Raw genomic sequence first — 44,384 nt, 5'->3', positions numbered from 1 at the left:
AAATAAAAAAACAGAAGTTAAGTTTTAAAGCTTAACTTCTGTTTTCTTTTGATTTCATAAATACGTGTTGGATGATAAAGATAGCTGCAGTTACGAGCACTCCTACGATTACAGCGCTCTGCACGTTGTAAGGTGTTTGAGAAAGTGCACTTCCTAAATAATAAGTCACTTGGCTAAGTATCAATCCCCATATGATGGTAACAATATATTTCACAGACAACCCTTCTTTCATTTCCCATTATAGTACAATCAAGATTCTTTTGACAATAGATGGGCCAAAAATCTTTCCAAATGGGAGCGTGAAAGGGGAAGATATGCTATAATAAGACGACTAATACGAGAGGAGGAGCCCTATGCCATTTACAACTTTACAAGTATTCAGTAGCTATTCATTACTAAAGAGTACGATTCGTTTGAATGAGTATGTAGAAACTGGGAAATTATTAGGTTATAAGCAACTTGCCTTAACGGATGATGGTGTGTTGCACGGAGCAGTGGAGTTTTATGAGCGATGTATTCAAAATGGAATCCAACCAATTCTAGGGTGTACATTCGAGATTTCCTGGAAGAGTGATGCTTCTAGAAAAGAAATGCTTGTCGTCTATGCCAAAGGTGCTAAGGGGTATGAATCCCTCCTGAAACTTTCAACCCTTTATCAACAAGGATTAACTTGGACAACAGAAATGACTGAGTGGATAGCAACTCATAGCGAGGATGTGAAAATCGTTCTTCCTCCAATGGACAGCGAGTGGGTTGCTGCGCATTCTAAGGGTAAACTCGAATCAGTTCTTCGTGCTGTGAAGGAAGAATTTCCAGGTGTCGAAATTGCTGTAGGGATTACTCGTGAAATGGTTGAACGCGGTGAGTTCGACAAGATGCGTGCAGGAATTGAAGATGCTGGAGTAGTGCCAGTTGCTTTTAGTGCCTCTCGTTATTTAAATACTACTAATTATTTCTCATGGAAAGTGTTACAAGCGATTCGACTAGGGGAAACGCTCTCGTTTACACAAGAAGATGCAACAGGGAGTGAATCTTTGCCAGAAGCGACTTCGATGACGAAGGTGTTTCAAACGGCAGAAGGTGGAGTCCTTCTTTCTAACTTAGAACAATTTACAAAAGATTTAGTGGTGGAAATTCCTCTAAGAGATACGATGCTTCCTAAATTCCCAGTACCAGGCGGAAAGACGAGTGCACAGTTCCTTTATGAATTATGTGAAGCTGCGATGCTTGAAATGGGGGTAACGACGCCTATTTATGTGAACCGTCTCAAAGAAGAGTTAGCTGTTATTCATGAAATGGGATTTGATGATTACTTCCTTATCGTTTGGGATATTATGCGTCATGCGCGTGAGACAGGCATTCAAACTGGTGCTGGTCGTGGGTCTGCAGCGGGGTCTCTCGTTGCGTACCTCTTGCATATTACAGGCGTAGATCCGATTCGTTATAACTTGCTATTTGAGCGTTTCTTAAATCGTGAGCGTTATACGATGCCCGATATTGACTTGGATTTTCCAGATGATAAACGTGAAGATATTTTAGCCTATATCGTTTCAAAATATGGCAACCAAAACGTAGCGCAGATTGTGACATTCGGTACGCTTGGGGCGAAACAAGTGATTCGCGATGTGTGTAAAGTCTTTGGCGAAAACATCATTACGGTTCAGAAGTTTTCAAACAATATCGCTCAAGGGAAAGTAACGTTAGAGCAAACCTATAAAGAAAATAAGGCGTTTAGAGAACATGTAGAAAGTAGTGAACGTAATCGTAAGCTCTATCAAGTGGCCAGAGCGCTCGAAGGACTTCCACGCCATTCGTCTGTCCATGCGGCCGGAGTCGTGTTATCACAAGACGTGTTAACAAAGACCGTTCCTTTAATGAAACGAGACAAAGGGTATTCTGCGTCACTTCAGGAAGCCGATTGGATGCTTACTCAGTATGCGATGCAGGCTGTTGAAAAAGTTGGCCTTCTTAAAATGGACTTGCTAGGGTTAAGTAACCTGACATTACTTCATAAGGCTATTCAACAAACCCAGAAGATTACGAAAAAAGCAATAGAGATTACGAAGATTCCTTTAGACGATACGCGTACTTTTGAACTTTTCCAAAAGGCACAAACGAATGGCATCTTCCAATTCGAGTCAGACGGGATTCGTCGTGTGTTGAAAGACATGAAACCAACGGAGTTCGAAGACTTAGTCGCAGTTCTAGCACTTTATCGTCCAGGCCCAATGGAGCAAATTCCACACTTTATTAATCGTAAAAAAGGAACGGAAATTGTTCAGTATCCTCATGCATCTCTTCAAAAGATTCTTGAACCAACATATGGTATCTTGGTCTACCAAGAACAAGTTATGCAAGCTGCTAGTGAAATGGCTGGATTCTCACTTGGGGAAGCGGACATTTTACGTCGTGCCATCGGGAAGAAGAATAGTGATGCGATCGCAGACCAAAAAGAAAAATTTGTACAAGGCGCACTTTCAAAAGGGTATAAACAAGAAGATGCCGAGACGGTATATGACTATATTGAAAAGTTTGCCAACTATGGATTTAACAAATCTCACGCGGTAGCTTATGCGATGTTGTCTTATCAATTAGCGTACTTAAAGGCAAATTATCCAACGGCATTCTTTACGGCATTGTTTCAAAATGCGAGTGCGAAGTCAGCGAAGTTACAAGATTATCTTGTTGAAGCGCGTCAGTTAGGAATCAAGATTCTACCGCCAAGTATCAACCGTAGTTTTGCAGACTTTGTGGCAGACGATAGTGGCGTCATTGTTGGGCTCAATAACATCAAAGGAATTCGACGAGACTTTGTGGAAAGTATCGTGAAGAATCGTTATGAGTATGGTTCGTTCAAAGGTTTCCAAGATTTTGCTTACCGTATGGGCGCTCAATATACGAAAGAACCGCTATTACTTGCGTTGATTAATGCAGGAGCCTTTGATGAATTTGGTGAAACAAGGGCAACGCTGAAAGCAAATGTGGATGCTGTAGCTAAGAGTGTGAAGTTCCACGGCTTGAATTTATCGCTAGAAGATGACTTAGAAGTGGCGTTCACACATGTGGAGGAAGAACCACTCCTAAAACGAATTGAAGAAGAAATCGAAGTGCTTGGATTTTCAGTTTCTCCGCATCCTTCTTCAAAATATGACCCACTTGTAAAGAGTGGATGGATTACTCCGATACAAACCGTTTTTGAAGAAGGATATATGCGATTTGTAGGGATGATTGTGGATATTCGTAAAATTTCGACTCGTAAAGGCGAGCAGATGGCATATGTCACGCTACAAGATGCGTCTGGTATGATGGATGTTGTCGTCTTTTCGTCTACGCTTGCTGAAGTCTATCAACATCTTCAACAAAACACGATGGTTCTAGCGGAAGGTCGTGTGAAGAAAGGACAAAAAGGTCAATGGCAACTGCAGTTAAACCGCATGTATCCGATGAGTTTTGCAGATAAGCTTCTTGAAGATTCAGCCAAAAGATTGCAAATCGCGATTCGTCCGGAAAAACATACTCCTGAAGTGTATGCTGAGATTAAGCAGTTGGTGACTAAATATAAAGGGGTGACACCTGTTGAATTATTCCTCGTGAATAGTAAAACTCTCGTAAAGAATTCTTTTGCAAACGGTGTGAACCTTGAGTCGAAACTGATTCCTAGTCTTGTCGACATTTTAGATAAAGAATGTATAAAAATTGTAAAATGAAAAAGTTTATGAAAATGAAAGACATTTGTAAAAAAAAGTGATAAAATGAGAACAAATGGGCTTGTTCCAGTAAAAATAAATCTAAGAGGTGAATCTTTGTGAAACGCATTGCTGTTTTAACAAGTGGAGGAGATGCTCCAGGGATGAATGCCGCTGTACGTGCGATTGTACGTAAGGGTATTTATGAAGGTTTTGAAGTATACGGAATTAACTATGGTTTTGCCGGGTTAGTAGCTGGTGATATCCGTAAATTAAATCCGTCAGACGTGAGTGACTTGATTGGTCGCGGGGGTACATTCTTGTATTCTGCACGTTATCCAGAATTCGCAAACCGCGAAGGACAAGAAAAAGGAATCGAACAATTAAAGAAATTCGGTATTGAAGGTCTTGTTGTTATCGGTGGTGACGGAAGCTATCAAGGGGCCGTTGCCTTAACAAAACTTGGTTTCCCAACTGTTGGGGTTCCAGGAACAATCGACAATGATATTCCAGGTACGGAATATACAATCGGTTTTGATACTGCCATCAATACTGTATTAGAAGCGCTAGACCGTCTTCGTGATACTGCGACATCACACGTTCGTACGTTTATCGTTGAAGTTATGGGTCGTCGTGCTGGAGATATCGCACTTTGGACAGGGGTTGCCAGTGGTGCAGAACAAATTTTGATTCCAGAACAAGATTTTGATTTAGAAACTGTCGCTAAAGAAATCAAACAAGGTCGCTTGAACGGTAAGAAACATACATTAATCATTCTTGCAGAAGGTGTGATGTCTGGTGACGAACTTGCTAAGAAACTCCGTGAATACGATAGTGACTTCCATACACGTGTTACAGTATTAGGACACGTTCAACGTGGTGGAGCTCCAAGTGCTCGTGACCGTGTACTTGCAAGTCGTATGGGTGCCAAAGCAATCGATTTATTAAAAGAAGATATCGGTGGCGTGTGTGTCGGCGTGAAAGCAGAACAAATTATCTATAGCGATATCGTTGAAACATTAGCAAACGGCAAACATTTACCTAACTTAGAGTTGTATCAACTAAATAAAGAAATTTCATTCTAAAACAAACTAAAGGAGTCAAGAAAAAATGAAAAGAACTAAAATCGTATGTACTATTGGACCTGCTAGTGAAGCGCCAGAAAAATTAGCAGCTTTAGCAGAAGCAGGAATGAACGTTGCGCGTTTAAACTTCTCTCATGGTGACCATGAAGAACATTTAGCACGTATCAACACAATCAAAAAAATTCGTAAAGAAACAGGACGCGTTATCGCGATTCTTTTAGATACAAAAGGACCAGAAATCCGTACACATGATATGGAAAATGGTGCGATTGAATTCCACACTGGAGACGTTGTTCGTATTTCAATGACTGAAGTGTTAGGAACTAAAGAAAAATTCTCTATCACTTACCCAGAATTAATCAACGATGTTAAACCTGGATCAATTATCTTAGTAGATGATGGTTTAGTAGGATTAGCTGTTACTGAAGTAGACCACGCTAACGGCGAAATCGTCTGCGTAGTAAACAACAGCGGTGTTGTTAAAAATAAAAAAGGTATTAACGTTCCTGGCGTTAAAACTAAATTACCTGGTATCACTGAAAAAGACCGTGCTGATATTATCTTCGGTATTGAAAATGATATCGACTTCATCGCAGCAAGTTTCGTTCGTCGTGCTTCAGACGTTCAAGAAATTCGCGATTTATTAAAAGAACATAACGCAACACACATCCAAATCATTCCAAAAATCGAAAACCAAGAAGGTATCGACAACATTGACGAAATCTTAGCGGTATCAGATGGTTTAATGGTTGCTCGTGGAGACATGGGTGTTGAAATCGCAGCAGAAGAAGTTCCAATCGTTCAAAAAACTTTAATTAAGAAATGTAACACTTTAGGTAAACCAGTTATTACTGCTACTCAAATGTTAGATTCAATGCAACGTAACCCACGTCCAACACGTGCGGAAGTTGGTGACGTAGCGAACGCTATCTTCGATGGTACAGATGCAGTTATGTTATCTGGTGAATCTGCAGCAGGGGATTACCCAGTTGAAGCCGTTCGTACAATGGCTAATATCTGTGTTCGTACAGAACAAGAAATCCGTGTACGTGACAAATTCAAATTAAAAGCATTCGATGAAACTGATGTAGCTGAAGCAATCGGTCGTTCAGTAGCTCACACAGCTAAAAACTTAAAAGTGAAAACAATCGTTGCTGCAACTGAATCAGGACATACTCCAAAAATGATTTCTAAATTCCGTCCTGACGCAACAATCTTAGGTGTGACTTCTTCTGAACGTCAACAACGTGCAATGTCATTAATCTGGGGTGTTAAACCAGTAATCGTTGAACGTGCACAGTCTACAGATGAAATGTTCGAAATCTGTATGCAAGCAGTACGTGACAACCTTACTACACAAGAAGGCGATTTAGTGATCATCACTGCTGGTGTACCTTTAGGAATTAAAGGAACAACAAACATGATGAAAGTTGCTCGCGTATAATTTATTTAAATCATAATAAAAAGCTTGAACAAACCGAAAAAAGTTGTTCAAGCTTTTTTGTGTTTTGAAGTCATTTCATAAAATAATGAGAAATCGTTAGAAATACAAGGAGTTAAATGACTGTAAGCCCTATTTTGTGGTAAAATAAAAGGACAAATGTAGAAGAAGGAGGTTTGTTATGACAAGTGAATTATCGACCGTTGTTCAAGCCATTATCACGGATGAAAATGAAAAGTACTTTTTCGTTCAAAAGAGTGGAGAAACATTCCGTCTAAAAAAAGACGACGCTACCGAATCACTAAAGATTGGTGATGTAGTAACGGGATTTTTATATGAGAATTCTTCCCGTAAAAAAGTCTTTACGCTCCACATTCCTGAAGTAACAAATGAAAGTTATGGATGGGCAAGCGTGACACAAGTCAGAAAAGACTTGGGCGTATTCGTGGATATTGGTTTAGAAGATAAAGATATGGTAGTTTCATTGGATGAACTTCCAAGTATGAAAGAGTTATGGCCAAAGAAAAATAATCGTTTATACGTAACGTTGATTAAAGATAAAAAAGATCGCACATGGGCAACGATGGGAGACGGTCAAGCATTAAATGAAAAAGTGATTCGTGGTCATAAAGGTCAACTCAATAAAGACCTAACTGGAACGGTAACACAAGTAAGGCTTGTAGGAACAACCATTATCACACCAGAAGGATATAAGTTGTTCTTGCATCCATCAGAGCGAATGTACGAACCAACGCTTGGGGAAGAAATTACCGTCCGTGTGATTGGCCTACGTCCAGATGGTGTACTGAATGTTTCGATGCGTCCACGCGCTCACGAAGCGATTGGAGACGATGCAGAGATGATTGTGGCGATGCTGAAAAATCGTCCAACACATACACTTCCTTATTGGGATAAAACAGATCCAAAGACGATTAAAGAGATTTTTGGAATTAGTAAAGGGCAATTTAAACGTGCCATTGGTAATTTATTAAAAGCAAAAAGAATTACACAAGAAGAAGGATTTATCCATCTGATTGAAGAATAATGAGTGGAGGCGAGTCGCTTGTCATCTATTTCTATTGAAGGGATTCAAAAGAAATTACAAGAAGAAGGTTTTAAACTGACCCTGCAAAGACAGGCAACGGTTGAAATCCTTCTAGAACATCTGAATGAGCTCTTAACGGCTGAAGAAATTTACATGTACGTGAAGCAGAAGTATCCAGACATTGGACTAGCTACGGTATATCGAACATTGGAGATTTTAACGGACTTAGGAATCATTTCAAGAAATCTATTTGATGATGGCATTGGCCGTTATCATCTGAAACAAACCGTTAATCGTCATTTTGCGCATCATCTCTTATGTGTGAAATGCGGACAGATTCAGGAAGTCGAGGAAGATTTGCTCGTTGATGTTGAACAAAAAGTATTAGAGCAATTCCAGTTTCAAGTGCTGGATCATCGTCTAACTTTTCACGGGATTTGCAAAAATTGCCAGCAAAAGGAAGGGTAGAAGATGAAAGAAATACACTACTTCCTAGATAGTATTGCCGTTCAAGGACTATCTGATAACACCGTTGCAAGTTATAAACGTGATTTGGAGAAGTTTTCTCAGTTTTTAGAAGAACAAAAGGTGGCACGTCTGCAAGATGTGGACCATACAACGATGGTACTGTTTCTTCAGAAGCTGAAAAAAGATGAATACGCCGTTAGTTCAACAAGTCGAATGATTAGTTGCCTGAAGAAGTTTTTCCAGTTTCTCGTGCAAGAGCGAATGATAGAAAAAGATCCGACGCAACAAATTCATCCACCAAAACCGAAGAAGCAGTTGCCAAAAGCGCTGAGTATCGATGAAGTGAACAGGTTGCTGGAGGTACCAGATACCTCAACGGTTCTAGGCTTAAGAGATAAGGCGATGCTCGAACTCTTATATGCAACAGGGATGCGGGTGAGTGAATTAATCAGTATTGAACTCAGTGATTTGCACTTGGAACTTGGATTCCTACAAACGATTGGGAAAGGGAATAAACAACGCATTATCCCGATTGGACAGGAAGCCACTAACTGGATTCAAAATTACTTAGAGTATGCACGTCCAGCTTTAGAAGACGAGAAGAAGTTATCGAATGTCTTGTTCTTGAATCACAGAGGTGGCCCGTTTACGCGTCAAGGTTTCTGGAAGAATTTAAAGAAAATCGTTCAGACGGCCATGATTACAAAGGAAGTGAGCCCTCATACATTGCGCCATTCCTTTGCAACCCATATTTTAGAAGCGGGTGCCGACCTTCGAATTGTTCAGGAATTGCTTGGACATTCAGATATTAGTACAACACAAATTTATACACATATTACAAACGAACGAATGAAGGAAATTTACAAACAAGCACATCCTCGTTCGTAATAAAGAAATTGGAGATGGAATCTATGAAATTTAAAAGAATACATGTCATTGTAATGGACTCTGTAGGGATTGGAGAAGCACCAGATGCTGCAAAATTTGATGATGCAGGTTCACATACTTTAGGTCATATTTCAGAAACTGTGGGCTTAAACGTACCAAATATGCAACGTTATGGTTTAGGAAATATCGCTCCTTTAAAAACAGTTCCACCAGTAGAACATCCAGAAGGAAGCTATACTAAACTGGAAGAAGTTTCTGTTGGTAAAGATACAATGACAGGTCACTGGGAATTAATGGGATTAAATATAAAAACTCCTTTCCGAGTTTTCCCTGATGGTTTCCCACAAGAATTATTAGACCGTATTTCTGAGTTCTCAGGAAGAGGAATCGTATGTAACTTACCATACAGTGGTACAGCGGTTATCGATGACTACGGTAAACACCAAATGGAAACTGGCGATTTAATCGTTTATACTTCTGCTGACCCTGTAATGCAAATTGCTGCTCACGAAGACGTTATCCCGCTAGAAGAGTTATACCGTATTTGCGAATACGCTCGTGAAATTACAAAAGACGATCCATATATGATTGGACGTATCATTGCTCGTCCATATGTGGGTGAACCTGGTAACTTCCAAAGAACATCAAACCGTCATGACTATGCGTTAAGTCCATTTGGCGAAACAACATTAGACTTCTTGAAGAAAGATGGATTTGATGTGATTGCGATTGGTAAGATTAACGATATCTTCAACGGACAAGGAATTACAGAATTCGTTCGTACAAAAGACAATATGGATGGCGTGGATAAACTAGTAGAAGTATTGAAGAAAGACTTCACTGGTATGAGTTTCTTAAACTTAGTTGACTTCGATGCGGTTTACGGACACCGTCGTAATACAAAAGGATACGGCGAAGCGCTTGAAGCATTCGATGCTCGTATTCCAGAAATCGTTGAAAACATGCAAGAAGATGATTTATTAATTATTACAGCTGACCACGGAAACGACCCAACGTTCAAGGGAACAGACCACACTCGTGAGTACATTCCAGTGTTAGCTATCAGCAAATCATTGAAACACCCAACACACTTACCAGAAGGTCACTTCAGTGATATCGCAGAAACAATCAGCGAAAACTTTGGTGTACCATCAACTGGTAACGGAACAAGCTTCTTAAAAGAATTAAACTAATATAGAAAGAGGGAACAACATGAGCAAATACGAACAATTAGTTGAAACAAAAACGTTTTTACAAGAAAAAGGTATTGGTCACATTGACTTCGGAATGATTTTAGGATCAGGTCTTGGTGAACTTGCTGGAGAAGTAAAGAACCCATTAATCTTTGACTATAAAGATATTCCAAACTTCCCAGTGTCAACAGTAGTCGGTCATGCTGGTCGTCTTGTATACGGTGAATTAGAAGGAAAACAAGTTCTAATCATGGATGGACGTTTCCATTACTATGAAGGTTACGATATGGAAACAGTAACGTTCCCAATTCGTTTAATGAAACTATTAGATGTTGAAACAATTATCGTTACAAACTCAGCTGGTGGTGCAAACCCAACATTTGAACCAGGGGACTTAATGATTATTACAGACCAAATTAACTACACTGGTACAAACCCACTCATCGGGCCAAACGAAGACCGCTTTGGACCTCGTTTCCCTGATATGAGCCATGCGTACCACGAATACGGACAAGAAGTGGTTCGTAAAGCTGCGAAAGAATTAAACATCAACATTAAAGAAGGAGTATACATGGGATACTCTGGACCAACTTATGAAACACCAGCAGAAATCCGTTTCACACAAGCGGTTGGTGGGGACGCAGTAGGAATGTCAACTGTTCCTGAAGTTATCGTAGCAAACCACGCTGGTATCAAAGTAATTGGGATTTCATGTATCACAAACTTAGCTGCAGGAATGCAAGCAAACTTAAACCACGAAGAAGTGGTAGAAACAACACAACGCGTTAAAGAAGTGTTCAAATCATTGGTTCGTAAAGTACTTGTTTTATATTAAGAGACGAACCTCGAGGAGGAATGAATTTGTTAGTACCTTATTCAGCAACGAATAAAAAAATTGTGATGGGATTACTTTCTTACATCCCTGAATTCAAGGACTTTAAACGATTGCAAGAGGAAATTGAAGAAATCGCGACAAATCCATCGATTAAATGCTGGCTTTTTAAAGAAAGTGACAGTGAGAATTTTATTGGATTGATTGGTGGAGAAAGCACAACAGACACGATTGTCATTAAATACTTATCGGTGTCACCTTCGTTTCGTGGGGAAAATATTACATTCCAAATGTTAGAAGATTTAGCAAAGATGGAAGATAAAGTATTGAGTGGAACAATTGAGACGAGTGTGATTCTCGCAAAATGGAATAAACATCGTGTAAGTGAGGAACCATGGAAGATTTAACAATTAAAGTAGCTGAATACGAAGGACCGATGGACGTCCTCTTGCATCTGATTCGCGAGATGAAAATCGATATTTACGATATTCCGATGAATGAATTAACGAAGCAATATTTGAACTTCATTCATTCCATGAAAACTTTGGAGTTGGAAGTGGCAGCCGAGTATTTAGTAATGGCGTCAACATTATTAGAGATTAAGGCAAGAATGCTTCTTCCAAAACCAAAACTGGAAGAGTTGGATGAAGACGGGGAGCCAATCGTGGAAGACCCTCGTGATCAGTTAGTGCAACAACTATTGGAATATCAACAAATTAAAGAAAATGCCAAAAAGCTTGAGGAGCTCTCTTTCCTAAGGGGATTACACTTCGGGAAAGAGGCGAGTGACTTATCTACGATGCAGGAGATTATTCCATTAAAAGAAGGAGAAGTGACGACTCAAGATTTATGGAATGCTTTAAAGAAATTAGCGCGTAAGAATATTGCAAAGATGCCACTGAAGGCTAATATTCAACATGAAACGCATACGGTTGAAGAATTAATGGATTCGATTATTTCAAAAGTTGAGCACACAGATAAGAAACAAGTTCCGTTTGAGGAATGTTTCCCAGCGTTCAACAGGCATGCGATTACAACAACATTTTTAGCGATGTTACAGCTCGTTCGGGAACATCGTGTCCGTTTTATTCAAAGTTCTCCATATGAGGATATTTTAATTGAGAAAAGACAAGAAAAGGAGAAAGAGAGTGACTAATTACATTTCAGTATTAGAAGGCTTACTATTTGTTGCTGGAGATGATGGGATTACATTAGAAGAAGCAAGCTATATTTTAGAACTCGAAAGAAGTGCAGTTCGTCAGTTACTAGATGAATTAAAGAAACGCTTAGAGGACGAAAATAGTGGCTTAGAACTTCTTCTCACAGCTTCTCATTATAAGCTTGTGACAAAGGCTAGTTTAAAATCATATATCGAAAAATATGCGGTTTCTCCATATTCTTCTCAATTATCTCAAGCTTCTCTAGAAACGTTGGCAATTATTGCCTATAAACAACCAGTAACGCGTGTGGATATTGAATCCATTCGTGGCGTTCAAAGCAGTGGTTCGATTCAAAAACTATTGCTAAGAGATTTAATTGAAGAGGCTGGAAGATTAGAGACTCCAGGTCGTCCAAAACTCTATAAGACAACCGCTTATTTTATGGATTACTTTGGATTAGAATCGCTGGATGCATTGCCAGATGCTTCAGATTTATTCGATTTAGATTCTGAAGAGGCCAATCAATTATTTAGAGATAATCATGATTTATTTGAAGAGTTGGAAATCCGCTCTAAAGAACATCATGAAGTAGAAGAAGAGAAAGAGTAGGTTTTTTTGTGGAAAGATTACAAAAAGTAATGGCGCACGCTGGTGTGGCATCCCGCAGAAAATGTGAGGCATTTATTCAAGAAGGCCGTGTGAAGGTCAATGGTGAAGTCGTGAGAGAACTCGGCTTTAAAGTAGGTGCCAATGATAAAATTGAGGTAGACGGTATTCCGATTTACAAAGAAGAACCTGTATACTTCATGTTTTATAAACCAAAAGGCGTGCTTTCAAGTGCGAGTGATGATAAAGGAAGAACCGTTGTGACGGATTATTTTAAAGATGTGGAACAACGCGTGTATCCAGTGGGACGTTTGGACTACGATACTACAGGACTTCTTTTATTAACGAATGACGGTGAATTTTCAAACTTAATGACGCATCCAAAGCATCACGTAGAGAAGAAATATATCGCCAAAGTTAAAGGAATTCCAACGCCTAGACAAATGCGTCAATTGGAACGTGGAATTGTCTTAGATGGCAAGAAAACGTCAAATGCTAGAGCTCAAATTTTATCAGTGGATACAGATAAAGGAACAGGAATTGTGGCTTTAACGATTCATGAAGGATGGAACCATCAAGTGAAGCGTATGTTTGAAGCAGTGGAGTTACCTGTTATGAAATTAAAACGTGAAGAGTTTGGATTTTTAACGTTAGAGAACTTACGCCCTGGAGACTACCGTGAATTACGCTCATTTGAAGTACAGAAATTGAGAAAACTCGCTTTAGACGAAAAATAGATTTCTATTAGGGAGTCATACAAAGAGAAAAACGGACTCATACTGTATGAGTCCGTTTTGTTTATTTATTCTTCAGTAAATGGACTATTTTTTCGTTTAATCGCACCAGTAGGACAGGCGGTATAAGCATCTTTGAACTTTTCTAGCGTATCTTCTGGTAGTGGAACTGTTCCGGTATTATTGTCTTGTTTTACAAAGGCAATCCCTTCAGCATCGTACTCGAAAATCTCAGGAGCACGTAGTTGACAGATGCCACATGCGATGCAAGACTCGCAATCAACTTTTGTATAAATTTTTGAAAGAGAGGATTTTTTATCCATGAGTCAGTACTCCTTTTATCAATTTTGGATATTACATGCGATCAAGTCGTATGGTGTGGTTCCGATAAATCGATTATATCGTATTTTAACAGGAAATCGTACCATGTCGACTTTAATTGGCGTCACAGAAGATAAAACTGAAGTATTTTTTGCTAGTTTACCTCATTTAAAAGAAGAGTACTTTCATCAATTAGTAGATGGATTTTTCCGTGAAGGAATAGTTAGCGAAAATGAATCAGGCATAGTGCTACTGAAAGATATTCCGGAGTTTTCGCTTGTGACAAACGGAAGCCATCCCGTCAATTACTTGATGCATCCATATTCGTTTGTGCAATTACGAGATGTGATAAGACTTTGGGTCGAATGGATTAGTTACCACCGCTATGAAGAAACAAGCTATCGTCCTTTAATTCAAAATGTATGGTTACAGCAATTATTTAAGCGATGGTATAAAGAAGAAAAAGAGAACATTACACCAGTTTGGTTTAGTAGTGTTGTGGAAGAGTTCAAGTTCTGGACCGATAAGCAAGATAACTGCGTTAAAGGGCATTGGGTCGGCCTTTTTAATGGAGCTAAGTCCACAGCCACTTTAGAAGACGAGCTCATTTCCTTGTGGGAATTTACCATGGTTGAAGACTGTGAGCCACTATCAAGATTAGTCTTAATGAAATGGGTGAGTGATGTCTTTGAGGAACCTGAAAATTCTCCAATCACTTATGGATGGTTTTCTAAAATGTTTGAATGGATTTCTCATGAAACGAGTTCTGTACAAGAAACGGTTCGTCTATTTGAGAAAGGATTAAAACGAACGGAGATTGCACGTCTACGTAAACTCAAAGAAAGCACGATTAACGATCATCTTTTAAAGCATTTGTTACTTACTAAAGATGCATTTTATAAACGTGTAGAAGAAACGAAGGCAGCCGTAGCGTACAAAGAACTTTTCGAAAACGAGCAGTATCCAAAGTATAAAGAGGCTAAAGACCAGTTTGAAGCAGAAGGAAAAAAACTGGATTTCTTCTTATTCAGATACTATCAAATCAAGGCCTTAAAGGAGCGTGAATGACATGGATCCAATATTGAATCGATTCGGATATGATGAGTTCCGAGAAGGACAACAGGAAGTCATCACGGCTCTTGAGGAAGGGCATGATGCGATTGCGATTTTACCAACAGGAAATGGAAAATCGTTTATTTATCAATATATCGGCGTTAAAGAAAAGTGTAGAGTGGTTATTGTATCTCCGTTGATTGCTTTAATGGTCGACCAAGTCGCTAGTTTAAAGCAGCTCGGTATGCATAGAGCAGTGGCCATCACGTCTCTTATGTCAGAGTCTGAGAAGAATTATATTTTAAGTACGTTAAATGAGTATCAATTTATTTTTGTTTCTCCGGAGATGCTACAAGCGCCAAGATTCTTTAAGCAATTATCAAAACTGGAAATAGGCTTGCTCGTTGTCGATGAGGCGCATTGTATTTCACAGTGGGGATATGACTTTAGAAGCGATTACCTATTTATTGGTAAGATGAGAAAGAGTTTAGGAAGTCCAAGAACGTTAGCGTTAACGGCAACAGCTACGAGTCAAGTGATTCATGATATTTATACTTTCTTAGGGCTAGATAAGAACAAAACGACTTATTTCCAAGGACATGCCTTCTTGAAGAACCGTGAAATTGATGTCATTGTGGTTGAAGGACTTCGTAGCAAGATGCTTAGTGAATTATTGAAGCGTGTGGAATATCCTTGTATCGTGTATGCCTCAACAATTAAAGAGATTGAAGGGTTAAAAGAATCCCTTCAGGAGGAAGGATTTACAAAAATCGATACCTTCCATTCCAAGAGACATAGTAGCGACCGTCAAACGATTCAGCAGAAATTCTTTAGAGGAGAACTGAATATCTTATTAGCGACAAGTGCATTTGGAATGGGCATTAATCAGTCCAATATTCGAACGATTATTCATTACCAACTTCCTCAAACGCTTGAAGATTATGTACAACAAATTGGCCGAGCTGGAAGAGACTTGCAGTTTAGTCGTTGCGTTGCCTTTGTTCATCCGGACGATTTTCCGCAGATGAGCCGTAAAATTGAACGGTCCTATGAAGTGGAGGACGTGGAAGAAACAGAACTGCATCAAAATATAAAAGAAATTGCAGAGGCTTTCCATTGGAATAATGAACAAAAGAATGAATTTATAAAAATGCAACGAGGACGTAAATTAAAGCAATTGCGACAGATTGAAGAATTTGCGACCACGAGTCAGTGTAAAGAACAGTACTTAGCACAGTTCTTTGGAGAAAATCGAACAGAGCCGTGTGGGAAGTGCAGTAGTTGCAGGCATCTTGATTTATTTTTACTGAATGTAACTGAAATTTGGAATGAAGAAGAAAATGGAAAAAACACCTTCGAAGAAAGCTTTAAGAAATTATTTAATCTCTGATTAAATAGAGTGATTTTTTGAGAAATTATGCTACAATAGTACTAAAGTAAAAGTTTGCCCTGAGTGTAAGAATATGCTATATTGTGTAGTGAATTGACTGAGGATAGCATTGGGTCAAATTAGGAGGATTTTTGAATGAGCGATAACTTTAATAATAATGAAGATTTAAATCAAACAGAAGAACAACCATGGGAAAGAAAATTTGGCGAAGAAGAGAATTTAAAGAACCGTCAATTTTCTCGTAGTGCTAGAAACTCAGGTGGGAAAGCAGTAGCACCATTATCAAATGTTTTATTATTTGTATTCTTAATTGTCATTGTAGCACCAGTATTATTTATGATGTGGTTCTCAATTAGCAATAATAGCAATCAAGTGAAACCTAGAACTGCTGATGATGTAATGTTAACGAAGACTGTTGAAACGACAACAGCAACTCCGGAAACAACAGCTACTACAACAAAACAAGAGGCTACAACAACAGCTCGCGAAGCTACAACAACTGCTCCTCGTCAAGCTGAACAAACGCAACAAACACCAACTACTCAAGCGCAACAACAAAACGGTAACTACGGTACTTACACAGTTAAGGCTGGAGATACTTTATACCGTATCGCAGTAAATCATGGTATGGATGTTGCAACATTAAAACAAATTAATGGTCTTACAGGAGATAACATTGCTCCAGGAACTACATTAAAAGTAGCACAATAATAATACGACTAAAATACAAGAAGTCTGAGACGCAAGACGTTTCAGGCTTTCTTTTTGAGAAGGAGAGAGAGTATGCAAGTTGCAATTGATGGACCAGCTTCATCTGGTAAAAGTACAATTTCGAAATTAATTGCTAAAGAAACCAATTTTCTTTATTTAGATACGGGTGCAATGTATCGTGCAACTACTTTAGCATTTTTAAGAGATCATATTTCTGTTGATGATGAAAAGGCGATTGAAGAATTATTAGATCATTTAGAAATCAGTTTTAAAAATACCGAAGATGGTCAACTCGTCTTCTTAAATGGAGAAGATGTTACTCGTGAAATCCGTAATCTGGAAGTGACCAGAAATGTATCTGAAGTTTCAGCGATTAAAGCAGTTCGAGTAAAGCTTGTTCAAATGCAACGTGAGATTGCTGAAAATCATTCGATTATTATGGATGGTAGAGATATCGGAACAGTGGTACTTCCTGATGCTGAATTAAAGATTTTCTTAGTGGCTTCTGTGAAAGAGCGTGCGCTTCGCCGTTATAGAGAAAACCAAGAGAAGGGAATCGAGTTATCCCTTGAAAAATTAGAAGAAGAAATCGCTCATCGGGACTTTTTAGATAGTACTCGTAAAGAGTCACCATTGAAAAAAGCGGATGATGCAATTGAAATCGATACAACAAGCCTATCAATTCAAGAAGTCGTTTCTAAAATTACGAATCTTATCCAAGAAAAGTTAACGAATTAACCAGATTTTACACAAAAACACTAGAATTCGTTTTCATTTAGTGGTATGATTGTAAGTGGATAAAAAGTTTTATTTTACACAAAAATCAAACTTTATGTTCGCATGAATTGTCGCGCTTAGGAGGAAGTCACATGTCAGAATTACAAACAATGCAAGATGCGCTCGATATCGTTAAAGATATTCAAATCGGAGATTTAGTACAAGGTGAAGTATTAACTCTACAAGATAAACAAGCCATCGTCGGAATTATCGGTGGAGGAGTTGAAGGAGTTATTCCTTTCAATGAATTATCTACATCACCAGTTGAACGTGTAGAAGACGTTTTAGCTGTTGGGGATGTTGTTGATTTAGTAGTCATCAAACAAATCAAAGATAAAGAAAATGGAAGTTTCTTACTTTCTAAAAAACGTGTAGATGCACGTAAAGTTTGGGAAGAAATTCAAGTTAAATTTGATAACAAAGAAATCATTGAAGCTCCAGTAGTGGATGCAGTTAAAGGTGGTTTAGTAGTGGATGCAGGAGTTCGTGCTTTCGTGCCAGCTTCAATGGTATCAGACCACTATGTTGATAACTTAGCTCAATTCAAAGGCCAAACATTAGCTTTTGAAATCGTTGAAATCGAACCAAGCGAAAATCGTTTAATCTTATCACGTAAAAACTTAGTTGCAGCTGAAAAAGCAGCTAAGCGTGCAGCTGTATTTGAAGCAATTCAAGAAGGTTCTGTAGTGACTGGTAAAGTAGCTCGATTAACAAACTTCGGTGCGTTTATCGACTTAGGTGGTGTGGATGGATTAGTTCACATCTCACAAATCTCTCACGAGCACGTTGCGAAAGCAAGCGACAAATTAAAAGTTGGCGAAGAAGTTCAAGCTAAAGTAATCTCTGTGGATCCAGAAAACGGACGTGTATCATTATCAATCAAAGATACATTAGCAGGACCATGGGATAACATTGAAGAACGTGCAGCAGTTGGTTCAGTATTAGATGGTTTAGTAAAACGTCTAACTACATTTGGAGCATTTGTTGAATTATTCCCTGGAGTAGAAGGATTAGTTCACATCTCACAAATTGCTCACCAACATATTGCAACACCACACGAAGTTCTTAAAGAAGGTCAAGAAGTTCAAGTGAAAGTTCTTGAAGTTCATCCAGAACAACAACGTATTTCTTTAAGTATTAAAGCTTTACAAGAACCTCCAAAACCTGAAAAAGAAGAAGTTGAAGAAGTGGTTGAAGAAACTTACGAATTACCTGAAGAAGATGTTTCATTCTCTTTAGCTGATCGTTTAGGTGATCAACTTTCTGAACTTAAAGTTGAAGAATAACATTCAAATAAAAGTTAAGTGGAAATAGTCTGGACTGGTTCCAGACTATTTTTATGATAGAATTAGAGAAAAGGAGGAATAGTATGTCAACACCAGTTATTGCCGTTGTAGGAAGACCAAATGTCGGAAAATCTACAATTTTTAACCGTATTGTCGGAGAACGTATCTCTATCGTAGAAGATATTGCCGGAGTCACTCGTGACCGTATCTATTCTGAAGGTGAGTGGTTAGGTCACTCCTTTAATATTATTGATACAGGTGGAATTGATATTACGGATGAACCGTTTATGTCAAACATCCGTATGCAAGCAGAAATTGCGATGGAAGAAGCTGATGTCATTATCTTTCTAACAAGTGTAAAAGAGGGCGTAACAACGACTGATGAACACATTGCAAAATTACTCTATCGTACAAATAAGCCAGTTTTACTTGCTGTTAACAAAGTCGACAATCCTGAATTACGTTCAGAGATTTTTGATTTCTACTCATTAGGATTCGGTGAGCCATTCCCAATTTCTGGAAGTCATGGATTAGGGCTTGGAGATTTATTAGATGCAGCAGTAAAAGCCTTCCCGGAAGAGAATGATGACGAAGATGATAAAGATGTGATTAAGTTTAGTTTTATTGGTCGTCCAAACGTAGGAAAATCAAGCTTAGTAAATGCAATGCTTGGAGAAGAGCGTGTCATTGTATCTAATGTTGCTGGAACGACTCGTGATGCCATCGATACGACATTTGAAGACGAAGAAGGTACTATCTTCAAGATGATTGATACTGCCGGTATTCGTAAGAAAGGCCGTGTCTTTGAATCAACTGAAAAATATAGTGTCTTACGTGCCTTAAGAGCGATTGAGCGAAGCGACATTGTTTGTGTGGTCTTGAATGCCGAAGAGGGAATTCAAGAACAAGATAAGAAGATTGCGGGATATGCTCATGAAGCAGGTAAGGGTGTCGTTATTTTAGTGAATAAATGGGATACGCTTGAAAAAGATAATTCGACTTATAAAGAATTTGAAGATAAGATTCGTCAAGAATTCTTATACTTATCTTATGCTCCAATTATTTTTGTATCTGCGAAGACAAAACAACGTCTTACAAAAATTCCACCAATCTTAAAAGAGATTCATGAAGTTCGTTCACGTCGTATTTCATCTTCTGTATTGAATGATGTATTGATGGATGCTATTGCGATGAACCCAACACCAACGGATAAAGGGAATCGCTTGAAGATTTACTATATGACGCAAGTAGCGATTCAACCACCAACATTTGTCACATTTGTAAATGACGTTGAATTGATGCATTTCTCATATGAACGTTTCTTAGAAAACCGAATTCGCTCAGCATTTGGCTTCGAGGGAACACCAATTCATATGATTACGCGCCAAAGAAAGTAAAAAAATTCATATAACCCTTATAAAACAAGATATAAAACATTGAAACTATAGAGGTTGAATGGTATAATCTAGAGGAAATCAAAACTAATTTTCGATTTCCAGATAAGTTGGACCACTCAACGAACTCTGATAGAAATTCTTATTTGACGGAGGTGAAACTAAAATGGCTAACAAAGCAGAATTAGTAGATCGCGTTGCTAAAAAAACGCAATTAACAAAGAAAGATGTTTCAGCAACAGTTGAAGCGTTATTCGAAACAATTCAAGAAGCTTTAAAAGCAGGTGAAAAAGTTCAAGTTATCGGATTTGGTAACTTCGAAGTTCGCGAACGCGCTGCTCGTAAAGGACGTAACCCTCAAACAGGTAAAGAAATCAAAATCAAAGCTTCTAAAGTTCCAGCATTCAAAGCTGGTAAAGCTCTTAAAGATGCAGTTAAAAAATAATTCCAATGAATTATTTTTCATAGCATGAAGTTTTAATTGGTGTTATATTAGAGTTAACTCTATATAACACCTTCTTTTTTTGGTGTAAAACTTCAATAGTATACATATTTAAATGCAGTTTATCTGCTAAAGGAGACATTATGACACAAGTAATCGAAGCGATTGAACAAGCCTTACAAGAACAAGATATTGATAAAGTCTATGAACACTATCACCACTTTTTTGACAATTTCAACCCAGAAACAGACCTTCAAGAGATGGCAGATTTAGCCACTTATTCTGTATCAATTGGATTCTACGAAGAAGCAAAGCGTGCTCTGTTACGACTCACTGAAGTGGAACCAGATGAAGCGATTTGGACGATTTTATTAGCCGAAATCTTAGTAGCTGAAGGAGAAACAGATCAAGCGTTATCGATTCTGTATGATATTCCTGAAACAGACCCTGACTACCCAAGTGTGTTAGTAGTGCAATCAGAAGCTTACCGTGAAGAGGGAGACTTTGATTTAGCAGAGAAGAAACTCTTAAAAGCAAAAGACTTAGATCCAGATGAAGCGATTATTGATTTTTACCTTGGAACCTTATTATTTGAAGCGGGAAGTTTCGAACGTAGCGCATTTTTCTTGGAGCGTTTCTTAAAACAAAATCCAGAGGAGACTGGTGAAGAAGAACGTGCACAAGAATTGTACGTTGAAGCCACTTTAAGAATGGGTGATAAAGAGCCATTAGAGCAATTTATTGGCGAAGAAAGCATCGATGGCCTCTCAAGTGATTTATTGTTCCAGATGGCCTCATATGAGTCTATTGAGGGTAACTATGAGAAAGCTCTCGAGTATTACATGGAACTTCTAGAACGTGAACAAGAAAATAGTGAAGTGACACTGAATGTGATTCAATGTCTTTTAATCTTGAAACGTGACGAAGAAGCAAAAGATTATGCAAAGAAATGGATTGATTTTGATGAATTGAATGATGAAGCACATCGTATTCTTGGACAAATTGAAATCGCAACAAGAAATCCAAAAGTTGGATTACAAGAATTAAAAGAAGCGGTTGATATTAACAGCGATTCTTTACTTAATGTGACAAGTTATGTTGAGGCTTTAAACGATGAGGAAGAATATGAGGAAAGTATTGCATTCCTTGAAACCTTAGAAACAAAAGAAGATGCAGTGATTCTTTATCTATTTGCGAAAACTTATGAAGCAATGGAAGAGTACAACGAGGCCTTTACATACTATCAAAAAGCCTATGAAGCAGGGGAAAGTTCTGTTGAATTTTTAGAAGATTATATTCGCTTTATGATTGAAGAGGGACGTAAAGATTTAGCTGTACCAGCCTTACAAGAAGCATTGAAGGTAGATCCGTTTAATCCTGAATTTATCCGTTATACATTTATTTTTGAAGAGTAGGAGGGATACTTTGTTTAACCCAAGTTTAGAAACGAAAAAGAAATTTATTTCGTGGTTCATTTCAAATCATTCTTTGAAAAGAAGAGAGTCATTATGGATTCTGAACTACTTGTTAAACCATGAGTTATTGTTGAAACAAATTCATTTTGTGGAGCATGTAGAAGCTACTCCAAAAGGAATGTTATTTTCAACGATTAAACCCGCTCAAGAATCTTTTCTATTCTATAAAGAAGGAACAAAATTCGATAATCCAGAAGTGGCGTTTCACGATATGCGACTTCATTGGAAAGAAAATTGCTATGTGGAATTAGATTTTCCAAATGCATATAAGAGCATGGTTAGTTTTGCGGTATTGGAAAAAAATCCTTACTATTTCTCTGAAGTAGAAGAGATGGAAGTAGTCGATGAGGAATTAGATAGTATTCAAAAAGAAGTGCTGATTTCTCAATTAAAATCAGAAATCAATGACGCTCTTGAATCAATGGACTCTCAGCGTTTTATGGAACTAACGAATCGATTAAAGGAGTTAGAAGATGAGTGATTTTAAACGAAAAGTTGATATACAATCGGTACCGCTCTTCGTTAGTGCACTCCCTGTTCTTCAAACGTTAAAAGAAGCCGGACACGAAGCCGTTTTTGTGGGTGGGTCAGTTCGCGACTTAGTTCTTGGAAAAGAAATTTCGGATGTGGATATTGCAACGAGTGCAACTCCTGAAGAAGTGAAAAGTCTCTTTTCTCATACAGTAGATGTGGGAATCGAACACGGTACCGTTCTTGTACTTCATCATCATGATAGCTATGAGGTGACAACATTTCGTACGGAAGGGACGTATCAAGATTTTAGACATCCAGATTCTGTGACCTTTGTCAGAAGCCTGGAAGAAGACTTGATGCGCAGGGATTTTACAATTAATGCTCTTGCTGTTAACGACAGAGAAGAAATTGTTGATTATTTTAATGGGATTGAAGATTTAGACCATGGTATCATCCGCTGTGTTGGAAATCCTATGGAGCGCTTTAATGAAGATGCCTTGCGTATGATGCGTGCGGTCCGCTTTGCTGGGCAGTTAGGTTTTTCGATTGAATCTGAAACATTCAATGCGGTTCGTACTTTAAAAGCCAATCTCGAGCGAGTTGCTGTGGAACGTATGAAAGTTGAGTTTGAGAAAATGATACTGAGTCCACAACGCACCCTTGCCTTTAAAGCCTTTGTGGAAAGTGAGTTATATCAAGCTTGTCCAGATTTTAAAGAGGCTAAAGAAACGCTCTTAAAAGTGGGTGAGTTCCCGTTAGACAAACTTACGATTACTCAAGCTTGGATTTTATTTGCTTACTATGAACGATTAAGTATTCCTCAGTTAAGAAAAGTATTGAAAAACTGGAAATCATCGAATGACCAAATCTCTACTGTATTAACAGGTTATCAAACATTGCTCGCTCGTCTTGAAAAAGAATGGGATGCATTTCTTGCTTATGAGTGCCCAGAAGACTTAGCTGTTGAAGTAGAGCAGTTGTTGCCAGGAATTGGTCGAGCAGAGGAACTAGAAAAGCTGAAGGCTGTGTATCAACAATTACCGATTCGTTCGATGAAAGACATTCAAATTGATGGGTTTGGAGTTAAAGAAGCGCTTGGCTTAGAGAAGATGGGCCCTATTATTGGTGAAGTCTTACAAGCCCTTCAAACAGAGATTTTATCTGGTAGATTAGCCAATGAAAATACAGAGATAGTTTCATGGATTAGAAACAATTTCAATGAAAGTAAATAAAGTTTCATTGAAATGAAAAACAATTTATTGAAAGCCGTTTTATTAAATATAATTCTTGAATGAAAGGCGTTTCAATGGTATTATCATTTTGTAAGCAATAATTTATTTTAAGGAGTGACCCTATATGAAAAAGGTTATGTCAGGTTTACGATTTGTATTTAGAAATGGAGAAACATGGACGATTAATCGTCGTTTGATTGGTGACTTATGGATTAAAAAAGTTACTACATCATTTGGTCGTATTAACGGTGGAGAATTCCAAGAAATTCACCCATGTGAATCATTACGTATCGAGATCTTACCTGAAGCAGACCACGTTATGTCAGAAGACATTAACTTAGGTGGTTTAGAATTAGGAATGTTCGAACGCGTTAAAAAATACAGCGATATCGAATTAATGGATATTTTATATGTTGATGGAAATCATCCAAAATCAGATGTAATTGTTGAGAAAGATCGTGTTTATTTCCCATACAGCCCAGTAGATGAAGATGGAAATGACAACAAATACCAAAGTTCAGCAATTGGTTCTCACGGTAACTTATTCATCGTGATTGACCCAGAAAAATCTGTGGAAGATATCTATCCAGAAATTTAATTGCTCATTGAACCTAGGACATTTGTCCTAGGTTTTTTCTATAGTTTTACATTATTTAATTTATTATATAAGAAGTCTAGTTCTTTTCATGATTTCCAGGTATAATTAACATATCACAAGTTAAAGGAGAAAGTGTATGAAAGTTTGTTTTATTGCAGCTGAAGCAGCTCCCTTTGTTAAAGTAGGAGGGTTAGGAGACGTTATTGGTTCTCTTCCAAAATCCCTTCGTGAATTAGGCGTAGATGCACGTGTTATTTTACCTTTGTATTCTAGTATTGACCGCGAACGTTTTGGTCTAAAATACAAAGCATATCAATTTGTGGATTTAGGATGGAGACATTCTTATTGTGGAATTTTCGAGACAGAAGTGGACGGAGTTCCTTGTTATTTTGTCGATAATGAGCAATATTTCAATCGGGATAGTATTTATGGACAAATTGATGATGGTGAACGTTTTGCTTTCTTCTCAAAAGCAGCACTTGAAATTTTACCAGCACTAGATTTCAAGCCGGATGTTGTGAATGTGAATGACTGGCATACAGCACTGTCTGTTATTTATTTAGATGTATTAAAGAGTCGTGAAGCAGAATTTTATAAAGATATGAAGAGTGTTCTTTCAATTCATAATATTGAATTCCAAGGTAAATTCAATCCTTATGAAATGGGAAATCTATTTGGTTTAGAGAATAAGTACTTTGATGCGCTGATTTATAACGGAGACTTAAACTTGCTAAAAGGTGCGATTCAATTAGCGGACCGCGTCAATACAGTCAGTGAAACATATGCGCGTGAAATCTTGGACCCTTATTTTTCATATGGACTTGATAAGATTTTAAATGTTGAGCAAGGAAAATTAAGAGGAATCTTAAACGGAATTGATGTGGATAAATTTAATCCAAAAACAGATCCTATGATTCCAATGAACTACGATCTAAAGACATTCGAAGATAAAGTTCAAAATAAATTAGCGTTCCAAAAAGAGATGGACTTAGAAGTGAATGCTGATATTCCATTAATCGGAATGGTGACACGACTTACTCATCAAAAGGGAATTGATTTAATTTTACAAGCAAGCGAAGATATTCTCAGAACGGGTGCACAATTAGTCATTCTAGGGACTGGAGATGCTCATTATGAGAGCGCACTTCGTTCATTAGAACATTATAGACATGATCGTGTACGAAGCATTTTACTATTCTCTAATGAGATGTCTGCTAAAATTTATGCAGCAAGTGATTTATTCCTTATGCCATCTAAGACAGAGCCTTGTGGATTGTCACAACTCATCTCAATGCGTTATGGAACAGTTCCTGTGGTTCACCGTGTTGGTGGTCTGCGCGATACAGTTATTCCATTTACAGGCGTTGAAGGAAATGGATTTACATTTGAAAGTTTCCAAGCTGGCGATATGATGGATGCCATTTACCGTGCTGTAACATGCTTCTACCAATCACCTGATGAATGGAAACAAATTATCAAAAACAATTTACAAAAAGATGTTAGCTGGGAACAATCCGCTAAGAAATATTTAGATTTGTACCATGAAGTGGTATGAAAATAAGAAGGAGGGCCTTAAATGGTCGAAAAAAGTTTAACAAGTCGTGTAGAAACTTCATTAAAGAATCAATTTGGTGTAACTATCTCAAATGCAAGTAAGAGACAAGTATACGAAGCGATGATGAGATCGGTTCGTGATATTTTAATGGAAAAGAAATTCAGCTATGAACAAACATTAAAACAAACTCGTCAAAAACGTGCGTACTATATGTCAATGGAATTCCTAGTAGGACGTACACTTCGCAATAACTTATTCAATTTAGGAATTGAAAAAGAAGCCAAAGATTTTTTAAGTGAACATGATTTTTCACTAGATGAAATTTATAATATGGAACCAGATCCAGGTTTAGGAAATGGTGGTTTAGGTCGTCTAGCGGCTTGTTACTTAGATGCTTTAACAAGTAATGAATATCCAGTAACAGGATTCTCAATTCTTTACGAATACGGTATTTTTAAACAAGTCATTACTAATGGATGGCAACAAGAATTCCCAGATCAATGGTTAGACCTTGGTAAATATGGGTTAGTGTATCGTAATGATGAAGAAGTAGAAGTGCGATTTGGTGGAGAATTAGAGCAAGTCATGACAGATACTGGCTTAAAAGTGAACCACAAAAACTATACTTCGATTCAAGCGGAACCATATGATTTATTAATTTCTGGTTATGATGCTTCAGCAGTGAACACACTCCGTTTGTGGGAAGCAAAAGCAAAAACTGGTTTCAATATGAAACTATTTGAACGTGGTGAATATTCTAAATCATCAGAAGCAGAAGCCATTGCGTCTTCTATTTCTAAGTTGTTATATCCAGCTGATGTTACTAACGAAGGTAAAGAGTTGCGTATCAAACAACAATACTTCTTCATTAGCGCTTCATTACAACAATTAGTGAAGAATCATTACCGTGAATTTGGTACATTAGAAAACTTCTCAGAACATGTAGCGCTTCATATTAATGATACACACCCTGCGATGGGCGTTGCGGAGTTAATGCGTTTATTAGTGGATGAGTATGGATACGGATGGGATAAAGCGTGGGAAATCACGACGAAGACATTTGCGTATACAAACCATACGATCATGGCAGAAGCATTGGAAAAATGGCCAGTATCCTTATTCCAACCAATTCTTCCACGTATTTACTCAATTATTGAGGAAATTAATAGACGTTTCTGCTTATGGGTAATGGAACAAGGAAAACAATATACATTACGTGATACAGCGATTATTTATGACGACATGATTAAGATGGCAAATCTTTCTATCGTGGGTAGTCATTATGTAAACGGGGTATCAAAACTGCATAGTGATATTCTTGTTCGTGATACTTTCAAAGCATTTAACGAATTATATCCTGGAAAATTTGGGAATGTGACAAATGGGATTGCACACCGCCGTTGGTTAGGTCAAGCAAATCCAGAACTTGCTACGTACTTAGAAAAATTAATCGGAGATGACTTCATTAAAGACCTCTCTGGTATTTCTAAATTGAATGCATACAAAGATGATGAGAAAGTACTAAAAGACTTACAAGCGATTAAATTAACTAAGAAAGAGCAATTAGCAGATTACATTAAGGAAACTCTTGCGATTTCGGTAAATCCTCATTCAATCTTTGACGTACAAGTGAAGAGATTACATGAATACAAACGTCAATTATTAAATGCGTTACACATTGTATATCTTTATCATGAAATTAAATACAATGGATTGCGTCCAACTCCACGTACATTTATTTTTGCTGCGAAAGCTTCTTCAGGATACCAAATGGCGAAAAATATTATTAAATTCATTCACTCAATTTCTCAAATGATTGAAAGTGATGAATTAGTACGTGAATATATTAAAGTAGTATTCATTCCGGACTACAAAGTGACATTAGCTGAAATTATCTTGCCAGCTGCTGATGTGAGTGAACAAATCTCTCAAGCAGGTAAAGAGGCGAGTGGTACTGGTAACATGAAGCTGATGTTAAATGGAGCAATTACTCTGGGTACAATGGACGGAGCTAACGTTGAAATCTACGAGGCTGTTGGAGAAGACAATATTGTTATTTTCGGTTTAGAAACAGAAGAAGTAGAGGCGTTATATGCTAAGGGGTACAAACCTTGGGAATACTATAATAATTCACCTAAGATTAAGACCGTTCTTGATTTCATCCGTACAATGACGGTTGGTGGTATGAACTTCAACTTCATCGTGGATTACTTATTAACTCAAGATCACTATATGTGTCTTGCAGACTTTGACAGCTATGTTGAAGCACAAGAGCGCATTGAAAAAGCATATAACGATTCATCTAAATGGATGAAGATGAGCCTTGCGAATATCGCAAATGCTGGAATCTTCTCAGCTGACCGTTCAGTAGAAGAGTATGCAAAAGACATTTGGCACATCAAACCTGTTCAAGGTTAAACCAATAAAAAAAGAGATTCTCACAAGTGGGGCACGCCTCACTGTGAGAATCTTTTTTTTGTGGATTAAATTTCATATGCTGCAAAGCCAAATGCAGGAACAAGAAGTCCATTTGGATGGTTTCTTATTTGGTGACTTGCAAAAATTTGTTTTCCATGAAGACCTTCAATGTATTCCGTATGTTCATTCATATTCACGGCACAAAGGAGAGAGCCACGTTGGTACACAAGGCATGCATTGTTTTCGTAAATGACATGGAAATCTCCCTTGAAGTCTTCTTTGTTTTCTGTTCTAAAAGCTGTTAATGCTTTATAATGCTCGAAGATTTCTTCGTTGATTTTTTTCTTGCTGAATGTCTTACGGTTATACGGATCGCGGAATCCTTGCATCCCAATTTCATCTCCGTAATAAATCGAAGGAACACCTGGTAGAGTAAATTGAATGAAACTTGCGATTTTTAGTTTTTGAATCGCATCTTCAAGTTCAGTTCCAGTTAATTCAAGTGTTGGGCGGTCATGAAGTGGAACAGCTTCCGTATCACCAAAGCCAATTTTTGTAATAATACGTTCCGTATCGTGACTATCTAGTAAGTTCATTAGAACGTCTAGAGCAGGTTTTGGATAATGATCAATGATTTCTTCAATGGCATAGCGTAAAGCATGTGAGTTCTTTGTTTGAACAAAATTGATAATCGCATCTTTCCAAGGATAGTTCATCACGCTGTCCAGTTGTTTTCCTAAGAAATAACGGCGACGATGGTCATAAGCAAATTTCGTAGTCGCATCTTCCCAAACTTCACCAATAATGAGGGCATTTGGGTCTGTTTGTTTAACAGTTACTCGTAATGCGTCTAAGAACTCGTCAGGAAATTCATCCGCAACGTCTAAACGCCAGCCACCAATCCCAAGATGTTGCCAGAAGGGTAAGACACCGGTTTTTGGATCGTTGATAAATTTCATATAGGAAGGTTCCAATTTATTCACCGTTGGAAGGTTTGTAAAGCCCCACCAAGAGTGGTACGTATCTGGAAACTCCATAAAGCTAAACCATGGGTAGTATGGCGACTCTGTTGAGTTATAGGCACCTACGCTATCGTAATGACCTTGTTTGTTGAAATAAATACTGTCATCACCAGTGTGACTAAATACACCGTCTAGAATAATTTCGATTCCATTTTTTCTGAATTTCGCACATAGTTTTTTAAAGTCTTCATTCGTTCCTAAATATGGATCCACATTGAAATAATCCGCAGTGGAGTAGCGGTGGTTATCTGGACTTTCCATAATTGGATTTAAATAAATACAGTTTACATTTAAGACTTTGAAGTGTTCGAGTTCTTCTTCGATTCCCTTTAAATTCCCAAGATAGAAATCCTGGGCTTTGTAATTTTCATGTGTGATACTTGATTGAGGCAATTCGTCCCACTCATCATGACGGTAACGAATCTCTTCATTGGCTGTTTTTTTCGCTTTATATTTCTCGCTTCTCTTAAAACGGTCTGGGAAGATTTGATACATAATTCCACCCTTAAACCATTCAGGAGTCGTGAATTGTTCTTCATAAACCGTTAATTGCCAGCTATTAATCTCATGATAGTTTAGAACAGGAACTGCATGGAATTCATGGTTGCTAAGGAAGTAAGTACCGATTTCAGAACGAACTTCAAAATAGTAGAAATATAGTCCTGAATGTAACGGTGAAATTTCAAATGAGAATAAAGTCGCATCTGCTTCAATCGTAGAACGACTTGGATGATAGATGCTTGTTGTTTGCGTTAAATCTTCTTTAAGTACTAATTGGATAGAAGAGAGGTGAGTCTCTTTCGTAACTTTAACTTGTATAAAAATAGTTTGGTTATCCGTTACTGCTCCTGAAGGATACTTATTTTTTAGTGAGTGATAGAAAATCATAATAGGCCCCTTTTTTTGTCAATCTATGTTCATTGTAATATAAAGTAGTGAAAAGTGATACCAAAACGGGTTTCATGAAAAGTACAGAGAATTAAACAAAAATTTTTAAGAAAATTCATGAAACCCACTGTGAAAATTTAAGAAATATGTTATAATTTAAACAAGAGAAATGTATCAATATCAACCTTCTCTAATTTTTTATCCCAACTATGAAAACGCTTATTTTATTTTTGTGAGCGAATGCGTAAAGGAGTGATGGCTTAGTGCAACAACTAGCAGAATATTTATTTCATGAAGGAAGGAATTTCCATAGTTATGATTTCCTTGGTAGCTTCTTAGGTGACAACGAATGTACATTCCGCGTATGGGCTCCAAACGCAAAAGAAGTCTATGTAACGGGGGATTTCTGTGAATGGAGACCAACCGATTATAAGATGGAGCGTATTAATCAAAATGGGATTTATGAAATCACAATTCCAAATGTAAAAGAGTACGATGCTTATAAATATGTGATTGTTCCGCATCATGGAGATTGGTTATGGAAAGCAGATCCATATGCACGCCATGCGGAAACAAGACCCAAAACAGCGTCTAAAGTATACGATTTTCCTGAATTCCAATGGTCTGACGAAAAGTGGATGAAACAAAGAACCGTCCCTTTTCAACTACCGTTAAACATTTATGAAGTTGAACTTGGTTCCTTCAAGAAGAAGGAGAATGGCGATCCCTATTCTTATCGTGAATTAGTAGATATATTAATTCCTTATGTGAAAGAGATGAACTACACGCATATTGAATTATTGCCAATTACGGAATACCCATATGATAAGTCGTGGGGCTACCAAGTGACAGGATTCTTTGCAGCGACTTCAAGATTTGGAACTCCAGAAGACTTTATGTATTTTGTGGATGAATGTCACAGGGCAGGTATCGGAATTATCTTAGACTGGGTACCTGGTCATTTTACAAAAGACGCTTTTGGGTTATATGAATTTGATGGAACACCTTGCTATGAATACGGTGACCCTCGTATCCAAGAACATAAAGGATGGGGAACGAGAGCATTTGATTACGGCAAGACAGAAGTGGTTTCATTCTTGTATTCAAGTGCAGTATTTTGGCTTGAAAAATTCCACATCGATGGACTTCGCGTGGATGCTGTAAGTTCAATGTTGTTCTATAACTATTGCAGAAGTGAAGATGAATCAGCTCGTAATATTTACGGAGGATTTGAAAATCTAGAAGCGATTCGATTTATTCAATCTCTGAATGATTATGTACGTAATGAATATCCAGGTGTCATGATGATTGCTGAAGAGTCTACTGCTTTCGCTGGGGTTACCAAACCAGTAGAAGAAGGAGGACTTGGATTCCACTTCAAATGGAATATGGGTTGGATGAATGACTCTCTAGATTACTTAGAGAAAGATCCTCTATTTAGAGGTGGCATCCATAATCAATTTACGTTCTCGATGATGTACGCCTTCTCGGAAAACTATATTTTACCGATTTCTCATGATGAAGTCGTTCACGGAAAGAAATCGTTACTAGATAAAGCGTCTGTTTCTTATGAAGATAAGTTTTCTAATTATCGAGCTTTCATGGGTTATATGATGGCTCACCCTGGTAAGAAATTAAACTTCATGGGAAATGAAATTCCACAAATGATTGAGTGGAATGAAGAGCGTGAATTGGATTGGTTCTTACTCAAATATCCTATTCATGATGCGACTCATCGCTATGTGAAAGATTTAAACGCCTTCTACAAGAAGCATTCAGAACTGTGGCAACTTGACGGAGGCTGGACAGGATTTAGATGGCATGAGGTGGAAGATGTTTGGAATAACTGCTTCGTCTTCTCAAGAATGAATTCTAAAGGAGATTCAGTCATTGTTATCTCAAACTTCTCAGGGAACCACATTAAGAATTACGAAATTGGCGTTTCAAAATGGGGAAGCTATAAAGTTGCTCTCAACTCTGACGCTAAAAAGTATAACGGATCTGGAGTGGTGAATCGTGGACTTCATACAGTTACGAAACCACATAAAGGGTTTGATTATACACTCGCGGTGAATGTACCACCGTTTTCTACACTGTATATCATTAACAATCAATAATCGGAGGTTGGACGTATGGCAAGAAAGCAAGAAATCGTAGCAATGCTACTCGCAGGCGGACAAGGAACTCGCTTGCAAGTACTAACAAAGGATATGGCGAAACCAGCTGTTCCTTTTGGCGGGAAGTATCGTATCATCGATTTTCCTCTCTCAAATTGCGCAAATTCAGGGATTTCTACTGTTGGGGTGTTAACTCAGTTTATGCCTCTTGAGTTGAACTCTTACATGGGGAATGGGAACCCTTGGGACTTAGACCGTGTAGACGGAGGGTTAACAATTCTTCCTCCATATACAGCTGGGAAAACAGGGGAATGGTATAAAGGGACTGCCAATGCTATTTATCAAAATATTAAGTATATCGAGCAGTATGATCCAGAGTACGTATTAATCTTATCTGGGGACCACATTTATAAAATGAACTACAACAAGATGCTTGAATTCCATAAAGAGAAAAAAGCAGACTTGACGGTTGCTCATATTAATGTCCCACTAGAAGAAGCAAGTCGTTTCGGTATTTTAAATACGGATGATGATTTACGCATCGTAGAATTCTTGGAAAAACCTGAACATCCGGTTTCAACAAAAGCGTCGATGGGGATTTACATCTTTAACTGGAAAGTACTTAAAGAGTATTTAATTCGTGATGAAGAAAATCCAGAAAGTGAAAAAGACTTCGGTAAAAACATTATTCCAATGTTACTTGAAGAAGACCGTCGTATTTACGCTTTCCCATTTGCAGGATATTGGAAAGACGTAGGTACTATCGAAAGTCTATGGGAAGCAAACATGGACTTAATCAAACGAAAAGAAGACTTTAATATTTCTGATAAAACTTGGAAGATTTACTATCGCCACGAAGGCAGACTTCCTCAATATATCGGAGAGAGCGCCGAAGTGACTGAATCAATGATTTCAGATGGAACAATTGTACTAGGAAAAGTCCATGAATCAATTGTATCGTCTGGAGTATCGATTGCTCAAAATTCTAAAGTCCTTGGAAGTATCATCATGCAGAATGCGGTCATTGAAGAGGGCGCAACAGTTGTGAACTCAATTATTGCAGAAGGCACGGTTGTAAAAAGCGGTGTGACTGTAGGCCATGAAGAAATTGAACTTGGTAAAGATATGATTACCGTTATCGGCAATTTCGAAGTGGTAGAAGAAGATACGAAAGTTGGAGGAAATTAATATGATCAAAGCGTTTTGTGTATTGTTTGCAGATAATTATAGAAATGACGACCTTCAAGGGTTAGTCAGAAATCGTACGGCAGCCGCTTTACCAGTAATTTCTCGTTATCGTATGGTGGACTTTATGCTATCTTCTCTTGTACATGCAGATATCGATAATATTGCATTATTAACGAATCATAATTACAAGTCTTTACTGGATCATGTCGCTTCAGGGAAAGATTGGGATTTAAACCGTAAACACCGTGGTTTGAAGATTATTACTCCGATGTCAAACTACTTATCAACACGTATCCCGCAAAATAAAATTGAAGCGTTAGCCAATACAATGGTGTATACGCAAGATTTAGATGAAGAGTTTGTAATTTTAGCTGATACAAACATTATCGGGAAAATTGATTTCAAAGAAATGTTCCAATATCACTTAGATACTGGTTCTGATATCACTGTTGCGTATACGTACCGCAAACCAACAGTAGGGGAATCACAAATTATCTTTGATGAAAATCATAAAGTGTATGAGTCGCTTTATCACTTCGACGGATCTGATCATGAATGTGCAACACAAGTGAAAATCTACATTTTAACAAAAGAATTATTCAATGGCATTGTTAAAAAAGGGTTAACACTTGGTTGGGAAGATATCTTACGTGACTATATCGCTAAGAACCTTGAAACATTACGTGTATTTGCATACCAAATTAAAGGATACTTGAAGGTCGTTAATACGATTAAAGATTACTATGACTTAAATATGGATATGCTTGATTTTGAAAATCTTCATGATGTATTCCTTTCTGGTACTCAAGTGATTACGCGTGTTAAAGATACGGTCCCTACAGGCTATGGTAAGAAAGCTGTAGTGAAGAATTCGATTCTCGGAGACGGTTCGAAGATTCGTGGTACGGTTGAAAATAGTATTATCTTCCGTGATGTTGTCGTAGAAGAAGGTGCGGTTGTTCGTAACAGTATTATTCTTTCAAATACCGTGATTAAATCAGGTGCTCATATAGAGTATGTGATTGCTGATAAAGATGTTACGGTAAAACAACATACTGTTTTAACAGGTACGGAAGAAGTACAAGTCGTGATTGATAAAGGTAAAACCGTTTAATCAACTTTAAAAATGATAAAAAACAGCTTGGGCATTGCTCAAGCTTCTTTTTTTGCCTTAAAACTTTTCTACTGTTTGCAACAAGAGGAATAAGTTAGTAAACTAATTAAGTAGGAATTCTTTAGAAAGGAGCGTTCGGATAATGAGAAAATATGCGGTCATTGATTTGGAAACGACAGGACCAAAATACGAATCGGGGGACCGAATTTTCCAATTTGGTTGTACATTAATCGATGGCGATGAAGTGATTGAGTATGTCTCACTGAATATAAATCCTGAAAAAAGTATTCCATTCGAAATCCAATTATTAACAGGAGTCACAAATGCGGATGTGGCAACGGCTCCTTATTTTGATGAAGTTGCAATGACGATTTTTAATCTGTTAGAAGACCGAACGCTCGTCGCGCATAATGTTGGGTTTGACGGACCTTTTATTATGTCTGCTTTAAAAGATGCACTGGGTCTAGAATTGGAAGTGCCACTCATCGATACGGTGCAACTGGCTCAAATTTGTTATCCAACAGCACTCAGTTATCGTCTTAGTGATTTAACAGAGACGCTAGAGATTCGTCATACTCAAGTACATACGGCAGGCAGTGATGCTCGAGCAACAGCTGAACTATTCTTAAAAATGAAGACTAAGTTTCGAGAGTTGTCGACGATTACGTTGAAACAGCTAACCGAATTCTCTGGAGAATTACTAGGGGATACGGGTACGATTTTTGAGGAAATTTTAGAAGAAAAAGGAAAAGAAGAAAGAGAAGCTTTTCCTTTAGAACAAGGTTTCGTCATTTCACCTCTAACCGTAAAAGAGGTAGAACTAAAGTCTTCTAAACGAAAAACGAATGCACTTGAAGCTTATCAGAAATTAGTAGATTCTGGATTCTTAGAAGATAAGGCAAGTCAGCGTGAGATGATAACCACCATAGAATCGTTGATTGAAACTGACGAACCTTTGCATTTTATTGAAGCCAGCCCTGGTTCAGGGAAAACATACGCTTATTTACTGGCAGCATTTGAAAAAGCGAGTAAGAGAAAACCAATCTGGATAGTCACTTCGAACTTACTATTGCAACAACAACTGATGGAGGATAGTGTCGCTCCAATTATTACAGAGTTAAAGATTAAGACACCTGTAATTTCTATAAAAGGGCAAAGACACTATATTGATTTAACAGCCTTCAAGCGTGCAATTCACAAGTATCAAGAGGAGAGAAGTGCAAGAAACAGCCTTTCTATTATGGGGTTACTCGTGTGGATTACAAAGACGCAAACAGGTGATTTATCGGAGTGTAATCAAGCACTTCATCAAGTAACGTTATGGAAAGAAATATCGGTAAAAGATGCAAATGAGGAAGGAAGTCTGTATTGGGACAAGGCAGTAGCTTCAGTTCAACAAAGTCCAATTGTGGTTACTAATCATGCATTCCTTATTCAGTACGCTTCATTGATTGCTCATCGTGTAAAACCTGTTGTACTGATTGATGAAGTGCAGCAGTTTGAGCATGCCTTAGAGCAATATGGCACGACTACCGTTAACTTTTCTCATTTATTTGAGTTGCAACAATTATGGTCTGATCATCACTTAAATGTGATGTTTCATTTTTCAAAAGAAGAGGAACATCTCTCTCGTAAGATGAATCGTAAGTTATTAGAAATTTGTGATTTATATGAAACTTGGTTTGAAGAGTTGAAGAGTGGACAACAACTGTCATCTTCTTTTGTATTTACATCCAGTGAGTGGAAGGAGTCAATCCACTGTGAAATGGTGAATGCCATGCAAAAGGCACTGTCTGGCGTAATGAATTTACTGCAAGCCAATGCGGATAAGACCACTTTATTTGAAGAAAGTAGTTATTTATTAAAAGAACTAATGGAGTCTATTTCTCAATTTCAAATGGAGGCCAACGATTATTTTGTCATCGAAGAAAAAGAACAGTACGGTCAAAATACTCTAGAATTATTAAGAGTTAAGCCAGTTATTCAGGTCTTTCATCAGTTTAGAGAGAAGATGAGACAAATAATTGGAATTTCAGCAACGATTCCAACGTTTACACCGTTATTCCATGAGTTAGAGGCAAAAGAGAAGTTGACGGTGATCGAGACAAAAGCAGCAACTGCCGACCATCAAATATTTATCCCTAATGATTTGGTGGCCGTAAATTCTTCCTCGAGTCAACAGTATCATGCACAAATTGCAGACTGTATCGAAAAAATTTATGAGCGAAAGGGCGGAAGAATGCTTGTCTTGATGCATTCTGTTGAAGCGCTCTTAGCAGTAGAGAGTCTGTTAGAAGACTTTTGCCGTGCTCATCAAATTGAACTTTTGGCTCAAAAAGGACCTCAAATGGGTCGAAGAATCCAACGTCGTTTCCAAGAAAGAAATGATGCGATTTTACTGGGTGTCTATAGCTTCTGGGAAGGATTTGATAGTGGCGGCCAATCCATCGATTCACTCGTAATCACCAAATTGCCATTCCCAAATCCAGTGTCAACGGCTCAACAAATTATTCAACTAGAGATGAAAGAGCAAGAGCGTTCTTATTTTGCCCATTACGCGATGAAGATGATGCTTCTTCTACTGTATCAAGGGCTAGGACGTTTTAGTAGACCGCATCAAAAGAGTGCCGAAATTTGGTTGTTAGATGTTCGGGCAACGATTAGTAAATATGCGATGAAAGTAAAAAGTGTTTTCCCGGAAAACGCTTCGGTTATAGAGAAACCATTTAAGAAGTGTTTAAACGTTGGGAAGAATAAAAATATGTAGGGCATCGTCTTATATGTATGGTGGTATTTTTGCTTTAAATAGCGTATAATACCATTATCTATGAAAATTAGAGTAGAGGAGAGAAATTGATGAAACGCAGAACAATGTTTATTCTTTTACTCACTTTATTTCTATTATTTTTAGCTGCTGCAAGTATCTTTTTAGTAAGTGTGGATCCAAAGATTAAAAAACGTAACGAAGCACTTACGATGATGGCACCAACCGTAGAATTTTCAAAAGTAACGAAGTTTTACTTGTACAATACGGATGCGTCTTATTACACTGTTATGGGTGAAGATAAAGACGGGAATGCCATCTATGCGATTATTCCTGAAGAAGGTGGAGATGTTACAATTCTTCAGCAATCAGCAGTGGTCAATGAGCAAGAAGCTCGTTCTATTACATTACAAGATAAACCAGATGTTGAAGTGCTTGAAGCAAGACTTGGCCTTTTAAACGGGGAACCTGTATGGGAAGTCAATTATCGTATGAGTAATCAACGTATTGGTTATTACTATATTTCAGCGAAAAATGGTAAATGGATTAAAGATATTGAGAATATATAGAAATTGGTGATTTATGGTAAAAATTTCAGATAGAGTATCGAAAATTTTGCCTTCAGGAACTCTAGCGATGACACAAAAAGCTAGAGAACTAAAAGCTCAGGGAAGAAAGATTATTAGTTTATCGATTGGTGAACCTGGTTTTAATACTCCTGAAGTAATTACAGAGGCAGCCATTGATGCTTTAAGAAAACACGAAACCGATCATTATACACCAGCTTTGGGATTAGATAAGTTAAGACAGGCGATTTGTGATTTTCATAAACGTAAAGATGGAATTGATTTGCAAAAGGAGCAAGTTGCGACTTTTGCGGGTGCTAAATTTGCGCTATATTCAGTCTTTATGACATTGGTAGATCCAGGAGACGAGGTTTTAATTCAAATTCCTTACTGGGTGAGTTATGCCGAACAAATTCAATTAGCGGATGGCGTTCCGGTGTATATTGAAACTAGAGAAAAAAATTCGTTTAAACTAACTGTGGATTTACTAAACGAATATGTAACAGATAAGACAAAACTCTTGGTACTCAATGCGCCTTCGAATCCTTCAGGGCTCTTGTATACAAAAGAAGAGTTACTAGCGATTGGAAATTGGGCATTAGAACATAATGTGTTTGTCGTATCAGATGAAATCTATTACGAGTTAGTCTATGATGCGCCTTCCATCAGTATGGCAAGTTTATCCCAAGAGATTTTTAATAACACATTAGTCATAAATGGATTATCAAAATCAGTTGCGATGACTGGATGGAGACTTGGATATGTATTCGGTCCCAAACGAATTATTAGAGCTTTAAATGACTTAACGAGTCACACAACAAGTAACCCTGCGGCGGTTGTACAATATGCAGCGATTCGAGCTTTCGACGAAGATGTTGAAGTCGCAAAAAAAGAAATGCGTGACGAGTTTCAAAGAAGAATCGACGTATTTCATGAATTACTAAACGATATTCAAGGAATTAAGTGTGAGAAGCCTAAAGGAGCGTTCTACTTATTCGCGAATGTTAAAGTAGCCATGCATATCGTAGGCGTTGCTTCTTCAGAAGAGTTTGCCCTAAAACTACTCGAAGAAGCAGGGGTCGCAACAGTATCCGGAGAGAACTTTGGATGCAACGGTTTCCTAAGACTTAGCTGTGCTAATAGCGAAGAGGAATTAAGAGAAGCCGCTAATCGAATTAAGGAATTTATTGAATCATATAAGTAAAGGAAGAGTGATATTTTGAAAACTATAACAATGAATCAAGCAAAAGATTACGTTGGACAAACCGTTACGATTGGCGCTTGGGTAACTAACAAACGTTCTAGCGGTAAAATCGCGTTCTTACAATTACGTGATGGAAAAGCTTATTTCCAAGGAATTGTAGTAAAAGCGGACGTAAGTGAAGAAACTTTTGAATTAGCAAAAGGATTAACTCAAGAAAGTTCTGTATTTGTAACAGGTGTTGTTCAAGAAGATACTCGTTCTAAATTAGGCTATGAGTTATTAGTAAAAGATATCGAATTAATTGGGGAGAGTCATGAATATCCAATCACTCCAAAAGAGCATGGTACTGACTTCTTAATGGACCACCGTCATTTATGGTTACGTTCAACAAAACAACATGCCATTATGGAAATTCGTAATGCGATTATTTATGCATCATACGAGTTCTTTGATAAAAATGGATTCATTAAATTCGATAGCCCAATTCTTTCTGGGAATGCGGCTGAAGATTCAACTGAATTATTCGAAACAGATTACTTCGGAGATCCAGCGTACTTAACACAATCTGGTCAATTATACTTAGAAGCAGGAGCAATGGCATTCGGTCGCGTATTCGACTTCGGCCCTGTATTCCGTGCAGAAAAATCTAAAACTCGTCGTCACTTAACAGAGTTCTGGATGATGGATGCTGAGTATTTATACTTAACACATGACGAGTCATTAGACTTACAAGAAGCTTATGTGAAAGCTTTAATTCAAGGCGTTTTAGACCGTGCACCTCATGCATTAGAAACTCTAGAACGTGACACTGAATTATTGAAGAAATACATTAGCGAACCGTTCAAACGTATCACATACGATGAAGCGATTGACTTATTACAAGCGCACGAAAACGATGAAGATACTGATTACGAACACTTAGAACACGGTGATGACTTTGGTTCACCACACGAAACTTGGATTTCAAACTACTTTGGAGTGCCAACATTTGTGATCAACTATCCAACTGAAATTAAAGCTTTCTACATGAAACCAGTTCCTGGAAACGAAAGTCGTGTACTATGTGCTGACTTACTTGCTCCAGAAGGATATGGTGAAGTTATCGGAGGAAGTGAACGTGAAACGGACTACGATAAATTATTAGAAAGAATTAAATCAAACGGATTAAATCCAGATGATTATGCATTCTACTTAGATTTACGTAAATACGGTTCTGTTCCTCACTCAGGATTCGGTCTAGGTTTAGAACGTATGGTAACCTTTGTGGCTGGTACGAAACATATTCGTGAAGCTATTCCATTCCCACGTTTATTAAACCGTATTTACCCATAATAAAAAGAATAAGAAAGAGCCGCTGACCTATGTCGTTGGCTCTTTTTTAAAAGAGGGAGGTCAAAAAATGGCATTAACATTCCAAGAACATTGGATTTATAGTGGCAGTACGTCTGTTCCGAATGCACTACTTCAAAATTACCGAAAATTGCAATTGACTGCAGATGAATGCTTATTAATTGCATGGTTAATGCAGCGACATCCGGAAGAGTCATTTGTTATTGATGTAAGAGCAACTTGTATACAGTTTGGTATAGATGAAAGACAATTGTTTAGCATCATTCAACATTTAATGGATCGACAAGTGCTCGAGATTAAACAACGAGAAGCAAAAGATGGGAAGAAAGTGGATTACTATAGCTTTAAACCGCTTCTTCGTCAATTAGAAGTGTTATTTAAGCAAAGTTCCTTTAGTGTAGAAAAAATGTCTCAGAAAGACGTGAATGTACTGGCTTTAATCGAGCAAGAGTTTAACCGTCAGTTAAGTGGATTTGAAATTGAAATGATTTCTGGTTGGATTCATAAGGATAAATATCCACAGGAATTAATCGTTGCTGCTTTAAAAGAGGCCATCTTAAATCAAGCGCATAATGTAAAATATATTGACCGTATTTTACTAGCCTGGAAAAACAAAGGAATTAAATCTGCGCAACAATTAGCTGCGTCTGAAACTCGCACAAAGAATGCGCAAGTGGAAGTAAAACCTAATGAAACTGCCAACCAATCAGTTCCATTAGTGAATTGGGTGAAGAGATAAGATGTTATCAAAAGCAAAAACATTACAAGCAGTTCTAGAAATGCAAAAGATGTTTCCAGATGCGCATTGCGAATTGGATCATAAAACGCCTTTTCAATTACTGATTGCAACTATTTTAAGTGCGCAAGCAACCGACAAAGGTGTGAATAAAGTCACTCCAAAATTGTTTGCAATTTATCCAAATGCGCATGCCTTGGCGAATAGTGAAGAAGAAGTAGTGATAGAGTGTATTCAATCCTTAGGACTTTATAGAAATAAAGCGAAGAATATTCGACTGTGTGCTCAACAACTGGTTGAACGATTTAATGGAGAAGTTCCACGAACAAGAGAAGAGTTGGTGCAATTAGCAGGAGTTGGGCGAAAGACAGCGAATGTTGTGTTAAGCGTCGCGTTTGGATTGCCTGCATTTGCAGTAGATACGCACGTAGAACGAATTTCTAAACGACTTCAAATGGTGAAACAATCTGCATCTGTTCTAGAAGTAGAAGAGACACTTTGCAAGAAGTTACCTAAAGATCTATGGGGGAAAGCTCATCACTGGATGATCTTTTTTGGAAGATATCATTGCATTGCTAGAAAGCCAAAATGTGCAAGTTGTCCTTTATTGGATATTTGTGCTTATGGTAAAAAAGAAGTATAAACAAAAATGGTTGGACATTTGTCCAACCATTTTTTGATTTAAATTGTAATTAAGAATCCGTATAAAACAGACATTACGACTAAATACCAATGAAGATAAGTGATTAATCGATTCACTGTGTACTGTTTTCTAAAGTGGATTTGGTAAAGAATCGGAATTAATAATGATAATGAGAATAAAATAATTCCCAAAATATTTAAATGATTCAAATACCATAAGTAATAAACGACTGTTCCCACAAGCCATGACAGACTGAGAAATACATTAAAGATGGCCGCTGCAGGTCCGAAATGTCTTTTTCCTTCTTTTCTTTCTGTGAGTTTCGTCTTGATATGAGAAACATACAGTCCAAATAAAACGTATTGGAAGAGTTGAGCGCTAATAGCAGAAGTTACATTACCACTAAGTACATATACTGTAACAAAATTTGCGATATAGTATTTAGCAATCCCATTTAACAGTGAGTGATAAATGTAAGAAACTTCATTTACCTTCACTTCAAACAGATTCGTATGATTAAATAACACAATGGCAAAGAGTAGTAGAACCACTCTAATAGCGACTGTTTGGTAGAAATAGAAGAGAATTGCAAAGAGAATAATATTCGTTAATGCAATGACTGGCCATTTCTTCTTTTCAGGATGTAGCGCTAGTTTGCGATATGAATTTTCTTGTAAATATATAGTTACAAAAAATAAAAATAATACGACAAAATGCAATAATTGAAATTGCTGTTGTCTTAATGCAAGAATCAATCCGATAAAGCAATAACCAAGTGGAGCTAGGATAAAGCTCAACCACGGAGTAGTTGCTTGGTGAAGAATGCTTTCGATTGATATCGTCTGCGATTCATTATTCATAATAATACCTCATTCTTAAGTATAGCTTAATGATAGGTAATAATAGTGTTCTTGTCAAGGTAGGGAGATGTTTAGGGGGGATGAAAGGCTGAAAATGATTGTGTATTTTTTATTTAGTTTAAATTTAGCACAGTACTAAAACGCTTTAAAATTCAATGATTCTGAGTGCTTTAGGAAAAATTCTTTGAAAAAAAGATGAAAAAAACGCGGTAAATTTCACCTTTAAGGTATTCTTTAAGAACTAAATGTGATAAAATGAACACGAGAGGTAATTTTTACCATCAATTTTATAAGAAAAGAGGAAAGCACGATGAACAAAAACGGGAAAAAATTGGGGATTTTTTCGTTCTTACTATTTTTATTAACTGCACTTTTTACATTAGCTTCTCATAATGCATCTGCTGAAGAAACTAAACCTGCAGTTTCAGTAACTGGTAAATTTGCCGATACCATTACAATTGTTAATGTTTCAAATAACGAAGGTGGAGATCTAAATTGGGATTTAGAGCAATGGGCTACCTTCCGTATTAATGCAACGTATGATTTAGCAGGTAAAAATGTTAAAGCAGGTGACCAAACAACGGTTACTGTGCCAGAAGCATTAATTATCACATCTAGTAGTTTTGAGATTCGCGATATTAATACAAATGAAATTATCGCTCACGCTACTGTAGATGCTGAAAACAAAAAATTAACTTTAACTTATACAGACTATGTTGAAAAACATTCTGATACAAATGGTTCGTTTTTCTTCTATGCACGTATTGACTTTAAGAAACATCCACAACAAGGTGAAATTCCTGTTGTTGTGACAGTCAATGCTGTAACAAAAGTTGCTGGTAAAGTAACCTTTAAAGGAATTGGAGATGGAAACCCAAGAACTTTAACAAAGACAAGCTGGGTAAATAATACTGACTATAAGACAGTTTCATATACAATTTCTGTGAACCGTAACCGTCAAAATATTAAAGAAGTAACATTAGAAGATCATTTGAAATTTACAAATGCTAGCTATGTGAAAGATAGTATTAAGGTGATTAAAGGTAAATTTGCATTTGTAGATGGTGAATGGCAATTTTCAAATCGTGTTGATGTGACTGATCAACATAAAGTTACAGTTGCAGAAGATGGACAATCTTTTGTCATTGACTTAGGAGATATTACAGAAGAGGATCAATACCGTATTTCTTATGACGTTCATTTAAACTACCAACCAGTAGATGGAGAATTATTAAAGAATGACGCTACATTAAAAGGAAAAGGTGTCGTTATTAAAGAAATAACCAATGCTTCTGCAGTTCAAGTTGCTGGTGGTGCCGGTGTTGGTTATGTATTTACAATCAACGTTCATAAAGTGGATGACGCTAACCAACCAATTAAAGGTGCTAAATTTAAAGTAGTACGTGAAGCGAACAACCAAGTAATCGGTGAATACGAAACTGATGAAAATGGTAATATTACTGTTAATGCATTATTAAAAGATAAATATATCTTGACAGAAACAGAAGCTCCTGCAGGATTCGTTATTAAAGACGCTGATACTGTCGTTAACGTTGAAGACTTCGGAACAGATCACGCTGTAACTAAAACAATTGTGAATCCAAAAGAAGAGACAACAACGACTACAACAACTACAACAACGACTACTACAACGTCAACAACAACAAC

38 protein-coding genes and 1 pseudogene are annotated in these 44,384 nt (G+C 37.5%); 35 read left to right on the top strand and 4 right to left on the bottom strand.

Features of this window, described 5'->3' with window-relative positions; genetic code table 11:
- Nucleotides 1-31: 31 nt before the first annotated feature.
- The gene (locus O3798_RS06330; protein ID WP_048710128.1) at nucleotides 32-214 is read right to left on the bottom strand and encodes a YjzD family protein; all 183 of its coding nucleotides are present in this window, start codon (nucleotides 212-214) and stop codon (nucleotides 32-34) included.
- A 139-nt stretch (nucleotides 215-353) separates the two neighbouring features.
- Between O3798_RS06330 and O3798_RS06325 the strand changes: the two genes are divergently transcribed.
- From O3798_RS06325 to O3798_RS06270, 12 genes and pseudogenes are all read left to right on the top strand, one after another.
- The gene (locus O3798_RS06325; protein WP_371463968.1) at nucleotides 354-3,707 is read left to right on the top strand and encodes a DNA polymerase III subunit alpha; all 3,354 of its coding nucleotides are present in this window, start codon (nucleotides 354-356) and stop codon (nucleotides 3,705-3,707) included.
- Between the two features lie 98 nt (nucleotides 3,708-3,805).
- A complete protein-coding gene (gene pfkA / locus O3798_RS06320) occupies nucleotides 3,806-4,771 on the top strand; it encodes a 6-phosphofructokinase (protein WP_285251888.1) in 966 nt (321 codons plus the stop codon).
- Nucleotides 4,772-4,796: 25 nt separating this feature from the next.
- Nucleotides 4,797-6,212: pseudogene (gene pyk, locus O3798_RS06315) on the top strand (pyruvate kinase); the annotation flags it as partial.
- 181 nt (nucleotides 6,213-6,393) lie between these two features.
- On the top strand, nucleotides 6,394-7,257 hold the full coding sequence (locus tag O3798_RS06310) for a S1 RNA-binding domain-containing protein (RefSeq protein WP_371463967.1): 864 nt from the start codon (nucleotides 6,394-6,396) through the stop codon (nucleotides 7,255-7,257).
- 18 nt (nucleotides 7,258-7,275) lie between these two features.
- Nucleotides 7,276-7,725, top strand: coding sequence for a Fur family transcriptional regulator (locus O3798_RS06305; protein WP_048710112.1), 450 nt, complete (start codon nucleotides 7,276-7,278; stop codon nucleotides 7,723-7,725).
- A 3-nt stretch (nucleotides 7,726-7,728) separates the two neighbouring features.
- A complete protein-coding gene (xerD, locus tag O3798_RS06300) occupies nucleotides 7,729-8,613 on the top strand; it encodes a site-specific tyrosine recombinase XerD (RefSeq protein WP_371463966.1) in 885 nt (294 codons plus the stop codon).
- 23 nt (nucleotides 8,614-8,636) lie between these two features.
- The gene (gene deoB, locus O3798_RS06295; RefSeq protein ID WP_371463965.1) at nucleotides 8,637-9,806 is read left to right on the top strand and encodes a phosphopentomutase; all 1,170 of its coding nucleotides are present in this window, start codon (nucleotides 8,637-8,639) and stop codon (nucleotides 9,804-9,806) included.
- 19 nt (nucleotides 9,807-9,825) lie between these two features.
- Complete coding sequence (locus tag O3798_RS06290) at nucleotides 9,826-10,641, top strand: purine-nucleoside phosphorylase (RefSeq protein WP_371463964.1); 816 nt, start codon at nucleotides 9,826-9,828, stop codon at nucleotides 10,639-10,641.
- A gap of 26 nt (nucleotides 10,642-10,667) precedes the next feature.
- A complete protein-coding gene (locus tag O3798_RS06285) occupies nucleotides 10,668-11,045 on the top strand; it encodes a GNAT family N-acetyltransferase (protein ID WP_048710099.1) in 378 nt (125 codons plus the stop codon).
- On the top strand, nucleotides 11,033-11,794 hold the full coding sequence (locus O3798_RS06280; RefSeq protein ID WP_371463963.1) for a ScpA family protein: 762 nt from the start codon (nucleotides 11,033-11,035) through the stop codon (nucleotides 11,792-11,794). Before O3798_RS06285 ends, O3798_RS06280 begins: the two co-directional genes overlap by 13 nt.
- A complete protein-coding gene (gene scpB, locus O3798_RS06275; protein ID WP_005605719.1) occupies nucleotides 11,787-12,407 on the top strand; it encodes an SMC-Scp complex subunit ScpB in 621 nt (206 codons plus the stop codon). Before O3798_RS06280 ends, scpB begins: the two co-directional genes overlap by 8 nt.
- 8 nt (nucleotides 12,408-12,415) lie before the next feature.
- Nucleotides 12,416-13,141, top strand: a complete 726-nt coding sequence (locus tag O3798_RS06270) for a pseudouridine synthase (RefSeq protein WP_048710091.1) — start codon at nucleotides 12,416-12,418, stop codon at nucleotides 13,139-13,141.
- Nucleotides 13,142-13,206: 65 nt separating this feature from the next.
- On the opposite strand, the gene O3798_RS06265 is transcribed toward O3798_RS06270, so the two are convergent.
- Nucleotides 13,207-13,461 carry a ferredoxin gene (locus O3798_RS06265; protein ID WP_371444676.1) on the bottom strand — a complete coding sequence of 85 codons (255 nt, stop codon included), beginning with the start codon at nucleotides 13,459-13,461 and terminating at the stop codon, nucleotides 13,207-13,209.
- On the opposite strand from O3798_RS06265, the gene O3798_RS06260 reads away from it, so the two are divergent.
- From O3798_RS06260 to O3798_RS06200, 13 genes are all read left to right on the top strand, one after another.
- A complete protein-coding gene (locus O3798_RS06260) occupies nucleotides 13,460-14,527 on the top strand; it encodes a helix-turn-helix domain-containing protein (RefSeq protein WP_371463962.1) in 1,068 nt (355 codons plus the stop codon). The genes O3798_RS06265 and O3798_RS06260 overlap by 2 nt on opposite strands.
- A 1-nt stretch (nucleotide 14,528) precedes the next feature.
- Nucleotides 14,529-15,902 carry a RecQ family ATP-dependent DNA helicase gene (locus O3798_RS06255; RefSeq protein WP_371463961.1) on the top strand — a complete coding sequence of 458 codons (1,374 nt, stop codon included), beginning with the start codon at nucleotides 14,529-14,531 and terminating at the stop codon, nucleotides 15,900-15,902.
- A 135-nt stretch (nucleotides 15,903-16,037) separates the two neighbouring features.
- Nucleotides 16,038-16,613, top strand: a complete 576-nt coding sequence (locus tag O3798_RS06250) for an SAG1386/EF1546 family surface-associated protein (protein ID WP_371463960.1) — start codon at nucleotides 16,038-16,040, stop codon at nucleotides 16,611-16,613.
- A gap of 72 nt (nucleotides 16,614-16,685) precedes the next feature.
- Nucleotides 16,686-17,351 carry a (d)CMP kinase gene (gene cmk, locus O3798_RS06245; RefSeq protein ID WP_371463959.1) on the top strand — a complete coding sequence of 222 codons (666 nt, stop codon included), beginning with the start codon at nucleotides 16,686-16,688 and terminating at the stop codon, nucleotides 17,349-17,351.
- 131 nt (nucleotides 17,352-17,482) lie between these two features.
- Nucleotides 17,483-18,676 carry a 30S ribosomal protein S1 gene (rpsA, locus tag O3798_RS06240; RefSeq protein ID WP_371463958.1) on the top strand — a complete coding sequence of 398 codons (1,194 nt, stop codon included), beginning with the start codon at nucleotides 17,483-17,485 and terminating at the stop codon, nucleotides 18,674-18,676.
- An 83-nt stretch (nucleotides 18,677-18,759) separates the two neighbouring features.
- On the top strand, nucleotides 18,760-20,073 hold the full coding sequence (gene der, locus O3798_RS06235; RefSeq protein ID WP_371463957.1) for a ribosome biogenesis GTPase Der: 1,314 nt from the start codon (nucleotides 18,760-18,762) through the stop codon (nucleotides 20,071-20,073).
- Nucleotides 20,074-20,236: 163 nt separating this feature from the next.
- A complete protein-coding gene (locus O3798_RS06230) occupies nucleotides 20,237-20,515 on the top strand; it encodes an HU family DNA-binding protein (RefSeq protein ID WP_005605703.1) in 279 nt (92 codons plus the stop codon).
- A 140-nt stretch (nucleotides 20,516-20,655) separates the two neighbouring features.
- The gene (locus tag O3798_RS06225; protein ID WP_371463956.1) at nucleotides 20,656-21,927 is read left to right on the top strand and encodes a tetratricopeptide repeat protein; all 1,272 of its coding nucleotides are present in this window, start codon (nucleotides 20,656-20,658) and stop codon (nucleotides 21,925-21,927) included.
- 10 nt (nucleotides 21,928-21,937) lie between these two features.
- Nucleotides 21,938-22,468, top strand: coding sequence for a YpiB family protein (locus O3798_RS06220; protein WP_371463955.1), 531 nt, complete (start codon nucleotides 21,938-21,940; stop codon nucleotides 22,466-22,468).
- The gene (locus tag O3798_RS06215; protein ID WP_371463954.1) at nucleotides 22,461-23,693 is read left to right on the top strand and encodes a CCA tRNA nucleotidyltransferase; all 1,233 of its coding nucleotides are present in this window, start codon (nucleotides 22,461-22,463) and stop codon (nucleotides 23,691-23,693) included. The genes O3798_RS06220 and O3798_RS06215 overlap by 8 nt, the downstream gene beginning before the upstream one ends.
- A gap of 124 nt (nucleotides 23,694-23,817) precedes the next feature.
- A complete protein-coding gene (locus O3798_RS06210; protein ID WP_371463953.1) occupies nucleotides 23,818-24,291 on the top strand; it encodes a hypothetical protein in 474 nt (157 codons plus the stop codon).
- Nucleotides 24,292-24,427: 136 nt separating this feature from the next.
- Nucleotides 24,428-25,846 carry a glycogen synthase GlgA gene (gene glgA, locus O3798_RS06205; protein WP_371463952.1) on the top strand — a complete coding sequence of 473 codons (1,419 nt, stop codon included), beginning with the start codon at nucleotides 24,428-24,430 and terminating at the stop codon, nucleotides 25,844-25,846.
- A 21-nt stretch (nucleotides 25,847-25,867) separates the two neighbouring features.
- Nucleotides 25,868-28,264 (top strand): glycogen/starch/alpha-glucan phosphorylase, encoded by a 2,397-nt coding sequence (locus O3798_RS06200; RefSeq protein WP_371463951.1) that lies wholly within the window; start codon nucleotides 25,868-25,870, stop codon nucleotides 28,262-28,264.
- A 65-nt stretch (nucleotides 28,265-28,329) separates the two neighbouring features.
- On the opposite strand, the gene O3798_RS06195 is transcribed toward O3798_RS06200, so the two are convergent.
- Nucleotides 28,330-30,174 carry a glycoside hydrolase family 13 protein gene (locus O3798_RS06195; protein WP_285252104.1) on the bottom strand — a complete coding sequence of 615 codons (1,845 nt, stop codon included), beginning with the start codon at nucleotides 30,172-30,174 and terminating at the stop codon, nucleotides 28,330-28,332.
- A gap of 263 nt (nucleotides 30,175-30,437) precedes the next feature.
- Between O3798_RS06195 and glgB the strand changes: the two genes are divergently transcribed.
- The 9 genes from glgB to nth all read left to right on the top strand — a co-directional run bounded on the left by glgB (nucleotide 30,438) and on the right by nth (nucleotide 41,856).
- Nucleotides 30,438-32,291 (top strand): 1,4-alpha-glucan branching protein GlgB, encoded by a 1,854-nt coding sequence (glgB, locus tag O3798_RS06190; RefSeq protein WP_285252103.1) that lies wholly within the window; start codon nucleotides 30,438-30,440, stop codon nucleotides 32,289-32,291.
- Between the two features lie 15 nt (nucleotides 32,292-32,306).
- Nucleotides 32,307-33,479, top strand: coding sequence for a glucose-1-phosphate adenylyltransferase (locus O3798_RS06185; RefSeq protein ID WP_048709900.1), 1,173 nt, complete (start codon nucleotides 32,307-32,309; stop codon nucleotides 33,477-33,479).
- 1 nt (nucleotide 33,480) lies between these two features.
- On the top strand, nucleotides 33,481-34,593 hold the full coding sequence (glgD, locus tag O3798_RS06180) for a glucose-1-phosphate adenylyltransferase subunit GlgD (protein ID WP_048709897.1): 1,113 nt from the start codon (nucleotides 33,481-33,483) through the stop codon (nucleotides 34,591-34,593).
- A gap of 142 nt (nucleotides 34,594-34,735) precedes the next feature.
- On the top strand, nucleotides 34,736-37,360 hold the full coding sequence (locus tag O3798_RS06175; RefSeq protein ID WP_371463950.1) for an exonuclease domain-containing protein: 2,625 nt from the start codon (nucleotides 34,736-34,738) through the stop codon (nucleotides 37,358-37,360).
- 89 nt (nucleotides 37,361-37,449) lie between these two features.
- Nucleotides 37,450-37,926, top strand: a complete 477-nt coding sequence (locus O3798_RS06170; protein WP_048709893.1) for a DUF5590 domain-containing protein — start codon at nucleotides 37,450-37,452, stop codon at nucleotides 37,924-37,926.
- Nucleotides 37,927-37,939: 13 nt separating this feature from the next.
- Nucleotides 37,940-39,127, top strand: coding sequence for a pyridoxal phosphate-dependent aminotransferase (locus O3798_RS06165; protein ID WP_371463949.1), 1,188 nt, complete (start codon nucleotides 37,940-37,942; stop codon nucleotides 39,125-39,127).
- 30 nt (nucleotides 39,128-39,157) lie between these two features.
- Entirely contained in the window at nucleotides 39,158-40,459 is a 1,302-nt protein-coding gene (gene asnS, locus O3798_RS06160; RefSeq protein ID WP_371463948.1) for an asparagine--tRNA ligase, read from the top strand.
- 67 nt (nucleotides 40,460-40,526) lie between these two features.
- Complete coding sequence (locus tag O3798_RS06155; protein ID WP_371463947.1) at nucleotides 40,527-41,216, top strand: DnaD domain-containing protein; 690 nt, start codon at nucleotides 40,527-40,529, stop codon at nucleotides 41,214-41,216.
- Between the two features lies 1 nt (nucleotide 41,217).
- Nucleotides 41,218-41,856 (top strand): endonuclease III, encoded by a 639-nt coding sequence (nth, locus tag O3798_RS06150; protein WP_371463946.1) that lies wholly within the window; start codon nucleotides 41,218-41,220, stop codon nucleotides 41,854-41,856.
- A 38-nt stretch (nucleotides 41,857-41,894) separates the two neighbouring features.
- On the opposite strand, the gene O3798_RS06145 is transcribed toward nth, so the two are convergent.
- Nucleotides 41,895-42,716: a hypothetical protein gene (locus O3798_RS06145; RefSeq protein WP_371463945.1), complete on the bottom strand. Its 822-nt coding sequence runs from the start codon at nucleotides 42,714-42,716 to the stop codon at nucleotides 41,895-41,897.
- A gap of 310 nt (nucleotides 42,717-43,026) precedes the next feature.
- On the opposite strand from O3798_RS06145, the gene O3798_RS06140 reads away from it, so the two are divergent.
- Nucleotides 43,027-44,384 (top strand): Ig-like domain-containing protein (locus tag O3798_RS06140; protein ID WP_371463944.1); only part of this gene is annotated, 1,358 nt, incomplete at its 3' end.

Origin of the sequence: Granulicatella sp. 20925_1_45 (genome assembly GCF_041433555.1) — a bacterium.
GTDB lineage: Bacteria > Bacillota > Bacilli > Lactobacillales > Aerococcaceae > Granulicatella.
This window is presented reverse-complemented; position numbering and strand designations above follow the sequence as displayed.

Excerpts from the sequence above, each read along its gene's own strand:
- O3798_RS06325 (WP_371463968.1), top strand. The coding sequence starts at position 354 with ATGCCATTTACAACTTTACAAGTATTCAGTAGCTATTCATTACTAAAG.
- O3798_RS06310 (WP_371463967.1), top strand. The coding sequence starts at position 6,394 with ATGACAAGTGAATTATCGACCGTTGTTCAAGCCATTATCACGGATGAA.
- xerD (WP_371463966.1), top strand. The coding sequence starts at position 7,729 with ATGAAAGAAATACACTACTTCCTAGATAGTATTGCCGTTCAAGGACTA.
- deoB (WP_371463965.1), top strand. The coding sequence starts at position 8,637 with ATGAAATTTAAAAGAATACATGTCATTGTAATGGACTCTGTAGGGATT.
- O3798_RS06290 (WP_371463964.1), top strand. The coding sequence starts at position 9,826 with ATGAGCAAATACGAACAATTAGTTGAAACAAAAACGTTTTTACAAGAA.
- O3798_RS06280 (WP_371463963.1), top strand. The coding sequence starts at position 11,033 with ATGGAAGATTTAACAATTAAAGTAGCTGAATACGAAGGACCGATGGAC.
- O3798_RS06260 (WP_371463962.1), top strand. The coding sequence starts at position 13,460 with ATGAGTCAGTACTCCTTTTATCAATTTTGGATATTACATGCGATCAAG.
- O3798_RS06265 (WP_371444676.1), bottom strand. The coding sequence starts at position 13,461 with ATGGATAAAAAATCCTCTCTTTCAAAAATTTATACAAAAGTTGATTGC.
- O3798_RS06255 (WP_371463961.1), top strand. The coding sequence starts at position 14,529 with ATGGATCCAATATTGAATCGATTCGGATATGATGAGTTCCGAGAAGGA.
- O3798_RS06250 (WP_371463960.1), top strand. The coding sequence starts at position 16,038 with ATGAGCGATAACTTTAATAATAATGAAGATTTAAATCAAACAGAAGAA.
- cmk (WP_371463959.1), top strand. The coding sequence starts at position 16,686 with ATGCAAGTTGCAATTGATGGACCAGCTTCATCTGGTAAAAGTACAATT.
- rpsA (WP_371463958.1), top strand. The coding sequence starts at position 17,483 with ATGTCAGAATTACAAACAATGCAAGATGCGCTCGATATCGTTAAAGAT.
- der (WP_371463957.1), top strand. The coding sequence starts at position 18,760 with ATGTCAACACCAGTTATTGCCGTTGTAGGAAGACCAAATGTCGGAAAA.
- O3798_RS06230 (WP_005605703.1), top strand. The coding sequence starts at position 20,237 with ATGGCTAACAAAGCAGAATTAGTAGATCGCGTTGCTAAAAAAACGCAA.
- O3798_RS06225 (WP_371463956.1), top strand. The coding sequence starts at position 20,656 with ATGACACAAGTAATCGAAGCGATTGAACAAGCCTTACAAGAACAAGAT.
- O3798_RS06215 (WP_371463954.1), top strand. The coding sequence starts at position 22,461 with ATGAGTGATTTTAAACGAAAAGTTGATATACAATCGGTACCGCTCTTC.
- O3798_RS06210 (WP_371463953.1), top strand. The coding sequence starts at position 23,818 with ATGAAAAAGGTTATGTCAGGTTTACGATTTGTATTTAGAAATGGAGAA.
- glgA (WP_371463952.1), top strand. The coding sequence starts at position 24,428 with ATGAAAGTTTGTTTTATTGCAGCTGAAGCAGCTCCCTTTGTTAAAGTA.
- O3798_RS06200 (WP_371463951.1), top strand. The coding sequence starts at position 25,868 with ATGGTCGAAAAAAGTTTAACAAGTCGTGTAGAAACTTCATTAAAGAAT.
- O3798_RS06195 (WP_285252104.1), bottom strand. The coding sequence starts at position 30,174 with ATGATTTTCTATCACTCACTAAAAAATAAGTATCCTTCAGGAGCAGTA.
- O3798_RS06185 (WP_048709900.1), top strand. The coding sequence starts at position 32,307 with ATGGCAAGAAAGCAAGAAATCGTAGCAATGCTACTCGCAGGCGGACAA.
- glgD (WP_048709897.1), top strand. The coding sequence starts at position 33,481 with ATGATCAAAGCGTTTTGTGTATTGTTTGCAGATAATTATAGAAATGAC.
- O3798_RS06175 (WP_371463950.1), top strand. The coding sequence starts at position 34,736 with ATGAGAAAATATGCGGTCATTGATTTGGAAACGACAGGACCAAAATAC.
- O3798_RS06170 (WP_048709893.1), top strand. The coding sequence starts at position 37,450 with ATGAAACGCAGAACAATGTTTATTCTTTTACTCACTTTATTTCTATTA.
- O3798_RS06165 (WP_371463949.1), top strand. The coding sequence starts at position 37,940 with ATGGTAAAAATTTCAGATAGAGTATCGAAAATTTTGCCTTCAGGAACT.
- asnS (WP_371463948.1), top strand. The coding sequence starts at position 39,158 with ATGAATCAAGCAAAAGATTACGTTGGACAAACCGTTACGATTGGCGCT.
- O3798_RS06155 (WP_371463947.1), top strand. The coding sequence starts at position 40,527 with ATGGCATTAACATTCCAAGAACATTGGATTTATAGTGGCAGTACGTCT.
- nth (WP_371463946.1), top strand. The coding sequence starts at position 41,218 with ATGTTATCAAAAGCAAAAACATTACAAGCAGTTCTAGAAATGCAAAAG.
- O3798_RS06145 (WP_371463945.1), bottom strand. The coding sequence starts at position 42,716 with ATGAATAATGAATCGCAGACGATATCAATCGAAAGCATTCTTCACCAA.